The organism is Limosilactobacillus kribbianus (genome assembly GCF_026413145.1).
In the GTDB taxonomy this organism is placed as follows: domain Bacteria; phylum Bacillota; class Bacilli; order Lactobacillales; family Lactobacillaceae; genus Limosilactobacillus; species Limosilactobacillus kribbianus.
This window is the reverse complement of sequence record NZ_JAOVYZ010000008.1, coordinates 1-50,953: the sequence shown is the minus strand read 5'-3', so window position 1 is coordinate 50,953 and position 50,953 is coordinate 1. Positions and strand designations below refer to the sequence as shown.

The 50,953-nt window shown below is 51.3% G+C and carries 49 protein-coding genes and 3 pseudogenes; 13 read left to right on the top strand and 39 right to left on the bottom strand.

The genetic code is table 11. The annotated features are described in order from the left end of the window. The 4 genes and pseudogenes from OCT58_RS03410 to OCT58_RS03395 all read right to left on the bottom strand — a co-directional run. Positions 1-191: pseudogene (locus OCT58_RS03410) on the bottom strand (IS30 family transposase); the annotation flags it as partial. A 166-nt stretch (positions 192-357) separates the two neighbouring features. Further along, positions 358-2,166, bottom strand: a complete 1,809-nt coding sequence (recQ, locus tag OCT58_RS03405; RefSeq protein WP_267201448.1) for a DNA helicase RecQ — start codon at positions 2,164-2,166, stop codon at positions 358-360. A gap of 116 nt (positions 2,167-2,282) precedes the next feature. Further along, positions 2,283-3,572, bottom strand: coding sequence for an NAD-dependent dihydropyrimidine dehydrogenase subunit PreA (gene preA / locus OCT58_RS03400; RefSeq protein ID WP_267201447.1), 1,290 nt, complete (start codon positions 3,570-3,572; stop codon positions 2,283-2,285). Continuing rightward, entirely contained in the window at positions 3,565-4,803 is a 1,239-nt protein-coding gene (locus tag OCT58_RS03395) for an FAD-dependent oxidoreductase (RefSeq protein ID WP_267201446.1), read from the bottom strand. Before OCT58_RS03395 ends, preA begins: the two co-directional genes overlap by 8 nt. 248 nt (positions 4,804-5,051) lie before the next feature. Here OCT58_RS03395 and OCT58_RS03390 point away from each other — a divergent pair, with 248 nt between their 5' ends. Then, the gene (locus OCT58_RS03390) at positions 5,052-5,705 is read left to right on the top strand and encodes a LuxR C-terminal-related transcriptional regulator (protein WP_267201445.1); all 654 of its coding nucleotides are present in this window, start codon (positions 5,052-5,054) and stop codon (positions 5,703-5,705) included. 52 nt (positions 5,706-5,757) lie between these two features. Here OCT58_RS03390 and OCT58_RS03385 read toward each other — a convergent pair whose 3' ends face one another. From OCT58_RS03385 to sufC, 7 genes are read right to left on the bottom strand one after another with little or no spacing between them, the layout of a single operon-like run. After that, on the bottom strand, positions 5,758-6,651 hold the full coding sequence (locus tag OCT58_RS03385) for a helix-turn-helix domain-containing protein (protein ID WP_267201443.1): 894 nt from the start codon (positions 6,649-6,651) through the stop codon (positions 5,758-5,760). A gap of 10 nt (positions 6,652-6,661) precedes the next feature. Beyond that, positions 6,662-6,994, bottom strand: coding sequence for a metal-sulfur cluster assembly factor (locus OCT58_RS03380; RefSeq protein WP_267201442.1), 333 nt, complete (start codon positions 6,992-6,994; stop codon positions 6,662-6,664). A 21-nt stretch (positions 6,995-7,015) separates the two neighbouring features. Next, on the bottom strand, positions 7,016-8,425 hold the full coding sequence (gene sufB / locus OCT58_RS03375) for a Fe-S cluster assembly protein SufB (RefSeq protein ID WP_267201441.1): 1,410 nt from the start codon (positions 8,423-8,425) through the stop codon (positions 7,016-7,018). Continuing rightward, complete coding sequence (gene sufU, locus OCT58_RS03370; RefSeq protein ID WP_267201440.1) at positions 8,425-8,880, bottom strand: Fe-S cluster assembly sulfur transfer protein SufU; 456 nt, start codon at positions 8,878-8,880, stop codon at positions 8,425-8,427. Before sufU ends, sufB begins: the two co-directional genes overlap by 1 nt. Next, positions 8,867-10,105, bottom strand: coding sequence for a cysteine desulfurase (locus OCT58_RS03365; RefSeq protein WP_267201439.1), 1,239 nt, complete (start codon positions 10,103-10,105; stop codon positions 8,867-8,869). The genes sufU and OCT58_RS03365 overlap by 14 nt, the downstream gene beginning before the upstream one ends. Then, entirely contained in the window at positions 10,086-11,375 is a 1,290-nt protein-coding gene (sufD, locus tag OCT58_RS03360) for a Fe-S cluster assembly protein SufD (protein ID WP_267201438.1), read from the bottom strand. The genes OCT58_RS03365 and sufD overlap by 20 nt, the downstream gene beginning before the upstream one ends. Before the next feature lie 11 nt (positions 11,376-11,386). Then, complete coding sequence (gene sufC, locus OCT58_RS03355) at positions 11,387-12,184, bottom strand: Fe-S cluster assembly ATPase SufC (protein ID WP_267201437.1); 798 nt, start codon at positions 12,182-12,184, stop codon at positions 11,387-11,389. A gap of 232 nt (positions 12,185-12,416) precedes the next feature. On the opposite strand from sufC, the gene OCT58_RS03350 reads away from it, so the two are divergent. From OCT58_RS03350 to OCT58_RS03340, 3 genes are read left to right on the top strand one after another with little or no spacing between them, the layout of a single operon-like run. Continuing rightward, the gene (locus OCT58_RS03350; protein WP_267201436.1) at positions 12,417-12,620 is read left to right on the top strand and encodes a FeoA family protein; all 204 of its coding nucleotides are present in this window, start codon (positions 12,417-12,419) and stop codon (positions 12,618-12,620) included. Between the two features lie 2 nt (positions 12,621-12,622). Further along, positions 12,623-14,611 (top strand): ferrous iron transport protein B, encoded by a 1,989-nt coding sequence (feoB, locus tag OCT58_RS03345; protein WP_267201435.1) that lies wholly within the window; start codon positions 12,623-12,625, stop codon positions 14,609-14,611. A gap of 15 nt (positions 14,612-14,626) precedes the next feature. Next, on the top strand, positions 14,627-14,785 hold the full coding sequence (locus tag OCT58_RS03340; protein WP_267201434.1) for a FeoB-associated Cys-rich membrane protein: 159 nt from the start codon (positions 14,627-14,629) through the stop codon (positions 14,783-14,785). Between the two features lie 40 nt (positions 14,786-14,825). Here OCT58_RS03340 and OCT58_RS03335 read toward each other — a convergent pair whose 3' ends face one another. The 7 genes from OCT58_RS03335 to OCT58_RS03305 all read right to left on the bottom strand — a co-directional run bounded on the left by OCT58_RS03335 (position 14,826) and on the right by OCT58_RS03305 (position 22,450). Then, positions 14,826-15,887 carry a PTS sugar transporter subunit IIC gene (locus OCT58_RS03335; RefSeq protein WP_267201432.1) on the bottom strand — a complete coding sequence of 354 codons (1,062 nt, stop codon included), beginning with the start codon at positions 15,885-15,887 and terminating at the stop codon, positions 14,826-14,828. Between the two features lie 142 nt (positions 15,888-16,029). Next, the gene (locus tag OCT58_RS03330; protein WP_267201431.1) at positions 16,030-17,016 is read right to left on the bottom strand and encodes a D-2-hydroxyacid dehydrogenase; all 987 of its coding nucleotides are present in this window, start codon (positions 17,014-17,016) and stop codon (positions 16,030-16,032) included. A 2-nt stretch (positions 17,017-17,018) separates the two neighbouring features. Continuing rightward, positions 17,019-18,176, bottom strand: a complete 1,158-nt coding sequence (locus OCT58_RS03325; RefSeq protein WP_267201430.1) for an aminotransferase class I/II-fold pyridoxal phosphate-dependent enzyme — start codon at positions 18,174-18,176, stop codon at positions 17,019-17,021. 221 nt (positions 18,177-18,397) lie between these two features. Further along, on the bottom strand, positions 18,398-20,404 hold the full coding sequence (locus OCT58_RS03320) for an oxidoreductase (RefSeq protein ID WP_267201429.1): 2,007 nt from the start codon (positions 20,402-20,404) through the stop codon (positions 18,398-18,400). Positions 20,405-20,560: 156 nt separating this feature from the next. After that, a complete protein-coding gene (locus OCT58_RS03315; RefSeq protein ID WP_267201428.1) occupies positions 20,561-21,121 on the bottom strand; it encodes a TetR/AcrR family transcriptional regulator in 561 nt (186 codons plus the stop codon). A gap of 436 nt (positions 21,122-21,557) precedes the next feature. Then, on the bottom strand, positions 21,558-21,878 hold the full coding sequence (locus tag OCT58_RS03310) for a carboxymuconolactone decarboxylase family protein (RefSeq protein WP_267201427.1): 321 nt from the start codon (positions 21,876-21,878) through the stop codon (positions 21,558-21,560). A 26-nt stretch (positions 21,879-21,904) separates the two neighbouring features. Further along, the gene (locus OCT58_RS03305; RefSeq protein ID WP_267201426.1) at positions 21,905-22,450 is read right to left on the bottom strand and encodes a flavodoxin; all 546 of its coding nucleotides are present in this window, start codon (positions 22,448-22,450) and stop codon (positions 21,905-21,907) included. 57 nt (positions 22,451-22,507) lie between these two features. Between OCT58_RS03305 and OCT58_RS03300 the strand changes: the two genes are divergently transcribed. After that, on the top strand, positions 22,508-23,386 hold the full coding sequence (locus tag OCT58_RS03300) for a LysR family transcriptional regulator (protein WP_267201425.1): 879 nt from the start codon (positions 22,508-22,510) through the stop codon (positions 23,384-23,386). Positions 23,387-23,425: 39 nt separating this feature from the next. On the opposite strand, the gene OCT58_RS10425 is transcribed toward OCT58_RS03300, so the two are convergent. The 7 genes and pseudogenes from OCT58_RS10425 to OCT58_RS03270 all read right to left on the bottom strand — a co-directional run bounded on the left by OCT58_RS10425 (position 23,426) and on the right by OCT58_RS03270 (position 27,510). Beyond that, complete coding sequence (locus OCT58_RS10425; protein ID WP_368669247.1) at positions 23,426-23,509, bottom strand: hypothetical protein; 84 nt, start codon at positions 23,507-23,509, stop codon at positions 23,426-23,428. A gap of 127 nt (positions 23,510-23,636) precedes the next feature. Then, positions 23,637-23,762 (bottom strand): annotated as a pseudogene (locus OCT58_RS10420) (branched-chain amino acid transporter AzlD); the annotation flags it as partial. Next, entirely contained in the window at positions 23,762-24,472 is a 711-nt protein-coding gene (locus tag OCT58_RS03290; RefSeq protein ID WP_267201424.1) for an AzlC family ABC transporter permease, read from the bottom strand. The gene OCT58_RS03290 and the pseudogene OCT58_RS10420, both read right to left, overlap by 1 nt. 113 nt (positions 24,473-24,585) lie before the next feature. Beyond that, on the bottom strand, positions 24,586-25,110 hold the full coding sequence (locus OCT58_RS03285) for a GNAT family N-acetyltransferase (protein WP_267201423.1): 525 nt from the start codon (positions 25,108-25,110) through the stop codon (positions 24,586-24,588). Between the two features lie 167 nt (positions 25,111-25,277). Beyond that, the gene (locus OCT58_RS03280) at positions 25,278-25,952 is read right to left on the bottom strand and encodes an NAD(P)-dependent oxidoreductase (RefSeq protein ID WP_267201422.1); all 675 of its coding nucleotides are present in this window, start codon (positions 25,950-25,952) and stop codon (positions 25,278-25,280) included. A gap of 9 nt (positions 25,953-25,961) precedes the next feature. Next, complete coding sequence (locus OCT58_RS03275; protein ID WP_267201420.1) at positions 25,962-26,771, bottom strand: hypothetical protein; 810 nt, start codon at positions 26,769-26,771, stop codon at positions 25,962-25,964. Between the two features lies 1 nt (position 26,772). Continuing rightward, a complete protein-coding gene (locus tag OCT58_RS03270) occupies positions 26,773-27,510 on the bottom strand; it encodes a hypothetical protein (RefSeq protein WP_267201419.1) in 738 nt (245 codons plus the stop codon). A gap of 128 nt (positions 27,511-27,638) precedes the next feature. Here OCT58_RS03270 and OCT58_RS03265 point away from each other — a divergent pair, with 128 nt between their 5' ends. The 3 genes from OCT58_RS03265 to OCT58_RS03255 all read left to right on the top strand — a co-directional run bounded on the left by OCT58_RS03265 (position 27,639) and on the right by OCT58_RS03255 (position 29,842). After that, complete coding sequence (locus OCT58_RS03265) at positions 27,639-28,193, top strand: TetR/AcrR family transcriptional regulator (RefSeq protein WP_267201418.1); 555 nt, start codon at positions 27,639-27,641, stop codon at positions 28,191-28,193. 72 nt (positions 28,194-28,265) lie between these two features. After that, positions 28,266-29,108, top strand: coding sequence for an alpha/beta hydrolase (locus OCT58_RS03260; RefSeq protein ID WP_267201416.1), 843 nt, complete (start codon positions 28,266-28,268; stop codon positions 29,106-29,108). Between the two features lie 89 nt (positions 29,109-29,197). Next, positions 29,198-29,842 (top strand): endonuclease III domain-containing protein, encoded by a 645-nt coding sequence (locus OCT58_RS03255; RefSeq protein ID WP_267201415.1) that lies wholly within the window; start codon positions 29,198-29,200, stop codon positions 29,840-29,842. 39 nt (positions 29,843-29,881) lie between these two features. Here the strand turns inward: OCT58_RS03255 and OCT58_RS03250 are convergent, their stop codons facing one another. Beyond that, positions 29,882-30,715 (bottom strand): glycosyltransferase family 8 protein, encoded by an 834-nt coding sequence (locus OCT58_RS03250; protein WP_267201414.1) that lies wholly within the window; start codon positions 30,713-30,715, stop codon positions 29,882-29,884. A gap of 84 nt (positions 30,716-30,799) precedes the next feature. Between OCT58_RS03250 and OCT58_RS03245 the strand changes: the two genes are divergently transcribed. Next, the gene (locus tag OCT58_RS03245) at positions 30,800-31,456 is read left to right on the top strand and encodes an HD domain-containing protein (RefSeq protein ID WP_267201413.1); all 657 of its coding nucleotides are present in this window, start codon (positions 30,800-30,802) and stop codon (positions 31,454-31,456) included. Between the two features lie 36 nt (positions 31,457-31,492). Here the strand turns inward: OCT58_RS03245 and OCT58_RS03240 are convergent, their stop codons facing one another. Next, complete coding sequence (locus tag OCT58_RS03240) at positions 31,493-32,029, bottom strand: hypothetical protein (protein ID WP_267201412.1); 537 nt, start codon at positions 32,027-32,029, stop codon at positions 31,493-31,495. Beyond that, positions 32,026-32,904 (bottom strand): DegV family protein, encoded by an 879-nt coding sequence (locus tag OCT58_RS03235; RefSeq protein ID WP_267201411.1) that lies wholly within the window; start codon positions 32,902-32,904, stop codon positions 32,026-32,028. Before OCT58_RS03235 ends, OCT58_RS03240 begins: the two co-directional genes overlap by 4 nt. A gap of 218 nt (positions 32,905-33,122) precedes the next feature. Between OCT58_RS03235 and OCT58_RS03230 the strand changes: the two genes are divergently transcribed. Further along, a complete protein-coding gene (locus OCT58_RS03230; RefSeq protein WP_267201410.1) occupies positions 33,123-34,805 on the top strand; it encodes an NFACT RNA binding domain-containing protein in 1,683 nt (560 codons plus the stop codon). A 162-nt stretch (positions 34,806-34,967) separates the two neighbouring features. On the opposite strand, the gene OCT58_RS03225 is transcribed toward OCT58_RS03230, so the two are convergent. From OCT58_RS03225 to parE, 7 genes are all read right to left on the bottom strand, one after another. Beyond that, on the bottom strand, positions 34,968-35,489 hold the full coding sequence (locus OCT58_RS03225; RefSeq protein WP_267201409.1) for a GNAT family N-acetyltransferase: 522 nt from the start codon (positions 35,487-35,489) through the stop codon (positions 34,968-34,970). A 9-nt stretch (positions 35,490-35,498) separates the two neighbouring features. Further along, the gene (gene tpiA, locus OCT58_RS03220; protein WP_267201408.1) at positions 35,499-36,299 is read right to left on the bottom strand and encodes a triose-phosphate isomerase; all 801 of its coding nucleotides are present in this window, start codon (positions 36,297-36,299) and stop codon (positions 35,499-35,501) included. 147 nt (positions 36,300-36,446) lie between these two features. Then, positions 36,447-37,382, bottom strand: coding sequence for a manganese-dependent inorganic pyrophosphatase (locus OCT58_RS03215; protein ID WP_267201407.1), 936 nt, complete (start codon positions 37,380-37,382; stop codon positions 36,447-36,449). 107 nt (positions 37,383-37,489) lie between these two features. Next, complete coding sequence (locus OCT58_RS03210) at positions 37,490-37,954, bottom strand: NUDIX hydrolase (protein WP_267201406.1); 465 nt, start codon at positions 37,952-37,954, stop codon at positions 37,490-37,492. Between the two features lie 13 nt (positions 37,955-37,967). Continuing rightward, positions 37,968-38,474 (bottom strand): DUF1836 domain-containing protein, encoded by a 507-nt coding sequence (locus OCT58_RS03205; RefSeq protein ID WP_267201405.1) that lies wholly within the window; start codon positions 38,472-38,474, stop codon positions 37,968-37,970. A 48-nt stretch (positions 38,475-38,522) separates the two neighbouring features. Then, complete coding sequence (gene parC, locus OCT58_RS03200; protein ID WP_267201403.1) at positions 38,523-40,997, bottom strand: DNA topoisomerase IV subunit A; 2,475 nt, start codon at positions 40,995-40,997, stop codon at positions 38,523-38,525. A 221-nt stretch (positions 40,998-41,218) separates the two neighbouring features. Continuing rightward, positions 41,219-43,216, bottom strand: coding sequence for a DNA topoisomerase IV subunit B (gene parE / locus OCT58_RS03195; protein WP_267201402.1), 1,998 nt, complete (start codon positions 43,214-43,216; stop codon positions 41,219-41,221). Positions 43,217-43,439: 223 nt separating this feature from the next. Between parE and plsY the strand changes: the two genes are divergently transcribed. Beyond that, on the top strand, positions 43,440-44,066 hold the full coding sequence (plsY, locus tag OCT58_RS03190) for a glycerol-3-phosphate 1-O-acyltransferase PlsY (protein WP_267201401.1): 627 nt from the start codon (positions 43,440-43,442) through the stop codon (positions 44,064-44,066). Positions 44,067-44,117: 51 nt separating this feature from the next. Here the strand turns inward: plsY and OCT58_RS03185 are convergent, their stop codons facing one another. From OCT58_RS03185 to OCT58_RS03175, 3 genes and pseudogenes are all read right to left on the bottom strand, one after another. Next, positions 44,118-44,996 (bottom strand): aldose 1-epimerase family protein, encoded by an 879-nt coding sequence (locus tag OCT58_RS03185; protein ID WP_267201400.1) that lies wholly within the window; start codon positions 44,994-44,996, stop codon positions 44,118-44,120. A gap of 132 nt (positions 44,997-45,128) precedes the next feature. After that, complete coding sequence (gene topA / locus OCT58_RS03180) at positions 45,129-47,264, bottom strand: type I DNA topoisomerase (protein WP_267201399.1); 2,136 nt, start codon at positions 47,262-47,264, stop codon at positions 45,129-45,131. Positions 47,265-47,369: 105 nt separating this feature from the next. Beyond that, a pseudogene (locus OCT58_RS03175) lies at positions 47,370-47,537 on the bottom strand (DNA-processing protein DprA); the annotation flags it as partial. 437 nt (positions 47,538-47,974) lie between these two features. Here OCT58_RS03175 and OCT58_RS03170 point away from each other — a divergent pair. Both OCT58_RS03170 and OCT58_RS03165 read left to right on the top strand, forming a co-directional pair. Beyond that, positions 47,975-48,361 (top strand): hypothetical protein, encoded by a 387-nt coding sequence (locus OCT58_RS03170; protein WP_034983385.1) that lies wholly within the window; start codon positions 47,975-47,977, stop codon positions 48,359-48,361. A gap of 23 nt (positions 48,362-48,384) precedes the next feature. Beyond that, positions 48,385-48,879 carry a hypothetical protein gene (locus OCT58_RS03165; RefSeq protein WP_267201397.1) on the top strand — a complete coding sequence of 165 codons (495 nt, stop codon included), beginning with the start codon at positions 48,385-48,387 and terminating at the stop codon, positions 48,877-48,879. A 481-nt stretch (positions 48,880-49,360) separates the two neighbouring features. Here the strand turns inward: OCT58_RS03165 and OCT58_RS03160 are convergent, their stop codons facing one another. Next, positions 49,361-50,761: a type IIL restriction-modification enzyme MmeI gene (locus OCT58_RS03160; RefSeq protein ID WP_368669246.1), complete on the bottom strand. Its 1,401-nt coding sequence runs from the start codon at positions 50,759-50,761 to the stop codon at positions 49,361-49,363. Positions 50,762-50,953: the final 192 nt, after the last annotated feature.

Sequence of the window (50,953 nt, the reverse complement as noted above, 5' to 3'; positions counted from 1 at the left end):
CGACGCTTGTGCCGCTGATAAGCAGCTAAATATTGATCAATCGTCTTACCGCCATCTAAGAAGCGATAAACGCGGTAAATTGTTTCTTGGCTACGTTGAAGTAGCTTAGCAGTTTGATAGGCTTTAGTACCTTGACGCCAAAAATCAGCTATGAGAGTCAGTTCGCGTGTGGTAAGATGATGATAGGTCATTTGTGATATCCTTTGCTTTTGTTTGTGGTTATTCAAAAGTCTATCACAGATGGCTTTTTTATGTTTCTAACTTAATTTTACAAACCGGGTTTCTAAAAACGACTCACCCGCAGAGAAATTTCTGCGATGAGTCGTTTTAAATTGTTCAGAATCACGAGCGAACTTTTTAATCAGCTGTCGAAGTATTCTCTTTGTACTGCTCCTTGATCACCTTCATCATCACATCTCCATAACGCTTCAATTTTACTTGGCCGACACCATTAACCGCCAGGAAATCGTCTGCCGTCTGAGGCTTGAGCCGTGCCATCTCATGCAGGGCACGGTCAGAAAAGACAACGAATGGCGGAACCTTCTGCTCGCTTGCCAATTCTCGTCGCTTCAAGCGCAATGCCTGGAACAATTCGGCTTCTTCTGGGGTCTCCTCGATCTGAGTGGCTTTCTTTTGTGATCGTGGTTCAACCCGTCGGCTAACCTGGGCCATACCTGCCAGCACCTGTCGGCCCTTTTGACTAACCTTAACGATCGGATACTGACCACCATCCATTTCCAAAAAACCAGTAGCAACTAAATAATCCAACAGACTGCCGGCCGCGGCTTGAGAATACTTTTCCAGGCCATCGAAGTATTCTAATTCATCGGCCCCCAATTGTTTGATCCGCTGATCGTGGGAACCCGTCGCCACCTTAACCACCAATGACTTGCCGAAGCGGCCATGAAGTTCATCAACGACCGCGATCAATACCTTGGCCGCTACCGTTACGTCCTCCACCTCCCGTGAGTCGGTACAATTGCTGCAGTGCCCACAAGATTCGCATTCCTGGCCAAAGTACTCAACGATCTGCTGCTGAAGGCACTGCGGCGTGTTGGCATAATCCGTCACCGCCTGCAGTTTCTTGTACTGAACTTCGCGGTATTCGTCGTCGGCCGTCGACTGATCGATGAAACGCCGGTACTGCTGAATATCATTGGCATGGTAATACATGATTGCCTCACTCGGCAGGCCGTCCCGCCCAGCCCGGCCTGCTTCCTGATAGTACGACTCCAAATTTTTCGCACTGGTGGCGTGCAGGACGAAGCGGACATTACTCTTATCAATCCCCATTCCAAAAGCATTGGTGGCTACGATCACCGGAATTCGATCATATTGAAAATCGTCCTGGACCCGTGTCCGGTCCTCATTGGTCATTCCCGCATGGTACATCGCGACGTTAAACCCCCGTTCGGCGAGGTACTTAGTCAACGATTCAACCCGTTTACGAGTATTAGCATAGATAATTCCAGCTTCACCTTGATGATCTTTTAGATAGGCGGCAATTACTTGCCGGGTACTAGTCAGGGGATGGACGACCCGGAAACTAATGTTGGGCCGGGTGAAGCTGGTAATCACGAAATTCTGCTGCGGAATGCTGAGCTGGGTACCAATATCCTCCTGCACCCGCGGCGTGGCGGTCGCCGTCAGGGCAAGCGCAACCGGGTGCGAAGGTAGTTTGGTCACCGCTGCATTTAGCTGACGGTAGGCCGGACGAAAATCATGTCCCCACTGGGAAATGCAATGGGCCTCATCGATTGCCACCAGACTGATGTTAATAAAACTCAATTGATATTGAAAATAGTCCATCGCCAGTCGCTCAGGCGTCACATAAAGCAGCTTGGTTTCACCATTGTAGGCACTGCGGAGGAGCGGATTAACTTCTTCACGTGGGGTCGTGCTATTAAGGGCCCCAGCGCGAATCCCATTTTGACGCAGGGCGTCTACTTGATCCTTCATCAATGAGATCAACGGTGATACCACGATCGTCACTCCGGAACTAATCAGAGCCGGGATTTGGTAGCAAAGCGATTTCCCACCACCAGTTGGCATTACCGCCAAGGTATTCTGACCCGCTAGTACCTGATCAATTACCCGCTCCTGTCCTGGCCGAAAGTGTTCGAAGCCAAAATGTTTCTGCAATACTGCTAGTGGACAATTAGTCATAACACATTACCCCTCTATTTTTGCTCTCACTAATTATATACGTTAAATCTCCCCAGTTGCATTTTTAAAATTCAAAAAGGACCAGTCAAAGCTGACCAGTCCCCATTGGTTAGTGTTTAATTTGACTGTGCCGGATGGTAGGTGTGCAGGCGTTGCGAGCTGACATCGATCTCGTCCGGGTTGCCTTCCCGACCCGGCTTCATCTCTACAATTCCCAGTTTAATTGCCCCAACCGGACACACTAGGGCACAGAGCTGGCAACCGACACACTTGCTCTTGTCAAAGGTCGGCAGACGTTTCTCATCATCCCAGCCAAGGGCCTGGTGAGCCCCATCCTGACAGGAAATGAAGCACCGCCCACAACCAATGCACTTGTCCCAATCGATCTCTGGGTAAACCTTGTAGTTCCGGTTGAGCTTGTTCGTAGCAATGATGTTCTTGTTAGCCAGTCCAACCAGATCGGATAAGTGGTCGACCCCCTGTTCTTCCATGTAGTGCATCAGGCCGTTCTTCATGTCTTCAACGATCCGGTAACCGTATTGCATGATCGCGGTCGTGACCTGGAGCGTTGTTGCTCCCATCAGAATAAACTCGGCGGCATCCTCCCAGGTTTCAATTCCCCCGATCCCGGAGATTGGCAGCTGCTCCAGCCCGGATGCAGACCGCAACTGTTGGAGAAAGCGCAAAGCAATTGGCTTAACGCCCTTTCCAGACAGGCCGGAGACAGAGGACTTGCCATCGATGTTCGGCAGGCCAACGTGCTTGTCGAGATCAACGTTGGCTACTGACTTCACGGTGTTGATCAGGGAGAAGCCGTCTGCGCCCCCTTCAAGGCAAGCCTTGACGACTGGCACCATCGTGGTAATATTGGGCGTCATCTTAGCCATCAACGGCAAGCTACTGCCTTTCTTGACCGCAATGCAGTCTTGCTTACACAGCTCGGGGTTAGTCCCGACGTCCGAACCCATCTTGTGCGAGGTCATCTGTGGACAGGAGAGGTTCATCTCAATCATGTCCGCGCCGGCCTCCTCAACCTTTTTAGCCAGGTAGGTCCATTCCTCATCGTTCTCACCCATGATTGAGGCAATCAGAACCTTGTTTGGGTACTCGGTCTTCAGCCGTTTCATGTCCGCCAGGTCCTGTGCCAGGGTGTGCTCAGACAGCTGCTCCATGTTCTTGAAGGCCACGAACGGCGTGTCCTCCTTGGTCAGCTCGTCAAACCGCGGCGAAACCTCATCAATGACGAAACGATCAGTCGAGATGGTCTTGTAGACGATCCCGCCCCAGCCAGCATCAAAGGCTCGCGCACACATTTCGTAACAATTGCCGACGGGTGACGACGACAGGCAGAATGGGTTCTCAAAATGAACCCCTAAAAAGTCAACGGATAGGTCTTTATTAATCATTATTCTGGCCCCCTAATACACGATCGATTTCTTCAGCGACTTCTTTTCCTTTTTGAACAGCGAATACCACGGTCTTATCGCCATCAACGATGTCCCCGGCAGCGAAGACTTGCGGGTCCTTGGTGTGATAACGCGCATCTCTGAATGGAATCTCGTTGTGCTGAATGTCGATGTCTAGTCCGGTAGCGTCAACCTTTTGACCAACCGCTAGAATAATCTTGTCGGTGGTAATTGTTAATTCACCGTTAATCTTCCGGTGCTTGAAGGTAACCCGATTTTGGTGGACTTCCTGTGGTGCATAGCCGTCAATGATCGTTACGCCGGCCGCCTGTGCTCCGGCCAGTTCCTTTTTAGAGGCCTTGAATTCGGCAAACTCTTCGTAAACCACATCGGTGACATGAGGGACGCCCAGTTTCTTCAGCGTCGTGACCACATCCATCGCCACGTCACCGCCGCCAATGACCAGGACGTTATCGGGTACGTCAATCTTGCCCTGATTTTCCTTGGCCCGTGATAAGAAAGAAATCGCGGATTCGGTGCAAATATTGTGTTCAAACATCGGAATCGTCTTGGCGGCACTGGCACCGATGGCCACGATGACAGCGTCGTGCTCCTGCTTCAGCTGGTCCATTGTAACGTCCGTGCCCACTGCAACATTGTAGTGAATCTTAGCACCAAGGTTAACGATCCGTTGAACTTCGTAGTCGACGATTGCTTCCGGCAGACGATACTCCGGAATCCCGTAAGTTAAATAGCCCCCAGCCTTAGCCTGCTTCTCGTAGATGTCAACTGCGTAACCCTTTTGCCGCAAGGTCGTGGCGGCTTGCAGTCCAGCCGGGCCGCTGCCGATGATTGCCACGCTCATCCCGTTGTCTTTGCCGGGATGCAGGATTTGCATATTCTCCTTGCGCTCCATATCGGTGACGTAGCGCTGAATTCCGCCGATGTCAATCGGGCCGTCGATCTTCGCCCGCGTGCAGGCACTCTCGCAGTAACGCTCCGTCGGGCAAACCCGAGCACAAATCGCACCGAGGGTATTATTTTCCCGAATGGTCTCTGCCGCCCCCTTGACGTTGCGGAAGCGAACGCTGCGGATAAATTTGGCCGGGTTGGTGTGGGCTGGGCAAGCCTTCGAGCACGGTGCATCTTCACAGAGCAGACAACGCGCTGCCTCCTGCATCACCGTGGACATCGTGTAGCCCTTAGGTTCCTTAGTATATTCTGAGGTCATATGGATTTCCTCCTTCAAAATTGCGGATCATATCAGCGACATTTTTTGTGATTAATATCACTTACTACAATATTAATAATACAATTTAACCGCTTTCAGTGAAATTAGGGAACTCCCTTGGTGTTCGTCACCGGTTATTATTATCGGTAATATTTTTCAATATATAATCAGAATATTCCCTTAAATTAACCATTTGGCGACCACAAGTAATACGGTATAATAAAGAAAAAGTGGTGAGGATGATTGAAGTGCAAAAGATATTGATTGCGGATGACCAGCCGATCGTTCGTCTGGGGTTAACAACTTTGATTGACGGCCTGGTGGATTTTCAGGTTGCAGATCAGGTTGCTGACAGTGCTGATGCCTGCATGCGGCTAGGCCAAGGCGACATTGATGTTGTGATCATGGGACTGACGCTACCGCCGGGAGAAAACGGCCTTGTTACCATTCAGCGCATCCATGACCTTTTCCCCGCAGTCCGGATAATGATTCTCTCCCGTCACGAGGAGCAGGAGGTAGTTAACCGTGCCCTCCACAACGGTGCCCTTTCCTACATCTTTAAGAGTTCACCAACAAGTGAAATCGTTGCCGGCCTCACTAGTCTGGCAAGCGGGGAACTCTATCTTGACAACAATATTATGATCACTGGGGAAGACCGGCAAAAGATTCAGGCAACCACCGCCAGACCGGAATTGCAAACTTTCAGCAGCCTTTCTAAGCGGGAACGGGAGCTCTTTCCCTTCATCGCGCTCGGCTATTCAAATAAGGAAATCGCCGGCCGTCTTTTTATCTCAACAAAAACGGTCGAAGCCCACAAGGCAAAGATCATGCATAAGCTCGACTTACACAATCAAGCGGAACTGATTCGCTTCGCCATTCGTCACCACTTAATTACAGTTTAAAAGCATCATCGCAGGTAAGAGAATCAAATCTCTCACCTGCGATGATGCTTTTTTAGTCATTATTAACAATTTCGTTTTCGAAGTGCTTTCTGATCGTCGCAACCTGAACTTCAACCACCCCACTGTGATTGAAACGGGCAAAAACCATTGCCTCAGTCAATAGCCGCCGAACCGCATCGATTGAGCCCCCCGCTTCAATTGCATTGTTGGCCTGCAACAATTTAATCCGCGGGAGAAAGTAGGTCACATGCTGAGCTGCACACATCCCGATCGCCTGATCCAAAACCTTATTGGAGATCGGCAAACGATGATTGAGGGCGTGGTACTCGGCCGCATAGTAAGTCATCATGATCGTCCGTAGATAACGTAAGCGCTCCGCCTTCGACCAGTCGTCGCTGGCATTTTTTTGCAGATAAGTGATCACCTTGGCGAAAAAGAAGTCAGCATGACCCATTGCTCCCTGACGTGCATAGAGGATCCCCGACCCCAGGTAAGCCAGCTGGGAAAAGATCGTCTGGTGCTCCTCGTCCAGTTCGTCCAGAATCTTTGTGAAGTTGAAGAGTGTTGCCGAAAGCTGGGCGCTGGTCAAGGCACCAATCATCCCCTGCAGGTAGTAGTACTGCATCTGGTCCTGCGGGGCCGCTAGATTCTCCGGAGCCACCTTCTTAAGTTGTCCAATGGCCTGAGGAAAGCGTTCTAGCATCAAATGCTGCTCCGCCGTATCCATCAAACGCCGTAGATAGCGCAGCGAGGAGGCATCATCTTGATTTAGCTCATCGATGGTCAGCCCCAGCCGACGGCAGAGCTGTTCCAGAATTGAAAGCGACGGGACCTTCCCGCTGTTCTCAAATTTACTCAAAGTCGATTGGGTACAGATCCCCCGACTGAGCTCAACCTGGGAATAACCCAGGCTCTTGCGCTGCCGCACAAACTTTTGAATATCCATGGTGCACTTCCTAGCCATGAATACCGAGGGCAATCTTGGCAAAACGGCTCATTCGGGAAATATCCCAGGCTGGTTCCCAGACCAGGTTGATCTTGCAGTCATCCACTCCGTCGACTGAGAGCACGGCAGACGTGATGTCCCGGTTTAAAATATCTCCCAGTGGACAACCCATTGTAGTCAGGGTCATTGTCACCGTGCACGTTCCCTGATCGTCGACGCGGACATCATAGATCAGGCCAAGATTAACCAAATCAATGCCCAGTTCGGGGTCAATGACCTTTTCCAGAGCATCCATCACCTGATTTTCAATTGCTGAGTAAGGCTGGTCCTGTCCTTCTGCCATTCTGATTCCTCCATTTCACTATTAGCCGATCGAGCCTTCCATCTCAAAGCTGATCAGACGGTTCAATTCAACCGCGTATTCCATCGGTAATTGCTTGGTAAATGGTTCCACGAAGCCCATGATGATCATCTCGGTGGCCTTCGCCTCGGAAATCCCCCGGCTCATCAGATAGTAGAGTTGTTCTTCCGAGATCTTGGAAACCTTGGCTTCGTGTTCCATTGCAACATGGGCATTGTCAATCTCGTTGTACGGAATCGTATTCGAAGACGACTGATCATCCATAATGATTGTATCACATTCGACATGGCCCTTGGAGCCAGTGGAATTCTTAGTGAAACGAACGGTCCCCCGGTAATCGGTCGAACCCCCGGTCTTGGCGATTGACTTAGAGACAATCGAACTGGAGGTATTCGGTGCATTGTGGATCATCCGGGCACCGGAATCCTGGTGAATCCCGTTGCTGGCTACGGCGATTGAAAGCATCGTCCCCCGGGCCCCTTCACCGTTCAGGTAAACACTTGGGTACTTCATTGTCACCTTGGAGCCGAGGTTCCCGTCGACCCATTCCATCGTGGCGTTCTCCGCGGCAGCAGCCCGCTTAGTTTCCAGGCTGTAGACATTGTCCGACCAGTTCTGGATCGTCGTGTAGCGGCAGTAGGCGTCCTTGGCCACGTTGACCTCAACGACGGCCGCGTGAAGGCTGTCAGAGGAGTAGTTTGGTGCCGTGCACCCTTCCACGTAGTCCACGCTGGCACCCTCATCGACAATGATCAGGGTGCGTTCAAATTGCCCAGTATTTTCGGCGTTCAACCGGAAGTAAGACTGAATTGGCGTCTTCACCTTGACGCCCTTTGGCACGTAGATGAAGGAGCCACCGGACCAAACCGCACCGTTTAGGGCCGCAAACTTGTTGTCAGCCGGCTGAACCAACTTACCGAACCACTTCTTAAAGAGATCTGGATACTTCTTCAAGGCGGTGTCGGTATCGGTAAAGATGATGCCGAGCTTTTCAAATTGGTTCTTCATGTTGTGATAAACCACTTCGGACTCATACTGGGCAGAGGCCCCAGCCAGGTACTTCCGTTCCGCTTGGGGAACCCCGAGTCGGTCAAAAGTCTTCTTCAGGTCCTCGGGCACGTCATTCCAGTCGCGAAACTTCTTATCAGTCATCTTCTGGTAATAGAGCATGTGATCGAGATCCAGTCCCGACAGATCCGGGCCAAACTTCGGCATCGGCAGTTTCTTGTAAATTCGGTAAGACTTCAGCCGATAATCAAGCATCCACTCTGGCTCATGCTTTTCGGCCGAGATTTTGCGGACAACCTCTTCGGTGAGGCCCCGCCCCGTGGAGTAGACCGGCTGGACATCGTCGTGAAAGCCGTACTCGTAATTTTCGTCGCCAACAATGCTGGCTGCTGTTTCCTTACTCATTAATCTTCCTCCTCGTTACTTTGCTTAAGAAGTGCCCGCTGCAGTGCCCACCAGGACAAGGTCGCACACTTGATCCGGGCCGGGAATTCCATGATGCTGGTCAAAATCTGGGCATCCCCCAGCTGCTGAAGATCATCATCCGAATGCTGCTTGCCAATTGCCATATCGGAAAAGGTCTTGGCCATATTGAGGGCCTGATCAACCGTCTTTCCCTTGACGGCCTCGGTCATCATGCTAGCGGAGGCTTGGCTAATGGTGCAACCCTCCCCGGTATAGGCGATGTCCTTGATCTTGCCATCGGCCACGTCCACCTGCAGGTTAATCGTGTCACCACAGGTCGGGTTGTGAAGGGTCATCGCATTGGTCGCCGTTGACAATTCCCCCTTGTTGTGGGGGTGGTTGGCGTGATCCAGAATCACTTCTCGGTATAATCCATTTAATTTAGAAAGTCCCACCGTTAAAGAACTCCTTTGTTTCCTTGATTGCTTTGATTAGTTGGTCGGCATCCTGTTTGGTGTTGTAAAAGTAGAAACTGGCCCGGGCAGTTGCCGTCAGTCCCAGCTCCTCCATCAGTGGCTGGGCACAATGGTGACCTGCCCGCACGGCCACCCCGTCCATGTCCAGGGCGGTGGCCACGTCATGCGGGTGCAGACCATCGAGATTAAAGGCGATCACCCCAGTATGGTGGCCGGGATCCTGGGGCCCGTAAACGGTCACGTAGGGCAGTTCTTCCAATTGGGGCAGAACGTAGTCGACCAGATCTTGCTCGGCCCGCTGGACATTTTCCATTCCTAATTCTTTCAAGTAATCAACCGCAGCCCCTAGGCCAACGGCGCCAGCAATGTTCTGGGTGCCGGCCTCGAATTTGAACGGGATATCCGCCCAGGTGCTTTCCTGACGGTGAACGTCACCGATCATTTCGCCCCCGTACTGGTACGGCGGCATTGCCCGCAGGAGATCGGCCTTGCCGTAAAGTACCCCGATTCCCATTGGGCTCATCATCTTATGGCCGGAGAAAGCGTAGAAATCCACGTCCAAAGCGCTCACGTCGACCGGCATGTGCGGAACGGCCTGGGCACCATCGCCAACGAGAACGGCACCGTGGGAATGAGCTAATTCGGCAAGTTCCCGCAAGGGGTTCACCACGCCGAGAACGTTGCTGGCGTGAGCCACCGCCACGATCTTGGTCTTATCAGTAATCTGACGTGCGGCGTCCTTCATGTCGAGCTCGCCGTCAGGAGTCAGCCCGATGTATTTCAGGGTCGCCCCCTTCTTAATGGCCAGTTGCTGCCAGGGGATTAGGTTGCTGTGGTGTTCCATGATCGAAATCACAATCTCATCACCGGCGTGGACGTTTTGTTCACCATAGGTCGATGCCACCAAGTTTAACCCGTCGGTGCATCCCTTAGTGAAGATGATTTCGTCCGAAGACTGGGCGTTGATGAAGTGTTGAACCTTCACCCGCGCTTGTTCATAGTCCTCCGTTGCTCGTTCTGCCAGGGTATGAACTCCACGGTGAACGTTGGCATTATCATGCTGGTAGAAATCCATGAGCTTCTGCAACACCGGAGTTGGCCGCTGGACAGTTGCGGCGTTATCCAGGTAGGCCAGCCGTTCATCGTTGACTTGCTGGTCAAGAATTGGAAAGTCGGCCCGCGCTTTATTGATATTGTTGGCCATTAGCAAGCTTCCTTTCTAGAATATCAATCATCTGCTTACGAACATCCTTGGACGGAATAGCGTTGAGCACGGCACCCAAGAAGCCCCGGATAACCATCCGTTGGGCCTGGGGACGCGGAATCCCCCGGCTCATCAGGTAGTACATCTGGTGGGGATCAACGGGGCCAACGCTGGCGGCATGGCCAGCTTCAACATCATTTTCGTCAATCAACAGGATCGGGTTAGCATCCCCACGCGCTTGTGGAGACATGATCAGCACCCGATTTTGTTGGTCGGCCTTAGAGCCGTGGGCGCCGTGAATGATCTGACCGATCCCGTTGAAGATCAGTTCAGAATCTTCCAGAATAACGCCCCGCTGGTTGATCAACCCGGTGGTGTGCTTGCCCCGGTTGGTAACCCGGTTGTTGATCCCGACCTTCTGCTCGCCGGTGGTAACAGCAATCATCTTGGAATTGGCATAGCCACCCTCGCCGAGCAATTCGGAATCCATGTCGCCAACCGTGTCGCCATCGTTCATAATACCCACCGCCCATTCGACGTGGGCATCCCTGCCGATATCCGCGCGACGCTTGAAGTAGGTATGGGAATGCTCATTCAACTCGTCTAATGAGGAGAAGTCAATCTCACTGTTTTCCTTTGCGACCAGCTCAATCATCATGTTAGCGGCGTTGTCGACATTCCCAACCGCAGAGAGGTGTTGGATAAACTTAACCTTGCTGTTGCGGTCCGCGATCACCAAAATGTGGGAAAGCAGCGGTGCAGACTGGGTATTGTCCTGGATCAGTTCCGCCTCGATCGGCTTATCGATCACCACTCCCTTGGGCACGTAAAGGAAGAGACCGGCGTTGAGGTAGGCAGCGTGATAGGCCGTCAAAAGGTTTTCTTCCGGCTTAATAGCGGACATGAAGTAGCGATCAAAAAGATCGGCATGCTCCCGCGCGGCCGTAAAAATATCAGTTAAGATTACCCCTTTTTCACGCAGCTGATCAGGGATGTGCAAGTGAATGGTGGTCTGCCCAAATTGGGTTACTTTGATCACTTCATCATCCTTGTTAGTAGCTGGCACTTGCTTTTCATCGGACCGCAGCCAGGTCAGTGGCTGGTCGCTAATTAGTGGCCAATTCTGGTAATTAAAGCGCTGCATCCGCGGCAGGCGAAGCTTTTCCATTAAATCCCGGGCCGCCAGCCGATGCTGGGTGAGCGTAGCCGGCTCCTGGTTTTCCTGGCTGGCTGCTTCGAGTTGAGCTCGCGCTTGTTCTAATTCAGTCATGAAAGTGCCCCCTAGTCTTCATCATCGACGAGTTTAATGTTCAGCCCTAATTCGTCCCGCAGGCCGGCATACCCCTCGTCTTCCAGCTTCTTAGCCAGTTCGGGGCCCCCGGTCTTGACGATCCGGCCATCCATCATGACGTGAACCGTGTCCGGCACGATGTAGTTCAGCAACCGCTGGTAGTGGGTGATGATCAAGGAACCAAAATTGTCCCCACGCATTGAGTTAACTCCCTTGGCAACAACCTTCAGGGCATCGATGTCCAGGCCGGAGTCAATTTCGTCCAGGAGGGCAAAGCTTGGTTCAATCATCAGCAACTGAAGAATTTCGTTCCGCTTCTTTTCACCACCGGAGAAGCCCTCGTTGAGGTACCGCTCAGTCATTGATTCACTCATGTCCAGCAACTTAAGATTCTTGTCCAGCTTTTTAAGAAAGTCCATTACCGAAATCTGGTCGTCTTCCGGCCGACGGGCGTTGATCGCGGCCCGCAAAAATTCGGCGTTGGTGACCCCTTGAATTTCAGCCGGGTACTGCATGGCAAGGAAGAGTCCCTTGCGCGCCCGTTCGTCTACCGGCATGTCCAGAATGCTCTCACCATTCAGCAGAATATCTCCCTGAGTGACGTGGTAACTCGGTTGGCCCATGATTGTCTGCGAAAGGGTCGACTTCCCAGTACCATTAGGACCCATGATGGCATGGATTTCACCCGTGCTCATCTTCAGGTTGACTCCCTTGAGGATCTCCTTTTCCTGCTTCTTTTCTTCGTCCTGAACTGAAACGTGTAAATCTTTAACTTCTAGCGTTGCCATCAATATTCCTCCTGGCATAATAGTCATTCCAAATATACTTATTGGAAATTAGTAAAATCAGCTATTTTATATTATAGCAAACGATCGAGAGATTAAAATAGTTTCAACAGAATTCTTAAAACCGCTTCCGCTGACGTAAATTCGCGCGTATAATACAAGATAGCATTATTTCTTTATATAATTTTGGAATATTTAATAATGTTTGTCAACAATTAAACAAAGGGGTGCTAGCATGCAGCAGGAATACATTCTTCAATCTTTTAAGGGGGTTAACGAGCCCACTATCAGCCGGCTTCACAACCTCGGCCTTTGCGTCGGTTGTCGGATGCAGGTTATTCAACGTTATCCCTTCCACGGACCGGTAATTATTGAGGCCCACCACCAGCGAATTGGCCTGCGTTACCGGGTCTTTGCTCGATTACTTGCGGAGGAATAGGCATGGCAACCGTTGCACTAATTGGCAATCCGAACACGGGGAAGATGACCCTTTTTAATTCCCTCACTAATAAGTATGAATACGTCGGCAATTGGGCTGGGGTAACCGTCGAAAAGAAACAGGGGCAGCTCAAAGATGCGGACGTCACCCTCGTTGATCTACCGGGGGTCTACTCGTTAGATCCCCTCACCAAAGACGAATCCGTGGTCGCCACCTACCTGATGCAGAACCAGCCGGACCTGATTTTGAACATCACTAACGCTAGCCAGCTCCAGCGCAACCTCTTGCTGACGATTGAGGCCTTAGAGCTTGCCCGGCCGACCGTCCTCGTCTTAAATATGGTCGACGATTTGCGGCGAACCGGGTACGATTATGACCTGGCAATCCTCCAGCAACGTCTCGGCTGTGCAATCATCGAAACCAATGCTCGCAGCAAGAAAGGCGTGGCGGACGTTCGCAAGGCGGCGATTGAGTACCGGCAACGTCCTACTAAGCGCCTGGCGATCAACTACCCACCAATGATTGAGCAGGCAATCCGTCAGGCCGAAGAAGCGCTGGTAGCCGATTATCACTATTCTGCAACCACCGCTCACTGGCTGGCGATCCAGTTCATCAATCAAAACAAGGCGATTCGGAAATATGCGACCGACAAAAATCTCCAGCCATTGCTCAGTCAGCAACGCTACTACGACCAGCAGGGCTTCGCCGATCGGATCTTTGCCGCCCGCCAGAACTTCATTGAGCAAACCATCAAGGCAGCCCGGAAGCCGGTGGGTAACAGTCACGACCACCACCTCACCAGTCGGGTCGATCGGGTGGTGACCCACCCCGTCTGGGGACCGCTGATCTTCGCCTTGATCTTCTTCATCATGTTTAAGCTCTCGTTCGACTGGGTCGGGACCCCGCTTTCCGACATGCTCGATGGTTTTCTCTCAGGACCCGTCTCGACGACCGCCAATCACCTCCTGATTCAGGCCGGAGCCCTGCCCGCCCTGCGGTCCCTCGTAGTCAACGGGACCATCGCGGGAGTCGGCGGGGTGCTCGCCTTTATCCCGCAAATTTTCATGCTCTTCGCCTGCATCTCGATTCTGGAAGACTCGGGTTACATGGCCCGGGCGGCACTGGTGACCGACCGGTTAATGCAGCTGATTGGGCTTAACGGCAAGGCCTTCATCCCGCTAATTATCGGCTTTGGCTGCAACGTCACCGGGATCATGGCAGCCCGGACGATCGAACAACCCAAGGAGCGGCTGGTCACCACCCTGATCATGCCCTTCATGAGCTGTTCCGCCCGGCTGCCCATTTACAGCTTGGTCGTTGCCGCCTTCTTCCCGCGCCACCAGGCCCTGATTGTTTTGTCGGTCTACTTCTTGGGAATTGCGGTGGCCCTCTTAGTTGCCAAGTGTTACCAGGTCGCCTTCCACGTCCGGCAGGGCTCGGTCTTCGTGATCGAATTACCCGAATACCACTTGCCCCGTCCGGACATCATCTGGCACGGCACCTGGGACAAAGGCAAGGGCTTTATTCACAAGGCCGGCACGATCATCTTTGCCGGGACCGTTTTAATCTGGTTCTTATCTAGTTTTGGCACCAGCGGATTCGTGACCGACTCGACCCGCAGCTTTGCGGCCGACCTGGGCCGATGGTTAATGCCGCTTTTTCGTCCCGTGGGTTTTGCCCACTGGCAAGTCATCTCCGCCCTCTTCACCGGGATTCTGGCCAAGGAAGTCATCACCTCCAGCATGATGGTGATGTTTCACACCAGCAGCAAGGCCTTCCTGATCGCCGCCCTCGGACCCTTCATGTCCCCGGCCGGTGCCTACGCCCTGCTGGTTTTCATCCTGCTTTACGCCCCGTGTTTTGCGACGATGGCCACTATTAAGCAGGAGACCGGCTCGACCTGGTGGATGATCTATTCGATGTTTTCTAGCCTTGGCATCGCCTACCTGGTCGCTTTTCTGACCTATCACATTGCCCTATTGATCGTTTAGGAGGAATTATTAAAAGTGCAAGTCTTGATTAACGTTTTGATCATTGTCGGGATTGCCGCCTTAGCAATCGGCATCATCGTCAACAATTTCCGCCGCAGCAAAAAGTCTGGCCGGTGCGCCGCCTGCTCGTATGACTGCGAAATTAAGCGTCTGGCCAGAAAGAAACACGCATAAATGAAAATGATCGTTGAGTTGTAATCTCAACGATCATTTTTTATTTATCTAAATCCACCTTCCAGTATTCATCCTTGATGAAATGAAAGACGTGCGTACATAGGTAGTAAGCCAGGATCCCGTAGATGGTCGGCAGAATAAAGTAGATCAGGGCGATCGTCAAAAGCTTTGTGCCCACGCTACCGGACATCAATGTGTAGGCATTGATCGGCCCAACCGGAATCCCGAAGCCGGCATCCGCGGCCACATTCTTGACCTGGATGAAGGAATCGGTGAAACCAGTCAGGGCACCGGTAATGGCCAGTGGGATCAGCATTTGCGGGTGTTTAAGGAAATTGGCCAGCATCATCTTGACCGAGCCAAAGACCATTGCCACCACGACCCCCTTGCCGTTGACCTTGGAACAGGCATAGGCAACGGCAAGGAAACAGGCGCTAACACCAACCGAGGAGGCACCGCCGGCAATCCCGGTGATGCCAAAGGCGTAGGCCAGACCAACCGTCGACAGTGGCGTTGCGATGATGACGGCAAAGGCCATCCCTAATAGGGTGCACATCAGAACCGGCTGCAAATTAGTGAAGGAATTCAGGATTCCCCCGACGGTTGTCGATACCAGGTGAACGTAGGGATAGATGAACATCCCGATCCCACCGACGATGCAGGTCGCCACGATCGGATCCCAAATGATGGCAAAGGAGCCGACGTAGTCCCGGATCAAGAAGATGGCGAAGACGGCCAGGGCGGTAACGATGATCGTGTTGATCAGGTCCCCCATCCCGACTAGGGTGAAGGTACCCCCGCCCTTCGCCGAGTAGTTGACCGCCCCTGAACCAAGGAAGGTTGCCAGGGCAACGCTGGCCCGCTCAATCATCGTAAAATTGAATTGCCCGGCCGCCAGTGCCCCGCAGAGCACCGGAACGGCATAGGTAGCCATGTTGCAGGCGGTATTGAGGGCCGACCAAAAGGCGCCGTGCGTGGCTAAGGCTTGGAATAGCGGCCCGACAATCGCGCTTGGCGTCACCGCCACCACGATTGCCATCGCAACCGCCGACATGATCCGGTTCCAAAAGTCGCCCATTGTGTATTCTTTTAAGCTTGTCATACTCATTCCTACTTTCTAAAGTCCGTTAGCACCACGACAGTCTGATCGGTTGCCAGGACTCGTCGGTAGGATTCAAGCAGCTTTGCAATTAGATGTTGGCACGTCCCAATTTCATCACGCTCGCTTTCCGTTCATTTGTCTTTTAGTAGAGTACTTCATATTGGGGATGACGACCCTCCAGCACGGCCAGGACGTCATCCAGGCCCATTTCGACGATGTTCTTCATCGCCGTGTTGGTGTAAAAGGCACTGTGTGGGGAGATCAAGACGTTTGGCATCGCCCGCAAGGTCTTGTAGTCTTCCGGAATCTCATCTGGTTCGGCCTGTTTTTCAAAGAATTGGACCTCGTCGGCCAGGGTATCCAGTGCGGCTCCCGCGATCTCGTGATTTTGCAAGGCCGCAATCAGGTCCGGCGTCTTGACCAGACCACCCCGGGCCATATTGATCAGATAGGCGGTCGGCTTCATCTTCTTAAAGGCCGCCGCGTCCAGCATGTTGACCGTGGTGTCATCCAGTGGCGTGTGGATGGTCACGATGTCCGACTCGGTCAGGACCGTCTCCAGGTCGGTATATTTCAGGTAGGCTTCGAGTTCGGCGTGGTGGACCGGATCGGTGGCGATCACGTTGGCACCGAGGGCCGAGTAGATTCGGGCGGTCGCCCCGCCAATGTTGCCGGCACCGATGATCCCCACGGTCAAGTTGTAGATCTCGGTGCTCTCCAGGCCGGTCCAACGGAAGTCCAGCTTGTCCATTCGCTGGTCGTAATAGCCGAGCTTACGGACCAGACGCAGCGCCTGGGTCAGCCCCATCTCGGCGATTGCCCGCGGCGAATAGGCCGGCACGTTGGTAACGATCAGGCCGTTTTGCTTGGCCAGCGGAACGTTGACCATGTCCAAGCCCACCATCCGGGCAGTCAGCTGCTTAAAACCCATCGCCTTGAGGGTCGGATAAATCGAATCATCCAGCATGTGCGTCTGTTGGAAGTCGATGCCGTCGTAACCGTCTGCCCACTTGACGGTTTCCGGCGTCAGTCGCTCGGTAACGCACTTAATTTCAACGTTGTGTTTTTCCGCCCACGCCTTGATAAAGGGGCGTTCGACGTCCAGGACAGCGTACATGATAATTTTCATCTTCAGGCCTCCCACTTCAGCTCTTTCATCTTCGCAACCGCTTCTTCCAGCACATCCAGCGGCTGGGTGGCCGCGATTCGTTCAAAGTCCTCACCGGCAGCGCCGAACGCCAGTCCCGGTACCACCAGGATCCCTGCTTTCTTCAGCAAGGCGTCAGCAAAGTCAACCGAATTCAAGCCGGTCGGTCGGATGTCGACAAAGGCGTAGATGCTGCCACCAACCGGACTGACCTGCAGCCAATCGAGTTGATTGAGGACCGTTTCCAGATAGTGCAGACGCTGAGCGAAAGCCGCCGTAATTGGTTTTGCCAGCTCGTCGTGATGCTGAATGGCGTAGAGGGCGGCGTATTGGGATGGAGTCGGTGCCGAGAAGGTGACGCCGTCATTAACCATCCCCGCCGCATCGGTCAGCCACTGCGGTGCCAAGATGTAGCCCAGCCGCCAGCCGGTCATGGCAAAGCTCTTGGAAAAGCCGTTGATTGTCACCGTGTTCTCGGGGGCGAACTTGGCCATCGGGACGAATTCGTGACCCGGCAGAACGTAATCATAATAGATCTCGTCGCTGAAGATCAGCAGGTTATTTTCAATTGCCACCTGGGCAAGATCCTTCAGCTGGTCCGGGATCATCACCATTCCGGTTGGGTTATTCGGCGAATTGATGATGATCCCCTTCGTCTTCTTCGTCACCGCCTTGGCGACCGCCGCGGCCGTGATCGCAAAGCCGTCCTCTGGCTTAGTGGCGACCACCACCGGCTTGGCACCGCACATCTCAACCTGCTCGATGTAGGGAGAGAAGCAGGGCTCGGGAACGATCACTTCGTCGCCGGGATCCAGCACCGCCTTCAGCGCGATGAAGAGGGCGTGCTCAGCCCCCACCGTGATCATCGCCTGCTCCGGCTTGTATGCGAGGCCAAAGCGCTGGTTGTAATCCTTACTGACGGCACGGCGCAGTTCCGGCATCCCCATTGCGGCGGTGTAGTGCGTATGGCCCGCCTTGGCCGCCTTCATTGCCGCGTCGATGATCGGTTCTGGCGTCGTAAAGTTCGGATCACCGACCGATAAGTCGATTACGTTATCCATCGTAGCCGCCTGTTCACAGACATCCGCCAGAATATTAGGTGCCGGGTGCTGATAAGCTTGGCTTAAGAATGAGCTGTCCATCGTTTGACCCCCCCTTAGATTAAAAGTTAATTAGAATTATAACATCTGGCTTTTAGATTGCAAGAATAAATATTCTTATATTGGCGCATAAGAAGTATATTTATGAGTCAGAGAAATAGCAGAAGGCCTGACTGTCATGGCGCGATAGTCAGGCCTTCTGAATATTATTTAAGATTAGCTGTTTTTATGAGGACTAATAATTTACGAATAGACTGTTACTGTTAGATTTCTAAGGCTGCTTGGTAACCTTCGTGAATGGCATCATAGATCTTTCGTGGGCCTTCACAGTCACCAACCGGATAAATTTCTGCATCCAGTTCCCGATCAAGTTGATCCTTTAACGAGTCGTTTGCCCGCAATCCAGCGGCCATCACGACCGAATCAGAATCTAATACTTGATCCTTGCCATCTGCATCAGTAATTGTGACGGAATCTTTTTGGATGCTCTTCAGCTTCCGGTTGGTTAAAATATCAATGCCGTATTTCTTGATCAGGCCAAGATCTTCAGCTAAAGTGATATGCATTTCACCGGCCAAAACCTTATCACGCATTTCGATAACTGTTGGCTTCTTTCCTTGCTGAGCAAGCCAAATTGCCGTTTCAACACCAACGGAACCACCACCAATAATCGTTACGTGTTCACCGATGTCTGGCAAACCGGTCTTCTTTACGAAGCAATCCGCCAGTAGACCAACCGCAGAATAGACATTATCACCATCAGAGCCTGGTACCGGTACCTTGACCGGATTTGAACCGGTAGCAACAACAATTGCATCATAATCTCTTAAGTCATCAATGGTGGCTTCCTTGTGACGGCAATCGATCGCCAACTTATTCATCTGCCGGTCATAATACTTAATCAGTTTTCGGATATCCTGCTTAAAGTCAGGCGTAGCAGCTTCATAGAGCATCCTGCCGAGCTTTCTCTTTTCAAAGAGAGTAACCTTGTGGCCCCGCAAAGAGAGAACCCGAGCGGCCTCCATCCCGGCAGGTCCACCACCAACGACGGCAACATTTCGCTTCACCTTAGCAGGCTTAATTTCCATTCCTGGTTTACCAACAGCAGGGTTAACCGTGCAGACCAGTGGACCGTTCCAGGAGTGACGTTCTGGGTTAGCACATTCCATGCACCGAATACATGGTTTGATATCGTCTCGTAATCCCCGCATTGCCTTCTTTGGCCATGCCGGATCCGCGTACATCTGCCGGGCGGTTCCGACAAAGTCCGCGTCGCCGTTTTCAATCACTTTTTCACCAAATTCTGGCACTTGGACTGATCCAGCGGTTAAGACCGGAATGTTAACTGCTTTTCTTACTTGACTAGCACCATCAACAGCAATTCCGTAAGAAATGTGTTGCATTGGGATAACGGTATCTTGAATTGAGATATTCAGAGCAGCAACCCCTTGCTTTTCCAAGTGCTTTGCAATCTGAATGGTATCTTCGATCTGTTGGCCCTTCTTAATGCCATCCTGGTAGTGAAGAGCCCCTCCACCATCGCGACCATTAAGCCGAACAATAATTGGGAAATTCTTCCCACATTTTTGCTGAATGTTATCAATAATTTCGTACAGGACTCGTGCCCGCTTTTCAACGGAGCCACCGTATTCATCGTTTCGCCAGTTGGTCAGTGGCGATAAGAAGCAGCCCAATCCGTGACGGTGTCCGGCATGAACTTCGACCATGTCAAAGCCGGCCTTCTTAGCCCGTAATGCCGCATCACCATAGTCACTAACGAGTTGGTGAATCTCATCAATCGTGTATTCCTTGTATGGGTATGGTGGCTTCATATGCCAGTAAGCATTATTGAAAATAGTAAACCATTCTTCGGCGCCCGGGATTTCAAGCGGCCCGTAAGATACACACCGGTGTTCACCTGGCACGGAAGGATCACCATGAGAACCAAGGTGACCTAACTGACAGCAGGCCTTAGCTCCGTTATCCTTAATTGCTTGAGCAATCATGCTGAATCCCGGAACCTTTGTATCATCTGTCAGAACTGGGTGACGATCTAAACCAGACTTTTCCATTGTGGTAGCAATGTAAAGGCCACAAATGATCAGCCCAGCACCACCCTTCGCTTCTTCAGCATAGAACTGCCAAAGATAGTCAGGAACAAAACCGTCGCCTGAACAACTGTCTTCAGCAGCCGGCTTGAAAATCCGGTTCTTTAGTTCAACATTTCCAATTTTTCCACGTTGGAACAGCGCATGATAATGAGAATTCATAATAGTTCCTCCTCGGTTTAGTTGGATGTGCACACCTTATCTTCAATATAGGCAACGATTGTCGATTTAGCAACAAACAGTTGCAGTCGAATTGGTGTAAAGCCAACAAACCCAGGCGAAATGTATGATTCTTCACAAAATTTATTGACGTCTTCCCTAATCTTTCATAATAATTGAGACCATTTGCTCAGCAAGCTCGCCGAGTTCTTGCGGAGATTTTGAGCTATCGTCTAATAGCCACTGTCGAATCATTTGATAGACGCCAGTTGTTGAAAAGGTCATGATTAGACGCCGACTTTCTGAATCTTTAACATCTGTCAGTAAACGACCGTACATTTTCTTAACATGTTCAGAGCCAATTAACTTGTTGGCAAATTCCAAATCAGTTCGCCGGTCACGAAGGAGTAATTTAGTAAGTCGCGCGTGTTCTTTCAGGTAAGTACTGAGCAATTCAACTCCTTTACTAAACGTCCACTGCCCGGAAACTTTTTCTTTCCAGATTTTCGACAGGTCATTGATCATATCCTGTTCCATGTCAGCAAGAACGTCATACGGTTTTCCATAATGCTTATAAAAAGTTGACCGATTGATTCCCGCAGTAGAACACAATTCACAGACAGAGATATTCTCAACCTTTTCTTTTTCCATTAAGCTAAGCAAGCTCTCTTTCAAAAGGCGCTTAGTTAACTTCACCCGCTGGTTTTCTTTTTGTCGCATGATGATCCCCCTGCAAAATAATTTTTTAATAGTAATAATTATTTACCACTACTATTATTACCAATTGTGCAATATGTCGCAAGGTCAACAGGTGTCCATTTAAGCTAAAATAAGGCTATAATCAACTCAGACCTACTTTGTCTTAATCTTAAAGACTTGTTTTTGCTATATTTTAAAACAAAAACAACGGAAATCACTCCTGATTGCGGTTCCGCTGCTAGTGTATTGATGAAGTTTTTAGTCGTCTAAAATTCCCTATATGCTTAATTTGCCAACACATAGGGGCATCTCTCAATGTGCCCACAAATATTTCAAAAAGTTGTTTGGGCCCTTATTTGTTTTAATTTCCAAGAGTGTTGTCATAACACATGATAAACGCTGTTGGAACAACAAGTACTAACAAACGTTGATATACCAACGTCCACGAACATTTTGCTTAATCGTCCCAAACCTTCTTGGCAACGGCAAAAGCACTCCAGGCATTCGGCCAGCCAACATAGAACGCCAACTGGGTAATCATTTCGGCAATCTCTTGCTTGGTGATCCCGTTCTTCTTCGCCGTCTGCATGTGGTAAGGCAGCTGTTCAAAGGCTCCCTTAGTGATCAGGGCGGTGACGGTCAGGAAGCTCCGGTCACGTGGACTGAGTTCCTTTTCCCGCGACCACACCTGGCCAAAGAGGACGTCATCGTTTAATTCTGCGAACTTCGGGGCAAAATCACCGAGTTGGTCGCGACCTGCAGTTTGTTTCTTTGCCATTTGAATCAAGCTCCCTTCAATCTTAATTACTTGCTCAGCTTGTCGTAGTAAGCGTCGTCAACCTTTTCCAGCCATTCGCTGGTTCCCTTGGTGATGGCAATGTGGGAGAACCAGGATGCCAGGCTCGCCGAATCAAAACGCGGATTGGCGTGGGTCAGAATGTGATAGCCGGGCCCGACCCGCAGCTTGCCAGCATGGGCAACAAAGTCCTGCTGGTAATTACCGGTATCGCTCCAGCCGGTGCTAAAGGGCGCCACCGTGCCATGATAACCCTGGAGCATGACCAGCAGTCGCATAACCGGTGACGAAATTTGGCCGCCCCAAACCGGGCCCCCGACAAGGATCGTGTCATAGTAGCTGAGGTCCGGCAGCTTGGTGATCAGTACCGGCAGGTCACCACTGGCGCGCTGCTGGCGGTAAACCTTGTCGGTCGCGTTCATGTCGTCCGGAAAAGTTCCGGGTGCCACCCGAACCCGTAGAATGTCGGCCCCGGTCAACCGGTGAATCTGGCTGGCCACCTTGGCCGTAGTATCAAATTGGGAATAATACAGAATCAGTGCTTGTTTTGCCATGTGAAGGTCCCCTTTGCGCTATAATTAATTTATTAACCTAATTTAGGAGGTACGTTTGTGGATACCCGCGTTTTGAAATACTTTTTAACCGTTGCTCAAACTAATAATATCACAAAGGCCGCCAAACAGCTGCACGTCACCCAGCCAACCCTCTCCCGGCAGATCATGGACCTGGAGCACGAGCTGAACGCCACCCTCTTCGACCGCAACCAGCGACGCATGCAGCTAACCCGTGCCGGCGTGCTTTTTCAGCGACGGGCAACAACAATCCTCCAGCTCCTCGACCAGACCGAAGAGGAACTGCACCAAAAGGGGGATGCCCTCACCGGGACCGTCAACCTCGGCTGCGTCGTCTCCAATGCCTCAGCGTTTTTGATGCAGCTCGTCAACCAGTTTCAGCAGCAGCACCCCGACGTCTTTTTCAACCTTTTTGATGGTGACGGCGACGTCCTTCGCCGCCAGATCGACGAGGCTGAAACCGAGCTGGCCTGCCTGATCGAACCAGTCGAGGCCGCTAAGTACAACTACCTGGTTCTCCCCGTCCACGAGCAATGGGGAATCATCCTCCGCGCCGACGATCCACTGGCCCAACGCAAATCCTTCACCAAGGACGACCTCTCCAAGCTGCCACTGATTATCCCCCACCGCAACATCGTCAGGGACCAAGTCAGCGACATCCTCAAATTGGATCTTCGCAAGCTCAACGCCAAGGTCAGCAACAACCTGCCGAACAACGCCATGGAGCTGATTCGTTCCGGCCAATACTACGGCCTGGCCATCGGCGGTATTCTCAACCTCTACCACGACCCCTCACTGGCCTTTGTCCCCTTCAGTCCCACAACCTCAACCGGCCACGTTCTGGTATGGAAGAAGAACCGCACCCTTTCACCGGCCGCCGAAGCCTTCCTGCAATTCGTCGCCGATCACAGCAACTAAAAAGCGCCGCTCGCAGTAATTTGCGATCGACGTTTTTGTTTAAAAGGCAAAGTTAATTAATAGAATGTAGGAAACCGTCCCGACAATCAGTGAGAGAAACATGCTCCGCCGCCAGAGGTGCACCAGGACGGTGATCAGGCCGGCGATTAGGTCCGGCAAGCCGTGATTGCCCCCCCAGCAGGTTAATGTTGCGGTAGCAGTAGACGACCAGCATGCTCATAATTGCCGCCGGCAGGAACTCCCCAAGCCCCTTGATGAAGGGCGAGAGTTCATCCTCTTCGTCCTTGCTGGAGGTAAAAAGGCGAAATGGCAGATAGCGGGTCAAAAAGTTGGTGACCGCCGCGATGCCAATCGTTACCACTCGTTGCCAAAACATCATTGGCCCTCACCTCCCCGCACGCGTCGCCGATAAAAGTAATAGTATTCGCCGACCAAAATCAGCAGGGTCGCGATCAGAAAGTAGGTCTTGCCAAAGAGCAACAGACAGGTAACGGTGATCACAAGCCCGCTGATCGAGCTGACGTGGGTCTTCTCCTTGAGGAACTGTTCAAGGGCTAAAACGATGAAGAGGGCCGTCATCACGAAGTCCAGCCCCTTGATCTGGATGTTCATCGCGCTGCCCAAAAAGCCCCCTAAGAAGGCGCCCAGCACCCAGTAGAAGTAGTCGAGGACCGTGATCCAGAGCTGGACCGTTCGCAGATCACAGTTATCCGGCACGTGGGACAGGTTGTAGTTGATGACGAAGGTCTCGTCCGTCAACCCAAAGAGCAAAAACCACTTCCGCCAACCCCGGTGCGGATACTTTGTCAGCATCGAGATCCCGTAGAAGAACTGGCGAAAGCCCACCACGGCCGTGATTAGGAAGACGTTGAGCGGGTCGAAATGCTGCAGCAGAAGGTTGGCAATCACAAACTCGACCGAGCCCCCGTAGATCGTCAGCGCCATCAGGGTCGGATACCAAAACGAGAAACCGAGATTATGCATGTACAGTCCGTAGCCAATCCCCAGGATCACGTAGCCAAAGAAAACCGGGCTCGAGGTCTGAAGGGCAAAGCGAAAATTACTTTGCCGTCGTTCATTTTTCATTGCTCATCACTTCCCAAAATCCGTAATACGTTTTATTTTAACAGATCAATTGGGCCGTGACCATTCCAATAAAGAAAAGGCGCCTTCCGTTTAGAAGGCGTCGCAATAGTGTTTTAGTTGCCAGTCAGCATGGCGTAAACGATTGAATTTTCCTCTGGACGGTAAACACCATGGAGCATCCCAACCTTGGTAAAGCCAGTCTTGGTGATCAGGTGCTGCATGATCTTGTTATCTTCGTGGGTGTCAATCCGGATCGTCTTGATGTCTTTCCGGTTCGTCTTAATGTAGTCGATCACGTTGGTGAAGAGGGCTGAAGCATAGCCCTTACCGGCGTGGTTAGAGTGAATGGCAACCCGGTGGATCACCACGTACTTGTCGGTATCGATGAGCCAGTCACCGTCGAGCTCATCGTAGGAATGATCCGGTGCTTCCACGATCGACAGGGCGCCGACCGTTTCATCATCATCGGATTGAGCCAGGTAAGCCCAGCCGTGATTGATATCTTCCTTGACGTGTTCAACGTTGGGATAGTCCCCTTGCCACTGGTCGATCCCTTGGGAGGCCAGCTGGTCGCGGCCGTCGCGCAGGATTTCAATGATTTGGTCAAGATTATCCATCGTTGCTTGCTTAATTTGCATGTGTTGATCATCCCTTCATTATTTTTTTCTTATCAAAACCGCTCAGCTGATAATTAGAACCATAATAATATATCACACTTTGCTTTTCTCTGACAAATGATAAGGGCTCGGTAGCGAGCACGTAAAAAAAAGCAGCGTTGCTCAAAGCGCTGCCTTTCCCAATTGGTTTATTGACCAGGCTTGTCACCATGAACAAGGGTGATCCGTTGGCGAATGAAGCGGTGATTAGCAAGCAAATCCACAATCCCATAAGCATAGTCAGCGTAACTAATGTAATCGTCTTTGCCATCATCACCCGTTAAATTAGGCGTAAAATCCTCTCCTTCGACGTGGTAAGCATAGGTGGCCGGGCCCTGAGAGTCAAAATTATATGCCGGGGTAACATAGGTCCACAAGAGATTAGAATAGCGCCGCAGAATATCGAGTGCTTTTTGATGGGCGTCACACATGAACTTGTACTTTGCTGGGTAATAGCTGGATAGGCTCTGAAGGGTCTGTGTGTGTGCAGGATTAATATAAAGCGTATTCGTGCCGCCAACCTTCAACAGGCGCGTCTGATTCTTAAAGCCACTCAACAATTGGGCAAGATGCCAGAGGCCAAGATAAATGTTGGCTGCACTGGCTTCATCCCAGCCGGCCGTTGCATCTAGAATGGCATCATAGCCGGTGATCTCTTTTTGCGTCAGTTCCTCGACGTCTTTGATTAAGACAGTTGCCTGACCGAGATCGACTTCCGGATGATCGTGATGACTAACCGCGGTCACTTGCATTCCCTGTGTTTGGGCTAATCGAACAACCTTTTGTCCAACCCGGCCAAAGGCGCCAATTACCATAATCTTCATTTCAATAACCTACTTCCTGTTTTTTACTTGCTGGGGCGATTGCTTCCAATTATCTAGCAGATACTTGTACCATACTAAGAATTCGTTGGCCAAGTGGAACTGGTGCTCACGGATCATGGAGCTGGTGAAGAAAACGGGGAATTCGTCTGCCAGCTTGGCCCGAAAGCCTGTTCCCTCTTCCTTGTACTGATGACGAATGTCCCCCGCAATGGTGTTATTCGTCATCATGCTAATGCCGACCATTTGGTAGGGGTATTCCGGATCCCGTGGATAATTGATCCCCGCTTCAACACCGTAATAGTTGATAAAGTGGGCTTCCATCGGGGCCCCACCAGTAATCTCAACGATTTCCTGGGAATTATGTGGTCGCCCTTCAAGAAGCAGATGGTCCGGACTGGCTGCCAAGCCAATCCGGCGGTCCTTGGTGGAGGACGAGGTCATCAGGGCCTGGATTTCATCAACAAACTTCTTCAGGTCAAAATTAGCGGGCACGTTTTTAACGACGATTTCCACGACGCTGGACTTGCGCTTGTGCCGCCCTAAAGTCGCCATCAAGTCCTCAGCCGTGTTGGTCAATTGAAAGACGTGCTTTAGTTTCCCGCGAATCTCTTCATTGCTGAGCTGCATTTTGTAATCGACAAGCTTCTTGCGCACGGTCAAGACGTCGGTTTCGGGAATGCTTCGCACAAAGAATGGGCTGACATCGATATGATAGAACTTCTGCAAGCGCTTGGCCATTGCGACCGAATGCCGTTTCTCCCATTCCTCAATTTCTTTTGGTGCCACCTTTTTGCCGCTAAAGTATACTTCGGCTTCCATCCTATTCACCCTCCTTAATTCTTCTTTCGATTTCGCTAAACCAATTGTAGAATTCGCACGCTAAATGGTACTCGTGGGCGCGAATGTTCTTATCCGGCATCAAGATTGGAAATTCAACCATTAGCTTGATGTGGCACCCCGTCGCGGTATCCTTCATCTGGTGACGAACGGCCCCGATGGCCAGGCCACTCGGCAGGTACGAGACCCCAGCTGCTTGATAAGGGTAGTCCGGATCCTTTTTCGATTGCAAACCGGCAAAGTCACCGTAACGAATGACGAATCTGCTGGCCCATGGCAGCCCACCCGTCAGCTCAATCACTTCTTGATCGGTCTCATTCAGGCCCTGCAGCAGGTAATGATCCGGGTTGGCCCGCAGGCAGGCCCGGCGGTTGGCTTCCGTGTTGTTGAGCATCATGTCATCGTACATCTTGCGCAGCGTTTTTGAATAACAAAAGTCCACATCCATCTCCGTCACGCTGATCTTGCGCTTCCCCCTGGACATTCGAACGACGATATTGCTGCCAGTGGCCGTAAAGTCAACCTGTTTTTGCATCAGGCGTCGCATCTCCGCTTGGGGAATCGCTGCTTTAAATGCGGCAAGCTCATCCGCATTCTTAATGTCGAGCTGCTTGTTTAATTTCTTTTCAAAGAATTTCTTCGAGACTCCTACTCGCCAGGCTTCCCATTCCTTAATATCCGTCTCGGTGAATTCTTTTCCTCTAATCGAAACCTTAATCATGTCGTTCTCCTTTCCGATAATACAGTTGTTTTATCCGTAGTTTACTTTACAATAAGGGGGATGACAATGGTTTGAAGAGCCGCGTGGACAGAAGCGAAAATTTGTTTTCACAGAAAGGATCACTTTACATGACTAAAACTGCCAAACAGATTGCCGCACTAAAAAAGGCCAACCACGAATCGCGCCAGATCGTCCGGGAGTCGATTCAAGAGGGCCTCTTCATTTTGATGCGGAAAAAAGATTTTGCCAAAATTACAATTACCGAATTAATCAAGGTGGCCGGTGTTTCCCGCTCCGCCTTTTACAATAATTACAAGTCCAAAAATGACATTTTGGAAGAACTGATCCAAAGCGTCACCACCAACTGCTTTAATAGCTTCTTCCCCGGCCTCCAGGAGGGCTGGCGCTACACTTTCAATGCCGTTTACGAGCAGCGAAAAAAGCTGACGATCATCATCAATGCCGGATTGGAAGCGGAAATCCTCGCACTGTTAAACCAAGAAATTTTGCCAGACCAACAGGACTACATCATCCATGCCGCCTGGAACGGGATTGCCTATAACCTGGTGATCGAATGGTTTAAACGGGGGATGAAACCGGGGATTGATGAAATGGTCGACTATGCCACCAAGATCACCAGCAGTCCTGCCTTCCTCAATTCCCTAAAGAAAACCGGCAATTAAGGATTCGATCATTCCATCGCCAGCAGATAATGCTATGATAGCCATAATTACATCAAAGAAGGCTAAAGTTTCATGAAACAACGTTTTATAATATTGAGCAGCCTCATAGTGGCCCTGGTTATCCTTCTCCTACCGACCAGCAGCGGCCACGCCCAGCAGTTGGCCGATCACTATGTCCATTCCACCACCCCGACCCTCTTTTTCCACGGCTTCGGGGGCTCAACCAAATCAGAACAATACATGGTTGACGGCATCATGACCGCTGGCGTCAGCAAGACGGCGATTGTCGCCGACGTCAGTGGGTCTGGCCAGGTCACCCTGGAAGGCACAATTCCCCACAATGCCGTCAACCCGCTCGTCGAGGTTAACTTCGAAAACAACCAGGACACCAATTACAGCGAACAGGGCAAGTGGGCTAAAAACGTCATCGTCAAGCTGCAAAACACTAACCACTTCAAGAAGATCAACATCGAGGCCCATTCGATGGGCAACCTGGCGGTGATGTACTACCTCCTGGCCAACGCCCACAATAAAAAACTGCCTCAGCTGCAAAAGGAGGTTGCACTGGGTGGTCCCTTCGATGGTGCCATGGGCTGGAACCAGCCAAGCGATCTGAAATCCGTCAACGCCAAGACCGGCAAGCCATCCGCGATGAATGGCTCTTACCGCAAGCTGCTGCCCCTGCGCCACTTCTACCCGCGACAGGTTCAGGTTTTAAACGTTTACGGGGACCTCGGTACCGGCGACGATAGTCAGGTCAGCAACCTGTCGAGCAAATCCTTCCGCTACCTCTTGAACAACCGGCCGCGCTCGTATCGCGAAATCCGGCTCACCGGGGCCAATGTCAAGCACGAACTGCTCCACCACAACCCGCAGGTCAATCAAATCCTGATCAAATTCTTCTGGGGCAAGTAAAACCTACTATCAAAAGAACGGTCGGCCGAGTGTGATCGGTTGACCGTTCTCTTCTTCTGTTAAAAAATAATTTGGAAAGGACTGATTGCATGCAACTCACCCTCACCACGCTTTATCAAAAGATGCGTCGCCAGATGGGGCCGTCCGGCTGGTGGCCAGCCGACTCCAAGGAAGAGATCATCATTGGCGCCATCCTGATCCAAAACACTAACTGGCGCAACGCCGACCTGGCCCTGGATCTACTGCGCGGGAAAACCAGTCTGGATCCCGACCAGCTATTGGCACTAACGCCCGATAAGCTCCACGATCTGGTCCGGCCCGCCGGTTTCTACCGCAATAAAAGCCGGGCCCTGGTCAGTGTCTTTTCCTGGCTGCAGCAGTTTGACTACAACTACCCAGCGATCCGGCAAAGATTCGGAGAACAGCTCCGCACACAACTGCTCAAGCTGCACGGGATTGGTCCGGAGACTGCCGATGTGCTGCTCACCTATGTCTTCGAGGTGCCCACCTTCATCAGCGATAAGTACGCCCGGACCCTCTTCACCTGCCTGGGGGTCACGGGTCTGATATCCTACCAGCAGCTGGCCAAGCGGGTTAGCTTGCCAACTGACTTCACCGCTGCCATGGCTCAGGACTTCCACGGCCTGATCGATGAGTTCGGCAAGCGTTACTTTCATCCCCTCACCAAATTTAACGACAGCTTTCTCGCCGGCGATCAACTCCGTCTAAAGTAAGCGCGTCACGCAAGCCTTCGTCGGCCCCGTGACGCGCTTTTAATTAAGTCTTAGCTTGTCGTCCGCCACCCGTTCTGCCAAGCGCCAGTAATGCTTATACAGAGCCGTGTAGCGCCCGCTATTTTTGGTGGTCAGCCATGGCTTTTCCCGACCGCAGTAATGGAGGATCACGGTGTGCTTGACCGCCCAGTCAAGAGTCCACTCACCAAAGGAGATCGTCTCGTAGATGCGCCCGTTGCGGGTGTCGAAGTTATAAAGCTCGTCCGGCACCGACTTGATGTATTTGCCGTAAAGGGCGTTGAGGACGTCCTGATCAGGCAGAAGAAGAACGTGCTGGCGAATGTAGCTAAAGATGTCCTCAGCCCGCACCCGCCGCCGGATCTCGTCCAGATTCATCAGGAGAACCCCGGAATTGTAGTAGCCATCGGCGTCGAAATTTTGCAGGCGAATCTTGTTGATCACCTCGGTGGTGTTAGTCAGTCCAGTGTGGATCGCTGAGGCGTAGAGGTAGCCACTGAGGTCAAGGTCGTAGAGACTGGTCAGGTCGTTAATGCAGAGCACGTCGGCGTCCAGGTAGAGAATCTTGTGCAGGTTTTCTGGCAGCAACTGATGGGCCAGCAGACGATAATAGATCGTCGTCGGGTAGCGGTCAGTCACCGGTGCGGTGGCAAAGAGCCCATCTTCGACCATTACCGGGTGGTAAGTCATCCCCAGGTGAGCACAGACCCGTTTCAGCTCGGCTGCCTGCTTGAGAGGCTGCTTTTGAATCACGTAGACGTTAATCTTCGTCGGCCGGGTGTTCAGGCGAATCGACAGCAGCACCGTTTCAAGCTGTGTAGTATAATGGTCATCAATCGAAAACAATAAATTCATTGCGCGTCTCCCCTCGTTCTTCTGCCTAATTATAACAAGCTTCGTCGGGTGGTACGCATTTAATTTCAGTAATGGAGGTTCACTATGGAGCAAGAAAAGCAAATTGTCGCAGTCAAGAACTACACCATCAGTAAGCTGGGGGCTGACAAATCTGGCCATGGCATGGATCACATCAACCGGGTTGTCAGAATGGCCCGCCGACTAGCCATTGGTGAGGGCGTCGATCCCTTCCTGCCGGTAGTGGCCGCCTACCTGCACGACACGATTGACGAAAAATTGGTCGACAGCGTGGACAGTGCTAAGGCCGAGCTGAAAAACTACCTTTTAGGTCAGGACTTTTCTGCCGAGCAAGTTGCTACCATTATGGACGTCATTGCTAACATTTCCTTTGCCTGCACCCTCGACGATGAGCCGCTCCATCTTTCACCCATCGCCAAGATTGTCCGGGACGCCGACTGGCTGGATGCCATTGGCGCGATCGGTATCACCCGGGCCGTCTACTACGGGGGCCGGCACCGCGAACGCATCTACGACCCCGCCACTAAGCCGCGGGAAAACATGAGCCGGAAGGAATACCGCAACCTGGCAGATGAAACGATCATCAACCACTTCTACGAAAAGCTGCTCAAGTTAAAGGACATGCTGCAGACCAAGACTGCGCGAGAAATTGCTGAGCACTGCCAGCAGATGATGTATGACTTTCTAAATGAATTTAAAGCAGAATGGAATGCAGAACGCTAAAATAAAAAGCTTCCCAACACAGGAAGCTTTTTATTTTTACAATCCATTTTCACTCCACCGGCCCAGCACCTTGCGCCAGCCGATCGTAACCGGCGCCACCAAGGCGGCATAGAGTAGGGCAGTCAGGGTCCCCAGTGAAAGGCCAAGTTGTCCAAAGGCCAGGGCAGTCGACCACTGACCGTCAAACAGCCAGCCGCGAACCAGGAGACCAAGCTCGATGAGGACAAACATCAATATCCCGGCCATCAGGCCAAACAGGATCAACTGCTGGTGACTGACCGGCCTCGTCTGGCGGCTGCGCAGGAGAGCGACCACAATAAAGGCGACCACCACGGCCACAATCACAATCTCATCAGCGGCTCCCAGCAAAAACATTCCAACCAGGCCCAGCATTGTAATCAAAAGCGCCAACGGAACGCCCACCGTTAGCAAGGCACTAATGCCGATGATCCCGGCCAGCGGTGCAACGAGACTCCCCGTCGGCAGGACCACCCGGGGGCTGAAGACGGTGACCAGAAGCATTAAGGCCACCGCGATGATCACGATGACCCCATTTTTCACCGATGTTCTCATTCTAAAGGCTTCTTCGTGGTGTCCTGCATCCAGGCCAGGGCCAAGGCACCCTGACCGAGGTGCGTCCCGACAACCGGCCCGAAGTAGGTTAGTTCAAAGTTAATGTCTGGGTACTCGGCTTGAAGCTTGTCCAGCCACTTTTGCCCGGCTTCCGGTGCGTTAGCGTGGAAAACCAGTCCCCGAACCGGGTAATCAACCTTAGCCAGGTCTTCCTTGAAGATTTCCTCGCATCGCAGCTTAGCCTTCTTCATCGAGCGAACCTTTTCAAAGGCCTCGATGGCGTGATGTTCGTTGTGGAAGGTGAGGAGCGGCTTGATCTTCAAAATGGAGCCCACAAAGGCTGAGGCGTTGGAAAGACGGCCACCCCGGACCAGGTTTTGCAGGTCATCGACCACGAAGACTTCGTTAATCGTGTCCCGCAGCTGGGTCAGCTTCGTTACAATCGTGTCCAGGTCATCGCCATTTTGAACCATCTTGGAAGCTTCCAGGGCTAGGTAGCCCATCAGCTTGACAGTGATGTGGCTATCGAACGGCACGATCTTAATCGTGTCCTTCATTTCTTCGGCAAGCTGGCTGATCGAGTTCAAAAAGCCCGAGATTGAACTGGTCAGGTGGATGCTAATGACGGCATCGTAGCCCTGATCAGCCAGGCCTTGGTAGAGCTCCATCATTTCACCAATCGACGGCTGGGAAGTGCTTGGAAAGGTGCTTGACGTTTTTAACAGGTGATAAAATTCCGCGGTCGTAATGTCAACACCCTCACGATAGCTCTTGCCGTCCACCACAAACGGGATCGGTACAACGTGGATGTGATTGGCGGCCGCTTCTTCGGGAGTCAGGTAGGCCGTGCTGTCGGTCACAACAGCAATTTTCATTATATCGTCCTCCAATTTCAAATTTGATAATTATCAAGATAAGTGCAAATTAATCGGTATAAAATACTCGCATAATACAAGAAGCATACCACACCCACTAGAATAAACCAACCTTCTTTGTCGACACAAGGGCTGAAACTTGTTTAGAATGGGACAAAAACGGTATAATAAATACCGCACGATTTTACGCGTATTTATACAGGAAAGGAGCGCTATCCATGTCCTTTGACGGTTTTTTCACCCATGCAATGGTGCATGAATTAGACCAAACCCTGACCACCGGACGTGTGGCCAGAATCAGCCAGCCCTACCCGGCCGAGCTGATCATCACAATCCGCGCCCACCGGCACAACCACGCCCTGCTGCTTTCGGCTAACCCCACCTACCCCCGGATTCAGATCACGACGATCCCCTACAGCAATCCAGCGGTGCCAACCAACTTTACGATGACCCTGCGCAAGTACCTGGAGGGTGCCATTCTCAGTTCAATTGAACAGGTCGGCAATGATCGGATCGTCAAGCTGACCTTTGATACTCGTGACGAGCTTGGCGACAGCCAGCAGCTGGTCCTGATCAGCGAGATCATGGCCCGCCACAGCAACATTTCCCTGGTCAATCAGAAGACGGGTAAGATTATCGACACGATCAAACACGTCGGCTCCGACCAAAACCGGGTTCGCCTCCTCCTGCCGGGTGCCACCTTTGTGATGCCGCCCAAGCAGGAAAAACGGAATCCCTACCTGCCAAACCAGCTCTATTCTGACTTAACACGGCAGTATTCGGATCCCCGCGAACTCACCCACCAGCTCCAGATTGGCTACGAGGGGCTGGGCACCGACACCGCCCGCGACCTGGCCAAGCGTTTGCTGACCAGCGATCATTTGCCAACCACCTACCAGCAATTCATCCAGCACTTTGACGCACCGGATCCGGTGATCATCGACGGCAAGAAGAAGTCTTTCATGGCCTTCCCGCCACAGGATAGCGCTGAAGGTGCACTCCAGCACTTTACGACCCTCTCGGAGCTACTGGATAACTACTATGCCCAAAAAGCACAGCAGGACCGCTCGAAGGAACTGGCCGGTCAGGTCATCAAGGTGATCAAGAACGAACTAAAGAAGGACCGGCGCAAGGTTAAGAAGTTCCACCAGCAGCTGGCTGATGCCGACGCGGCTGATCGTTACCGGATTCGGGGCGAAATCTTAACCACTTACCTCGGCAAACTCAAGCCGGGGATGAAGGAGATCACCCTGCCAAACTTCTACGACGACAACAAGCCACTAAAGATTGCCCTGGCACCGGAACTGTCACCGTCGCGGAACGCGCAGAAGTACTTTACGAAATACGATAAGCTCAAAGCCTCGGTTGCCCATGTCAATGAGCAGATGAAACTGACCGAAGACGAGATTGCCTACTTTGAAAACATCCAAAACCAGATCGACCTCGCTTCCCCAGCTGACATCCAGGAAATTCGGCTGGAGCTTCAGCAACAGGGTTACATCAAGGCCAAGCACCAGAAGAGCAAGAAACAGCGCAAAGTTCGCGCCAGCAAGCCCGAACAGTTTCACGCTAGCGATGGCACATTGGTCCTGGTCGGTAAAAACAACATGCAAAATGACCGGCTGAGCTTTAAAATTGCCAATAAAAATGAAGTCTGGCTCCACGTCAAGGACATCCCCGGTTCCCACGTTGTGATCCGCTCGACGGACCCCAGCGACCAGACAATCCTCGAGGCCGCCCAGTTAGCCGCCTACTTCTCCAAGGGCCGCGACTCGGACAACGTCCCCGTTGATTACCTACCGGTCAAACGACTCCACAAGCCTAGCGGGGCTAAGCCTGGTTTCGTTACTTTTAGGGGGCAAAAGACCTTATACGTGACGCCCCATCCGATGGGGAAATAGCGCGGGTTAATTTATGATCGTGCCCTTTTCACTCCTTAAAGAGTGTGCAAGTTTATTTGCACGCTTTTTTGTTTTGAGTTTTGTTAAAGTAAATAAGTACAATCAATTAACGAAGCAAAGAAAAAACGGATTGCAATCTCTTCAAACTGCAATCCGCATTTTTTAGTTCTTTACAAGCCGTTCGTAAACGTAGGACAGTTCCTGTGGCCGGTAAGCGCCCTTGAGCGTCCCCACCTTAGTAAAACCATGCTTGGTCAGCAGGTGCTGCATGACTTGATTGTCCTGATTGGTGCTTGCCCGGACTGACTGAATGTCCGTCTGCTCGGCCAGGTAATCCAAGAGGTGGACAAAGAGTGCCGAGGCGTACCCCTTACCAGCGTGGTCTGAATGAATGGCGACCCGGTGAATTACCACGTACTTATCCGTCTGCGCCAACCATTGACCGTTCAAGTCATCATAGACGGAATCCGGAGCGGCCACGATGGCAACCGTCCCAACCGTCTGATCATCGTCGGCCTGGATTAGGTAGGCGTTCCCGGCCTCAATGTCCTGCTTAATATGGGTGGCGTTCGGATAATCCCCCTGCCACTGGTCGACCCCGCGTTCAGCCAGCTGGTCCCGGCCATCACGCAAAATTTCCAAGACCAACGCAAGGTCGGCCATTCCTGCTTTCTTCAGTTGCATTCTTTCACCTTATTTCTTCTTTGAAGGCGCCTGCTTGGCAAGCTGCGCCTCCTCATTCTTGGCATAATTGACCATCTTGAGGAAATTGTCAACGTCTAGACTAGCCCGCCCGATCAAGGCTCCGTCAATGTCCGGCTTGGCCATGATCTCCTTGATGTTATCCGGGTTAACGCTCCCTCCGTAGAGAATCCGGATCTTATCGGCGATTTCGTAGGTATAGTTATCCGCGATTGTCCGCCGAATCATCCGGCACCCCTCCTCGGCCAAGGTGGCGTTAGCGTGCTGGCCAACCCCAACCGCCCAGCTCGGCTCGTAAGAGATTACGACCCGTCTGATCTGATCTAAGGAGACTCCGTGAAGGACACTCATCAGCTGTTGGAAGACATAGTGGATCTCGCCATTGACTTCCTTTTGAACCATCGTCTCGTCCGTACAGATGATCGGAGTCACCCCAATTTGCAGAGCCGCCTTCACCTTTTGGCTGACGGCCGCGTTGTTCTCACCGAAGAGTCGCCGCCGCTCGATGTGCCCCAGCATTGCATAACGGGAGCCAAGATCATGCAGCCCCCGGAGACTGATCTCGCCGGTATACGGGCCGGAGTATTCCGCCGCCGCGTTCTGGGCAATGATCTGCAGTCCCGACTTGCCAACGGCCGCCGCCATCGGGTAGAGCGAAAATGCCTGGGCCGCGATGCCGACTTCGACCTCTTCTGGGTCCGGTAACTGGTCCCGAATTGCTTTGACAAACTTGACTGATTCGTCAACTGTCTTGTGCATCTTCCAGTTGGCAACGATAAATGGTTTGCGCATATTTTTCCTCCTCGAGTACATACTCTGCTCGGTAATCAATTATTCCAGTTTCAATTTAAGTATGACACATTTGTGCCGACTGGTCACCAAATTTTTAAAAATAAAAAGCAGCGCCAACTCGCTAGCGCCGCTTAAAAACTATCTTGCTTAGCCTTCAAAAGCCTTGGTCAATGGTGGAACAACCTGCTTCTTCCGGGAAACAACCCCTGGCAAGTTCATCCGCTTGTTATCACCCAGCTGGTGACCAAATGCTTCTTCCACCTTATCGAGGTGGTCACCAACTGCCAGCAGTTCGGAATCGCTGTTCAGAATGTTGGTGGCAATCAGGATAAAGAGCTGGTAACCGTTTTGGTCCATCAGTTCATGCATCTTCTTTTCCAGGTCCGCTTGACGCTTGAAGACGTCGTCCAGTTCAACGGCGTTAACCTGGCCAATCCGCATCTTAGTGCCGCCGAGCTCGAAGGTCTTGGCATCACCATCAACGATGTCGGCATCGGACTTGGCATCAACATTGGCACCAGCCTTCAGCATTTCAACCCCGTACTTCTCGTAGTCGTCAACGCCAGCAACCTTGGCCAGGTACTTAACAGCTTCACGGTCATGGTCGGTCGTCGTTGGTGAGTTGAGCAGCAGGGTATCTGAAATGATAGCAGAAAGCATCATCCCGGCCAGGTTGGCAGGAATATTGATGTTCTTTTCCTGAAACATTTCAGTCAGAATCGTGCTGACACAACCGTATGGGCGCAGGGTTGCCCACAGCGGCTGAGCAGTGTTAAAGTTTGCCAGCCGGTGGTGGTCAACCAGGTGGGTAACGGTAACCTTGTCAAGGTCGCTCACACTCTGTTGCGGTTCGTTGTGGTCGACTAACATGACCTTATCAACCTCGTTGGCAACCGTCTTGACAACCCGGGGAGCCTTTACGCCAAACTTGTTTAAGGCATACTTGGTTTCATCGTTTGGTTCGCCAAGTGCGACCGCTTCCGTTTCATAACCCAGTTGGTTTTGGAAGTATGAGAAAGCCATTGCCGCCGTGATGGCATCGGTATCTGGCTTCTGGTGTCCGAAGACTAATTCTTTATCCATAAATGATTCCTCCTGTTTGTTCACATTTTGCACCAATCAGTTCCGTGCGTGAACCAATCGCTATTAATCATTTTAGCATGAATCGTTTCACTCGTGCAGGACTTTGTTCAATCTTCGCCGCGCGCCACCATTTTTTGCAGTGCCGCCCACTGTTCGGCATTCTGCTGGTTAAAAAAGCGCGGGGCCGGTCGATCAAGGGCAAAGTATTGCAGGCGCACCGTCTCGCTAGGTTTCGGTAAGGTAGTCGCATTATCCAGCCGGCGAACCAGGTAAAAGGCGTTGATCGGTTGCACCCGATCGCCGTTCGGGTAGGTGTAGAAGTCGTGGTCAAACATCCCGATCAGGCGCACCGGAGCAACACTGACCCCGGCGTCCTCCTTGAACTCGCGAACAAGCGTCTGGACAAAGCTCTCGCCAAACTCCATGTACCCGCCCGGAAAACTCCAGTTGCCGGTATCGGCTCGCTCCTGAAGCAGGGCTTCTCCGGCTTCGTTGACCAGGGCACCAGAGGCACTGGTCAAAATCAGCGGCCGGTGTCCGACCAATTGACGAACTTCCTTGATATATGCCATTGCAATTACCTCCTTAAAGATCGGCACTGATGGTGTGGAAATAACGGTCAACCACGGACCGGTAAGCAATCGCCAGAGCCAGGTTATGGAGCATTTTCTGTTGGTCCGTTTCGACAGCAATCACTTCTTCGGGGATTTGCCGATGCATGGCCACACGAACAGCGTTCTCCAGCTCGGTACAAAAGCAGTCGTAGGCGCTGGCAAAGCTTTCCCGGCTCCCCTGCTGGATTTCCACGGCCACCCGCAGCGAGGCCAGGGGCAAGACATTCTTAGCCGCCGCGATAAAGACCAAGCGGGCCAGATGATCACGCCCGTATTGCCGTCTTTGGGGATGGCTGAGCAGGTGATGTTTGACATAGCTGCTGGCCATTGCGCTGGTCAAGCGCACATCACCCAATGCCGCCAAATTTTCATTGACGTACTCGACCGCCTGCTCAAGGTAAAGGCCTAGCCTTGGCAATTCAGCATAGCGTGGCAGATGCAGATCCATTGCAGCTGGATTCTGTTCCGTTTTTTCCATTCCAATTCCTCATTTCAAAAACATTATAACGACCGGCAGCAGAAGGCGTCAATCGACGGCTTGCTCTGGCTGGTCTTCCTTTAAGATTGCCGTTTGCTTGATTCGGAGCGCGACCGGTGTTCCCTGGGTATCGGTGTCGATCACAAAGGAACCGTTGGACTTAACCGAGCCGAGGTGGTGATCGCTAACCGCGATGTCTTGGAACTGTGGCCGGTCGGTAATCACCTCAAAGGCACCGGCAAAGTCACTGTCGTAGGCCAGAAAGTCGGCAATCAGGTGCGGGTGATTCTTGAGCCGGCGCAAGACAAGCTCACCCCGCCGTGCGCGGGCACCGACTTCAATTTCGTCGAGTGGCATTAGCTTGAAAGCCCCCCGCTGCGTAATCGTTGCAACCCGCTGACCGGCTGTGACCAGAGCCAAGTTGGCCATGACGTCGCCAGCCTTTAAGTTGATGGCCCGCACGCCGGCCGTCCGCACGCCGGTCACCGGAACGTCGGCCACGTCAAAGCGAACCGCGTAGCCTTCCCGGCTAATTGCCAGGAGCGAGCGGCTCTTTTCTTCTGGTTCATAGTAATCCACGCTCACCAGACGGGCAGCCTTGTCCTTGAGCTTGATTGCCACGCTGGCGTGACTCTTGTAACGCGATCCCGGCTGGTAATCCGCAAAGGCCGATTGTTTGACCTGACCGTCGCTGGTCCCCATGATCAGGGTTCCCGGCAGGTCGAGCTTGTCAAAAAGCATCGCCTTGATGATCTCCTCATCATCAGCCAAACCAATCGTCTGCGAGATGTGCTCCCCGGTGTCCTTCCAGCGGGCGTCAGCAATCTCGTGGACCGGCCGGTAGATGATGTGGCCCAGGTTAGTGAACATGAAGAGGTGGGCCAGGGTATTGGTCTGTTGGATCAGCAGTGGGTAGTCATCCTCACGCAGGCCGTTTTCGTCAATGGCAGAGGCTTTAAAGGACCGCAGACTACTGCGCTTGATGTAGCCGGCATGGGAAACCAGGACTACGACGTCCTCGTTGGCCACGGTGACCGTGGTGTCGATCTCCAGTTTTTCGACCTGGTCCTCAATCTTGGTCCGCCGCGGGTTGCCGAACTCCTTCTTAATCGCCCGCATTTCACGTTTAAGGACCTTGGCCAGCTCGTGCTCATCGTCTAAGATCAGCTGGTACTCCTTGATTTCCTGATTCAATTTCGCCTGCTCGTCCTCAAGTTCGGTGACGTCAGTGTTGGTCAGCCGGTACAGCTGAAGGGTCACGATGGCCTCCGCTTGCTCCGGCGTGAAACTGTACTGGTTGACCAGGTTGCGCTTAGCGTCCTGGCGATTCTTGCTGGCCCGAATCGTCTTGATGACCTGGTCCAGGATTGAAAGAGCCTTGATCAGTCCTTCGACGATGTGGAGACGGTGCTGGGCCTTGTTCAGGTTAAACTGGGTCCGCCGCCGGACGACCTGCTTTTGAAAGGCCAGGTAAGAAGTCAGGATGTGTTTTAAGCCGACCCGCATCGGACGCTGATCATCAATGGCCACCATATTGAAGTTGTAATTGATCTGCAGGTCGGTGTTCTTTAACAAGTAATTGAGAACCCCGCTGGCATCGACACCCCGCTTGAGTTCGATTGCGATCCGCAAACCGGAGCGGTCGGTTTCGTCACGCGCCTCGGCGATTCCCTCCACCTTTTTGGCCAGCCGTAAGTCGTTGATCCGCTTGACCAGCTGAGCCTTGTTGACCTCGTAGGGAATTTCAGTGACATTGATCTGTTGCCGGCCGCCGCGCAGAGTCTCAATTTCCGTCTTAGCCCGGACCACAATCCGACCGCGACCGGTCTGGTAAGCCTTTTTAATGCCATCGATACCCTGAATAATCCCCCCGGTTGGAAAATCCGGGCCGGGAATAAATTCCATCAGCTTATCCAGGTCAGCCGTGGGATGGTCGATCAGGTAAATCAGAGCGTCCAACACCTCGGCCAGGTTATGGGTTGGAATTTCGGTTGCGTAACCAGCGGAAATCCCCGTCGCCCCGTTGACCAGGAGGTTCGGGATCCGGGCCGGCAGAACGGTCGGTTCCTTTTCTGTGTCGTCGAAGTTTAAGGTCATCTCGACCGTGTCCTTGTCGATGTCTTGCAGCATCAGTCCGGCGATCTTGCTCAGCCGAGCCTCGGTATACCGCATCGCCGCAGCCGGGTCGCCGTCCATCGACCCGTTGTTACCGTGCATCTCGACCAGGGGCTCGCGTAGCTTCCAATCCTGACTGAGCCGCACCAAGGCCTCATAGATCGAACTGTCGCCGTGGGGGTGGAAGTTCCCCATGACGTTCCCAACCGACTTGGCAGACTTGCGGAAGCCCTTATTGTAGGTGTTGCCATCCTTGTTCATGGCAAAAAGGATCCGCCGCTGCACCGGCTTTAAGCCGTCACGAATGTCTGGCAGGGCCCGCTCCTGAATAATTGATTTCGAATACCGACCAAAACGATCACCCATGATCTGTTCGAGTGACATGGTCTCAATCTTCGCGCTTTTCACAAAAAACGCATCCTTTCTCTTGTATCTTCAAAAATTTGACGGTGGGACAGAACTCGCTTGCGAGTTCGTCTTCCCACCTCGCCGATGCGGAGCTAGCCTATCTGGTGAGCGTTGATTTATTAGCGTTCGAACTCGCTTTGCATTGTAGCCAGCTACCGCACTATAGCATTCATAGCTATATAACAGCAAAGAGGCTGGGGTAATTCCCAGCTTCTAGATTATTACTTGTTCGAGTTTAATCGTCCCTTGCTTTCCACCAGCTGATCCGATTCCTGATCATCGCTGAGGGTGAACTGGACGTGATCCTCGATCCACTCCCGCCGCGGTTCAACCTTATTGCCCATCAGGGTCGTAACCCGGCGTTCGGCCAGCTCGGCATCCTCAATCCGTACCCGGATCAAGGTTCGCGTTTCCGGATTCATCGTTGTCTCCCAGAGCTGGTCGGCGTTCATCTCACCAAGCCCCTTGAAACGTTGCAGGGAAGCAGTCTTCCCCATTGACTTAGTAAGGGCAGTCAATTCGTCGTTGGTCCAGGCGTAGGTGATCTTTGTCTTGGCTCCCCGGCCTTGTTGCAGGCGGTAGAGCGGCGGCAGGGCGATGTAGACCTTGCCTGCCTCGATCATCGGCCGCATGTACTTGTAGAAGAAAGTCAGCAGTAAGATTTGGATGTGGGCCCCGTCATCGTCGGCATCGGTCATAATAATGATCTTGTCGTAGTTGGAATCCTCAACGTTGAATTCGGAGCCGGCCCCGGCACCCACTGTGTAGATGATCGTGTTGAGCTCTTCGTTTTTTAAAACGTCATCGAGCTTGGCCTTTTCGGTGTTGAGAACCTTACCCCGTAACGGCAGGATTGCCTGGTACTTACGATCGCGACCCTGTTTGGCGGAACCGCCGGCCGAATCCCCTTCGACTAAGAAGAGCTCGTTTTTCTTAGCGTTCTTCGATTGAGCCGGTGTCAGCTTGCCGGAAAGATTGCGTTCCTTCTTGCTGCGCCGCTTGCCGCCCCGGGCCTGGTTACGGGCCTTGCGGGCGGCTTCACGGGCTTCACGGGCTTTGAGAGACTTTTTGATCAGCATCTGGGCAAAGTCGCCGTTTTCCATCAGGGCGTAGTTCAACTGCTCGCTGACGATCGAATCAACGATCTTGCGGGCCTCCGGAGTCCCCAGCTTGTCCTTGGTCTGGCCTTCAAATTGCAACAGGCGTTCCGGAATCCGAACGGAAACGACGGCCGTTAATCCTTCGCGGACATCACTTCCCTCTAGGTTCTTCCCGTTAGCCTTTAGCAAACCGACCTTCTTGGCATATTCGTTGAAGGTCTTGGTCCAAGCGTTGCGGAAACCGGCCTCATGAGTTCCTCCGTCCGGCGTCCGAACGTTGTTGACAAAGGACAGCAGGTTTTCGGAATAACCATCGTTATACTGGGCCGCGACCTCAACTTCGACCCCATCCTGCTTGCCATCAAAGTAGAGAACCTTGCCCAGGGTGTCCTTGCCTTCGTTGAGATAGGACACAAACTCTTGGATCCCGTCCTCGTACTGGAAAACGTCCTGTTTTTCTTGTCCCGGCCGTTTATCGGTCAGGATAATCTTGATTCCCTTGAGCAGGAAGGCTGATTCGCGCAGCCGATTGGCCAGGGTGTTGTAGTCATAGACCGTCGTCGTAAAGATCTTGGGGTCCGGCTTAAAGGAGACCGTCGTCCCGTTGCCGGCCGTGGTCTTGCCCAGTTTCTTGAGGGTTCCGACCGGCTGGCCCCCATCCTTAAAGATTTCACGATAACGCTGGTGATCCCGGACAATCGTCAGCGTCAGGTGGGTCGACAAGGCGTTGACGACCGAGGCCCCAACACCGTGCAGCCCCCCCGAGGTCTTATAACCATCGGATTGACCGAATTTCCCACCGGCGTGCAGGACGGTCATAATAACCTCTGGCGTTGGCTTCCCGGAGGCGTGCATCCCCACGGGCATCCCCCGTCCATGGTCCTGAACCGTGATTGCATTGTCGGCTTCGATCGTGACGCTGATTTCCTTCCCGTAGCCGGAAAGAGCCTCGTCTACCGCGTTATCGACAATTTCATATACCAAGTGATGAAGCCCCCGGGCATCGGTCGAGCCGATGTACATCCCCGGCCGCTTGCGAACCGCTTCCAGGCCCTTCAAGACCTGAATGGAGGAGTCATCATATTTTACTTTCTTCGTGGTCACAAAATGACCTCCCATTTATCACATTGTTGGCTGGACATAAACATATGTTCGATAAAAACATTTTAGCATTGCAATTTAGCGAACGCAAATTCTTTTTAACCTGCGAAAGCAACATCTTAAATAATACGCAAAACCGGCCGATTTCGCAAACCGCCGCCAAAAATGACGGTAGCACAACGGCCGCTTTCATGCTATTCTTGATGGGCACCCACGCAATTATCAATGAGGAGCAAATTAAATGACATTCAAAATTATCATCATGGTCGTCGTGGCCTACCTACTGGGGTCAATCCCCTCAGGGCTATGGATCGGCCAGATTTTCTATCACAAGGACATCCGCAAGCTCGGCAGCGGTAATATTGGAACCACCAACACCTTTCGAACCCTCGGCCCCAAAGCGGGAATTGTCGTCCTCTTCATGGACGTGCTCAAGGGGACCCTGGCCGCCTGTCAGCCCTACTTCTGGGGCGTCAGCGCAGCCGTTAATCCCCTGCTGATTGGACTTTTCGCTTCGCTAGGTCATACCGCCTCGGTTTTTGACCACTTCCACGGGGGCAAGGCAGTGGCAACTAGTGCCGGGATCCTGTTGGCCTACAATCCGCCACTCTTCGGGATCGCCTGCCTGATCTTCATCACCACCCTGCTGCTGACCAGCATGGCTAGTTGTGCCAGCATCATCGGTATCAGCGCCGTCTTCGTGATTGCCCTGTGCGAACAGGACTGGATCCTGACCCTGGTGTCCGGCTTCTTGACCCTGGTGGTTCTCAATCGCCACCGCAGCAACATTAAACGCATTTTTGCCGGAACGGAGTCGATGGTCGGCTTCGGGCTAGGCCACTATCTGCGTGAACATCACCAGAAATAAAGAAACCTTGATCGCCGCAATGGTAATCAAGGCTTCTTTATTTTTCTGACTTTAGAATGGCCGGATGCTAAAGCGGTAGTCGGCCGTCTGTCCCGGTGCCAACCGGTGCATGTCCTGCTTATGGAGCAGCTGGCCGTCCGCATTGACGTTATCAGCAATTCCCCACCAGGGTTCGACGCAGACAAAGTTGGCCTTAGCCGGATAAGCAGACCAAACACCGACATACTGAGTTCCGCGGGTGGTGACACTGACTCCGTGCTGACCAGCCGGGTCGTGTAAGGTCGCAGTGAAATTGCTGCCCGCGGTCTTGAAGATTATGGCATCGTGAGCAAAGAGCTCGTGGTTCAATGTCAATGGCTTAGTCATATCGATGAATTGCGGGTGATTAGAATCATTATAAGGGCCGTCTAGAACGATCCGGGAATATTCCCCAGTTGGATCAACGCTCAGCTGAATCTGATCGAAGGCTTGCCCGCTCGTCAGCGGCATATTGAATCCCGGATGGGCACCGATCGCGTATACCAGGGTGCGCTCGCTAGCAGGATTTTCCACCCGGTAATCAACGTGAACGGAATCACCCACTAATTCCATGGTGACAAACAGACGAAAGGCGAAGGGAAAAGCCGCCCGGGTTTGTTCGTCGTCGTGCTGCTCAAAAACCACCCGGTCACTTTCCTGCTCTACCACGGCAAAGCGCCGGTCCCGGGCAAAACCGTGTTGGGTCTGGTGATAGATCTGGCCTTCAAAGACATACTGATCGTCCTTTAAACGACCAACAAAGGGAAAGAGGATCGGGGCCTGCCGTCCCCAACTGGCCGCATCTCCCTGCCAGAGGTACTCGCCTGTCTCCCCCTGGCGCTTGATGCTGTGCAACTGGGCACCAAGTTCATTAATTTCTACCGTTAATTGGTCATTATGCAAAGAAATCATTACGATCATCCTCCATTGTTAAGCGCTTATCATTTAAATGCTAAAAAAGCTCCTAAGTGCACGATAGCAGATTAGGAAAGCCTTTTCAATCAATCTCTATTGGTAAAATAGTAAAATTTTACGTAAAAGTTTTTACTTTTGAACTTCTTCCTTATAATCACCGTTCGGACAGACAACCTGCTTGCCGCCCTTAACCTTCTTTTCAACCAGGAAGTGCCCATCCTTTGGGCAGTCCCGGCCGATCGGCTTGTCCCAGGAAACGAAGTCACAGTCCGGATAGCGGGAACAGCCGTAAAAGACCCGGTTTTTCTTGGACTTACGTTCGACCACGGTCCCTTGGTGACACTTCGGACAGGTCACGCCGGTATCCTTGACGATCGCCTTGGTGTTACGACATTTCGGGAAGCGGGAGCAGGCGTAGAACTTGCCGTAACGGCCCATCTTGACCACCATCGGGGCACCGCAGATCTCACAGTCCATCCCCGCCAGCTCGTCACGCATCTGAATCTTAGCAACCTGATCCTCGGCGTCCTTGACCTCCTTGGAGAAAGGCTGGTAGAAACTGTCGACCACCTTGACCCAGTTGCGCTTGCCGGCTTCAACCTGGTCCAGTTCACCTTCGACGTCGGCTGTAAACTTAGCGTTGACGATCTCTGGGAACTGCTTTTCAATGATCTGGTTGACAATTTCACCGAGTTCCGTTGGTTCAAAATGACGGGAAACCAGGCGCACATAGTACCGCCGCTGAATCGTGTCCAGGGTCGGAGCGTAGGTTGACGGCCGGCCCACCCCGTTTTGTTCCAGAGTCTTGATTAGTGCCGCTTCAGTGTAGCGGGCCGGTGGCTGGGTGAAGTGTTGGGCTGGGTTATCGCTGACCATCTTGGCCGCGTCCCCCTCGTTTAAGTCCGGCAGGAGGTTATCCTTTTCTTCCCCCCGCTTGTAAACTTTGGTAAAACCAGGGAACTTCACCTTGGAACCGTTGGCCCGGAAGTTGACCTTATTCTGCTCCAAATCGACCGTCATTGTGTCCACGACTTGGGCCGTCATCTGACTAGCCACAAAGCGGGACCAGATCAGGCTGTAGAGCTTGTATTGGTCGTTTGTCAGGTAAGGTTTCATTTCGGCCGGAGTCCGGTAAACCGAGGTTGGCCGGATCGCCTCGTGGGCGTCCTGGGCCCCTTCCGGCAGCTTGCCCTTGACCGGCTTGACAGCGGCAAACTCGCCCCCGTATTGTTCATGGATAAACTGTGAGGCCTCATGCTTAGCAATTAAGGCAATCCGGGTCGAGTCCGTCCGCATGTAGGTAATCAGTCCAACCGGAGCCCCTTGTTTGATATCAATCCCCTCATAGAGCATCTGGGCCGCCATCATCGTCTTCCGGGTCCGGAAGTTCAAACGGCGGTTGGCATCCTGCTGCATGGTCGAGGTCGTGTAAGGCGGTTGCGGCAGCCGTTTGCGTTCACGCCGGGTCACCTTGGTAATTGCAAAGTTTTTGCGCCGGTCGAGCTTGCCTAAGACCGCTTGGACATCCGCATTGTTATGAAGAGGCAGCTTTTTGCCGTTTTCGCCATAGAAACTGGCGTTAAACTTATCCCGGCCATGCTGGAATTCGGCATCGATCGTCCAGTATTCTTCCGGCTGGAAGTTCTTGATTTCGTTTTCCCGCTTGATGATCAGGTTGAGGGCCACGGACTGAACCCGGCCGGCACTGAGTCCTTTCTTAACCTTCTTCCAGAGGATCGGGCTGATGGAATACCCCACCAGCCGATCAAGGACCCGCCGCGCCTGCTGGGCATCAACCAGGTCCATGTTGATCGTCCGGGGTTCTTTAAAGGCCTCTTTGACCGCATCCTTGGTGATTTCGTTGAAGGTTACCCGGTTTTTGTCCTTGTCATCCAGCTTAAGGATGTTGGAAACGTGCCAAGCGATGGCCTCCCCTTCCCGGTCGGGGTCCGATGCCAGATAGACCGCCTTGGCATTTTTGGCGTCCTTGCGCAGTTCCTTGATGACGTCCCCCTTGCCCCGGATTGAGATATAGTCGGGTTGGTAGTTATTTTCAACGTCGACCCCCATCCGGCTCTTGGGCAGGTCGCGGACGTGGCCGAGACTGGCGACCACCTTATAGGACCGGCCCAAGAAGCGGCCGATCGTCTTCGCCTTCGACGGCGATTCGACGATCACCAGCTTCTTCTTGGGCTTGGCCCGACGGGTAGTACGCTTCTTCGTCGTCTTCTTACTTGTTTTACTTGCTGTTGTTTTGGTTGCCATAAAGTAGGCTCCTCACGTTTTATGATGATTTTCTTCTATCTATTATTAGCCCATTTAACCATTATCTGTCAAATCCGAAAAGCTTTTTTCCGAAAATATCTTGCCCTAGACAAATTCATCGAGTAGGTCCTGGGCCCGCAAAATTGGCTTGGCTCCAGCGGCAATCAGTTCGTTTGTGCCTAGGGAGCGGATTGTGTCGATTCGTCCCGGGACCGCACAGACGTTGCGATTCTCGTCCAAAGCGATGTTGGCAGTAATAATACTACCACTATTAAAACACCCCGTAATATCAACGATTACGGGGTGTTTATTTATTCATGTGTCTCATTTGTGTCTCAACGCTCTGACTTCATCTATTTTCTAAATTGGTAGAATCGCAAGGCAATACTTAATTAAATTATACCACGAAGACCGTCGAGCCGGTCGTATTGAATCTATGTAATACATGAAAGGATGATCAATATGACAAATCAATAACTATTAAACTACTCAACAACTAATATTTATTTGAGTTTATCATCGTCTAACGGTAAACAACTTGTATACGTAACATGTGACGACGATGAATTACGTTAATGCTCAGCTTGCCGCTCAGACGACACGAAAAATAGTTTGACGTATACTCCCCATCGTTTAAATTCGTCTCATAGCTAAATTAAGACCGTCAAGACGGTCTACCTGATCTTATGTTAAAGAAAGGATGATGAACAATGAGTGATGAAGAATTAAACAACTTAAAATTTTATGATTACAAATCGGAAATGGTGGATGAATTGGAGGCCATACTCAAAGATTCAGATATTACTTTCAACTGCAAAAATCGAGGTGAAGCTTACGAAGACTTGCAAGATCTAGCATTTGATCGTGATATCACAGGAAACAGAACCGGTAGCTATTGGTGTAATGAGCTGAAAGCAGAAAGAGCGCTGCTTGGAAATTTTGATCTAGTACAAGATGCACTTGACGATTTCAGCATGGAGTCAATCGACTCACCAGAGTTATTTTCAGGCGAGCATTTAGACGTATTAGTCCGTGAATATCTCTTACCTTCTGTTATAGACGATGTACTGGACAAGCACAACATCGCTCCATTTTAATATAAGAAAGGATTGAACACATTATGCAAAATCAAACAGAAAAACTACAAGGAATCCAACGTTACTATCAACGTACACGTCAGGGTGAGTACGGTAATAATTACTACATTGAGCCACGCGAAACTTGCCCTCTCTACGTACTTAACAGTGATGATCGTTTTGTTGTTGTCACCTTTGATCGTGACGATAACTATGTTGTTGTCGATAATAAACGATACTATCTCAACAAATACAACTCCATTAAAGCAACAGACAAAATTCAGCAACGTGTTGCCGTCGTGGACTTAGACGAGTTGCAGAAGTCGAAAGGCTACCCATACTCTGATAAGTTTTCACATCGTTACACGTCAGTATTCGAATCGTTCGACGAATTGAAACATCTAGCAATGTCACAGTATGAACGCAACGGCATTCCTTACGTCAAACAATTAGCCCAATACAACGAGAATACCGCCACATGTTCTTACGTGTATGAGCCAAGTTTTGCCAACGCAACCGACCCAGTTACAGCAACGTAACCAACACGACATTAACCCGAAAAATCGGGTTTTCTTTTAGCTTGTTAGTTCTATTTGTTGGTCGATTAGACGTCGACGTTTCACCAATGTAGGCAAATTACAAAAGAGCATAAGAGAATTTGCCAAGTGTAGATATATACACAAAATAGAACCCGCATTATTTGCGGGTTTTTATTTCGTATAAAATTATAGTAAATGTCCCAATATGGACTATATATTAGCATACTTGACAAAATTCAGCATGTTTCCAAAATGCGGTTCAAATCATGGAAGAACGCAATCTCTCACTGTGTAATACTTAACGCCTAAATTGGCAATTTGACCTTTCCAACGAAATTTTCACTTTTTGGCCCACCAATTGTTCGAGGACCGGACTTAAAACGAATTGTCATCAAAACGTGACAATACAACCAAACGAAAGAGCCTCGATCCGCAAACAGGACGAGTCCCAGTATGAAAATTGACTGAAACTACATGATAATCAGTCGTTGTCTTTATTGTTATACATCTTAAAAAGCACCTTTAAAATATCTTGGTCTGTTGCATCTTTATTAAGACCATATGCTTGTAAAATCAGCTTGTCATTTTTACGGTGTGCGTCACGTAAGTCGCTCGGCATCAATAGCTCTTTGTACATGTCTGCCAACGATAATGACGGATGATTAGCACGAGCATTGAGAATACCTTCAGCGCTTTTCTCTAACTTTTCTTTTAATTCATTTGTTAGTTTTGGCATCGGAAAATTATAATATACGGATGATGAATACCTGTAGTCGCTCTTCAACCTTCCGGCCACTGTTTTCATCCAAGCGACGTGCAATGATGATTCTAATATAGCAAAATCTTCAAGTGTTGCATCATAAACAATTGTTGTAGCATCCCCGGCGATTGTTTTAGGATCCATAAAGCCAATTGGTATATATTCTCTGTTTTCAGATGAGTGCCGTGGAATTACTAAATACTCTGTATCTGGCTGCCTGTTTTGTGCAAACAACCAAGGAGTTTCAGCTGCTTTTTTAATCCGTGACGCACTACTTGATAGTCGCTTTTCTTTAATATGTTGAAACCGATCTTTCATATGGTCAGCTTTAATTATCTTCGGCAACTCGTCACCAACATCAGCAAACCAAAGGCAATACCTAGTCCTTTCATTTAAGTCATGCAAAAACTCATGAGCTCCTATAAATGGACGAATATATTTGCTCAAAATTGGATATTCCTTTGACATGGTTTTGGCTTCTTCTGGTGATAAGAATAGTTGCCCGTCATCAGTTGCAGGACTTCCAGTTGTCATTTTACTTTTGTCTTTAGGCCTTTTTGGTCTTGAGCTTATCCAAATATCTTCTTCAGGTACTAAATATGGGTTGATGTGATCACATTTAGTTAACTTGCCACCGTCATATAGTTCTTTAATATTGTTTATTTTGTGAAACGAATATCCGACGATTACGCAATGAACAGCTGCCTTATTTTTAGCTTCGTTTGTCCAGATAAAGGTTCGTCTAGCAAATTGAATTTCAACTCCAGCATTAATCATGTCTTTCCAAAATGTTGGAACACATTCACCTTGGCAAATTGAATTTGTTGATACAAAAGCACATTTGACAGATGAGTTCTTATAATCACTAACATAATCTAATGATTTCTTATACCAGCAAATGACATAGTCCTGTTTAGTTTCACGACTACCTTTTCCAAAAATATCTATCATATCTTGTTTTTGCTCGTTGCTCCGATACGATTGTCCGACAAACGGAGGATTGCCCATAATATAATTAACATCATATGGTTCAACAATCTCGGACCAATCCATTCTCAAAGCATTTCCTTCAAAAATTGAGTCGTTGCTATCCAATGGTAAGAAGTCGTCACGACTATATATAATGTCTGAAACTTGAAAGCCAGGAATAACGGCTAATCACCGCTATCCCTGGCTTTCTTGTTATAAAAATGGCAGATTGTAAAATTTAAGTTGAACATTTAAGTGGACAGAAAAACCCATCAAGGTCTTTAATGGTGTTACCGTACAATCCATTAGAAAGAAGGACCTTGATGAGCACCACTATTTTATCAT

Coding starts and splice junctions, on each gene's coding strand:
- OCT58_RS03240 (WP_267201412.1), bottom strand. CDS start 32,029: ATGAGAACATCGGTGAAAAATGGGGTCATCGTGATCATCGCGGTGGCC.
- OCT58_RS03205 (WP_267201405.1), bottom strand. CDS start 38,474: ATGGAAAAAACGGAACAGAATCCAGCTGCAATGGATCTGCATCTGCCA.
- recQ (WP_267201448.1), bottom strand. CDS start 2,166: ATGACTAATTGTCCACTAGCAGTATTGCAGAAACATTTTGGCTTCGAA.
- OCT58_RS03235 (WP_267201411.1), bottom strand. CDS start 32,904: ATGAAAATTGCTGTTGTGACCGACAGCACGGCCTACCTGACTCCCGAA.
- OCT58_RS03210 (WP_267201406.1), bottom strand. CDS start 37,954: ATGGCATATATCAAGGAAGTTCGTCAATTGGTCGGACACCGGCCGCTG.
- OCT58_RS03170 (WP_034983385.1), top strand. CDS start 47,975: ATGAGTGATGAAGAATTAAACAACTTAAAATTTTATGATTACAAATCG.
- OCT58_RS03275 (WP_267201420.1), bottom strand. CDS start 26,771: ATGGAAGCCGAAGTATACTTTAGCGGCAAAAAGGTGGCACCAAAAGAA.
- OCT58_RS03255 (WP_267201415.1), top strand. CDS start 29,198: ATGCAACTCACCCTCACCACGCTTTATCAAAAGATGCGTCGCCAGATG.
- feoB (WP_267201435.1), top strand. CDS start 12,623: ATGGCAACCGTTGCACTAATTGGCAATCCGAACACGGGGAAGATGACC.
- OCT58_RS03215 (WP_267201407.1), bottom strand. CDS start 37,382: ATGGATAAAGAATTAGTCTTCGGACACCAGAAGCCAGATACCGATGCC.
- OCT58_RS03320 (WP_267201429.1), bottom strand. CDS start 20,404: ATGAATTCTCATTATCATGCGCTGTTCCAACGTGGAAAAATTGGAAAT.
- plsY (WP_267201401.1), top strand. CDS start 43,440: ATGACATTCAAAATTATCATCATGGTCGTCGTGGCCTACCTACTGGGG.
- OCT58_RS03245 (WP_267201413.1), top strand. CDS start 30,800: ATGGAGCAAGAAAAGCAAATTGTCGCAGTCAAGAACTACACCATCAGT.
- OCT58_RS03365 (WP_267201439.1), bottom strand. CDS start 10,105: ATGGCCAACAATATCAATAAAGCGCGGGCCGACTTTCCAATTCTTGAC.
- OCT58_RS03330 (WP_267201431.1), bottom strand. CDS start 17,016: ATGAAAATTATCATGTACGCTGTCCTGGACGTCGAACGCCCCTTTATC.
- OCT58_RS03395 (WP_267201446.1), bottom strand. CDS start 4,803: ATGACCTCAGAATATACTAAGGAACCTAAGGGCTACACGATGTCCACG.
- OCT58_RS03285 (WP_267201423.1), bottom strand. CDS start 25,110: ATGCAAATTAAGCAAGCAACGATGGATAATCTTGACCAAATCATTGAA.
- OCT58_RS03385 (WP_267201443.1), bottom strand. CDS start 6,651: ATGGATATTCAAAAGTTTGTGCGGCAGCGCAAGAGCCTGGGTTATTCC.
- OCT58_RS03310 (WP_267201427.1), bottom strand. CDS start 21,878: ATGGCAAAGAAACAAACTGCAGGTCGCGACCAACTCGGTGATTTTGCC.
- parE (WP_267201402.1), bottom strand. CDS start 43,216: ATGGGAGGTCATTTTGTGACCACGAAGAAAGTAAAATATGATGACTCC.
- OCT58_RS03315 (WP_267201428.1), bottom strand. CDS start 21,121: ATGCGACAAAAAGAAAACCAGCGGGTGAAGTTAACTAAGCGCCTTTTG.
- sufD (WP_267201438.1), bottom strand. CDS start 11,375: ATGACTGAATTAGAACAAGCGCGAGCTCAACTCGAAGCAGCCAGCCAG.
- OCT58_RS03270 (WP_267201419.1), bottom strand. CDS start 27,510: ATGATTAAGGTTTCGATTAGAGGAAAAGAATTCACCGAGACGGATATT.
- topA (WP_267201399.1), bottom strand. CDS start 47,264: ATGGCAACCAAAACAACAGCAAGTAAAACAAGTAAGAAGACGACGAAG.
- OCT58_RS03335 (WP_267201432.1), bottom strand. CDS start 15,887: ATGACAAGCTTAAAAGAATACACAATGGGCGACTTTTGGAACCGGATC.
- OCT58_RS03165 (WP_267201397.1), top strand. CDS start 48,385: ATGCAAAATCAAACAGAAAAACTACAAGGAATCCAACGTTACTATCAA.
- OCT58_RS03265 (WP_267201418.1), top strand. CDS start 27,639: ATGACTAAAACTGCCAAACAGATTGCCGCACTAAAAAAGGCCAACCAC.
- OCT58_RS03185 (WP_267201400.1), bottom strand. CDS start 44,996: ATGATTTCTTTGCATAATGACCAATTAACGGTAGAAATTAATGAACTT.
- OCT58_RS03380 (WP_267201442.1), bottom strand. CDS start 6,994: ATGGCAGAAGGACAGGACCAGCCTTACTCAGCAATTGAAAATCAGGTG.
- OCT58_RS03280 (WP_267201422.1), bottom strand. CDS start 25,952: ATGAAGATTATGGTAATTGGCGCCTTTGGCCGGGTTGGACAAAAGGTT.
- OCT58_RS03250 (WP_267201414.1), bottom strand. CDS start 30,715: ATGAATTTATTGTTTTCGATTGATGACCATTATACTACACAGCTTGAA.
- OCT58_RS03290 (WP_267201424.1), bottom strand. CDS start 24,472: ATGAAAAATGAACGACGGCAAAGTAATTTTCGCTTTGCCCTTCAGACC.
- tpiA (WP_267201408.1), bottom strand. CDS start 36,299: ATGCGCAAACCATTTATCGTTGCCAACTGGAAGATGCACAAGACAGTT.
- OCT58_RS03260 (WP_267201416.1), top strand. CDS start 28,266: ATGAAACAACGTTTTATAATATTGAGCAGCCTCATAGTGGCCCTGGTT.
- OCT58_RS03350 (WP_267201436.1), top strand. CDS start 12,417: ATGCAGCAGGAATACATTCTTCAATCTTTTAAGGGGGTTAACGAGCCC.
- OCT58_RS03225 (WP_267201409.1), bottom strand. CDS start 35,489: ATGCAACTGAAGAAAGCAGGAATGGCCGACCTTGCGTTGGTCTTGGAA.
- OCT58_RS03325 (WP_267201430.1), bottom strand. CDS start 18,176: ATGGACAGCTCATTCTTAAGCCAAGCTTATCAGCACCCGGCACCTAAT.
- sufB (WP_267201441.1), bottom strand. CDS start 8,425: ATGAGTAAGGAAACAGCAGCCAGCATTGTTGGCGACGAAAATTACGAG.
- OCT58_RS03305 (WP_267201426.1), bottom strand. CDS start 22,450: ATGGCAAAACAAGCACTGATTCTGTATTATTCCCAATTTGATACTACG.
- sufC (WP_267201437.1), bottom strand. CDS start 12,184: ATGGCAACGCTAGAAGTTAAAGATTTACACGTTTCAGTTCAGGACGAA.
- preA (WP_267201447.1), bottom strand. CDS start 3,572: ATGATTAATAAAGACCTATCCGTTGACTTTTTAGGGGTTCATTTTGAG.
- OCT58_RS03230 (WP_267201410.1), top strand. CDS start 33,123: ATGTCCTTTGACGGTTTTTTCACCCATGCAATGGTGCATGAATTAGAC.